Source organism: Oceanobacillus jeddahensis, assembly GCF_000750635.1.
In the GTDB taxonomy this organism is placed as follows: domain Bacteria; phylum Bacillota; class Bacilli; order Bacillales; family Amphibacillaceae; genus Oceanobacillus; species Oceanobacillus jeddahense.
The window spans coordinates 288358-346028 of the sequence record NZ_CCDM010000006.1; the positions used below are offsets into that span (position 1 = coordinate 288358).

60 protein-coding genes and 2 pseudogenes (2 of these 62 only partly in view) are annotated in these 57671 nt (G+C 38.2%); 45 read left to right on the plus strand and 17 right to left on the minus strand.

Annotated features, from left to right (window positions below):
- Nucleotides 1-607: the 5' portion of a helix-turn-helix transcriptional regulator gene (locus BN986_RS22215; protein WP_455565972.1), read on the minus strand. The gene continues 341 nt to the left of window position 1, outside the view; 607 of the gene's 948 nt are visible here — the first part of the coding sequence; it begins with the start codon at nucleotides 605-607; the stop codon falls past the left edge of the window.
- A 124-nt stretch (nucleotides 608-731) separates the two neighbouring features.
- On the opposite strand from BN986_RS22215, the gene BN986_RS22220 reads away from it, so the two are divergent.
- Entirely contained in the window at nucleotides 732-1565 is an 834-nt protein-coding gene (locus tag BN986_RS22220; RefSeq protein WP_040984293.1) for an SDR family NAD(P)-dependent oxidoreductase, read from the plus strand.
- Between the two features lie 140 nt (nucleotides 1566-1705).
- Here the strand turns inward: BN986_RS22220 and cax are convergent, their stop codons facing one another.
- A complete protein-coding gene (cax, locus tag BN986_RS22225; protein WP_040984295.1) occupies nucleotides 1706-2764 on the minus strand; it encodes a calcium/proton exchanger in 1059 nt (352 codons plus the stop codon).
- Between the two features lie 195 nt (nucleotides 2765-2959).
- Here cax and BN986_RS22230 point away from each other — a divergent pair, with 195 nt between their 5' ends.
- The gene (locus BN986_RS22230) at nucleotides 2960-3283 is read left to right on the plus strand and encodes an ArsR/SmtB family transcription factor (RefSeq protein WP_040984297.1); all 324 of its coding nucleotides are present in this window, start codon (nucleotides 2960-2962) and stop codon (nucleotides 3281-3283) included.
- 46 nt (nucleotides 3284-3329) lie between these two features.
- Nucleotides 3330-4280: a cation diffusion facilitator family transporter gene (locus BN986_RS22235; protein WP_040984298.1), complete on the plus strand. Its 951-nt coding sequence runs from the start codon at nucleotides 3330-3332 to the stop codon at nucleotides 4278-4280.
- Between the two features lie 126 nt (nucleotides 4281-4406).
- Here BN986_RS22235 and BN986_RS22240 read toward each other — a convergent pair whose 3' ends face one another.
- Nucleotides 4407-4781, minus strand: coding sequence for a hypothetical protein (locus BN986_RS22240; protein ID WP_040984300.1), 375 nt, complete (start codon nucleotides 4779-4781; stop codon nucleotides 4407-4409).
- Nucleotides 4782-5744: 963 nt separating this feature from the next.
- Between BN986_RS22240 and BN986_RS22245 the strand changes: the two genes are divergently transcribed.
- Complete coding sequence (locus tag BN986_RS22245) at nucleotides 5745-6470, plus strand: metallophosphoesterase family protein (RefSeq protein ID WP_040984302.1); 726 nt, start codon at nucleotides 5745-5747, stop codon at nucleotides 6468-6470.
- 224 nt (nucleotides 6471-6694) lie between these two features.
- On the opposite strand, the gene BN986_RS22250 is transcribed toward BN986_RS22245, so the two are convergent.
- Nucleotides 6695-7120, minus strand: a complete 426-nt coding sequence (locus BN986_RS22250; protein ID WP_040984305.1) for a hypothetical protein — start codon at nucleotides 7118-7120, stop codon at nucleotides 6695-6697.
- A gap of 351 nt (nucleotides 7121-7471) precedes the next feature.
- On the opposite strand from BN986_RS22250, the gene BN986_RS22255 reads away from it, so the two are divergent.
- Nucleotides 7472-8794 carry a replication-associated recombination protein A gene (locus tag BN986_RS22255; protein WP_040984307.1) on the plus strand — a complete coding sequence of 441 codons (1323 nt, stop codon included), beginning with the start codon at nucleotides 7472-7474 and terminating at the stop codon, nucleotides 8792-8794.
- 214 nt (nucleotides 8795-9008) lie between these two features.
- On the opposite strand, the gene BN986_RS22260 is transcribed toward BN986_RS22255, so the two are convergent.
- The gene (locus tag BN986_RS22260) at nucleotides 9009-9713 is read right to left on the minus strand and encodes a phosphatase PAP2 family protein (protein ID WP_052401064.1); all 705 of its coding nucleotides are present in this window, start codon (nucleotides 9711-9713) and stop codon (nucleotides 9009-9011) included.
- A 191-nt stretch (nucleotides 9714-9904) separates the two neighbouring features.
- On the opposite strand from BN986_RS22260, the gene BN986_RS22265 reads away from it, so the two are divergent.
- Complete coding sequence (locus tag BN986_RS22265) at nucleotides 9905-10918, plus strand: NADP-dependent oxidoreductase (protein ID WP_040984309.1); 1014 nt, start codon at nucleotides 9905-9907, stop codon at nucleotides 10916-10918.
- Nucleotides 10919-11401: 483 nt separating this feature from the next.
- On the opposite strand, the gene BN986_RS22270 is transcribed toward BN986_RS22265, so the two are convergent.
- Both BN986_RS22270 and BN986_RS27770 read right to left on the minus strand, forming a co-directional pair.
- Nucleotides 11402-11818 carry an NUDIX hydrolase gene (locus BN986_RS22270; protein ID WP_040984310.1) on the minus strand — a complete coding sequence of 139 codons (417 nt, stop codon included), beginning with the start codon at nucleotides 11816-11818 and terminating at the stop codon, nucleotides 11402-11404.
- A 114-nt stretch (nucleotides 11819-11932) separates the two neighbouring features.
- Nucleotides 11933-12325 (minus strand): annotated as a pseudogene (locus BN986_RS27770) (ribosomal protein L7/L12); the annotation flags it as partial.
- Between the two features lie 430 nt (nucleotides 12326-12755).
- Here BN986_RS27770 and tnpB point away from each other — a divergent pair.
- Nucleotides 12756-13906: pseudogene (gene tnpB / locus BN986_RS22280) on the plus strand (IS200/IS605 family element RNA-guided endonuclease TnpB).
- A gap of 214 nt (nucleotides 13907-14120) precedes the next feature.
- Complete coding sequence (locus tag BN986_RS22285) at nucleotides 14121-14333, plus strand: hypothetical protein (protein WP_187378606.1); 213 nt, start codon at nucleotides 14121-14123, stop codon at nucleotides 14331-14333.
- A 176-nt stretch (nucleotides 14334-14509) separates the two neighbouring features.
- On the opposite strand, the gene BN986_RS22290 is transcribed toward BN986_RS22285, so the two are convergent.
- On the minus strand, nucleotides 14510-15526 hold the full coding sequence (locus tag BN986_RS22290) for a YeiH family protein (protein ID WP_040984314.1): 1017 nt from the start codon (nucleotides 15524-15526) through the stop codon (nucleotides 14510-14512).
- Between the two features lie 111 nt (nucleotides 15527-15637).
- Between BN986_RS22290 and BN986_RS22295 the strand changes: the two genes are divergently transcribed.
- The 3 genes from BN986_RS22295 to BN986_RS22305 all read left to right on the plus strand — a co-directional run bounded on the left by BN986_RS22295 (nucleotide 15638) and on the right by BN986_RS22305 (nucleotide 19570).
- On the plus strand, nucleotides 15638-16519 hold the full coding sequence (locus tag BN986_RS22295) for a LysR family transcriptional regulator (protein ID WP_040984316.1): 882 nt from the start codon (nucleotides 15638-15640) through the stop codon (nucleotides 16517-16519).
- Between the two features lie 336 nt (nucleotides 16520-16855).
- Entirely contained in the window at nucleotides 16856-17743 is an 888-nt protein-coding gene (locus tag BN986_RS22300; RefSeq protein ID WP_040984317.1) for a TetR/AcrR family transcriptional regulator, read from the plus strand.
- 330 nt (nucleotides 17744-18073) lie between these two features.
- Entirely contained in the window at nucleotides 18074-19570 is a 1497-nt protein-coding gene (locus BN986_RS22305) for a DHA2 family efflux MFS transporter permease subunit (protein WP_040984319.1), read from the plus strand.
- Between the two features lie 212 nt (nucleotides 19571-19782).
- Here BN986_RS22305 and BN986_RS22310 read toward each other — a convergent pair whose 3' ends face one another.
- Nucleotides 19783-20163 carry a hypothetical protein gene (locus BN986_RS22310; RefSeq protein WP_040984321.1) on the minus strand — a complete coding sequence of 127 codons (381 nt, stop codon included), beginning with the start codon at nucleotides 20161-20163 and terminating at the stop codon, nucleotides 19783-19785.
- Between the two features lie 263 nt (nucleotides 20164-20426).
- Here BN986_RS22310 and BN986_RS22315 point away from each other — a divergent pair, with 263 nt between their 5' ends.
- The 4 genes from BN986_RS22315 (at nucleotide 20427) to BN986_RS22330 (ending at nucleotide 24495) form a co-directional block, all read left to right on the plus strand.
- Nucleotides 20427-21284, plus strand: coding sequence for an MBL fold metallo-hydrolase (locus tag BN986_RS22315; RefSeq protein ID WP_040984323.1), 858 nt, complete (start codon nucleotides 20427-20429; stop codon nucleotides 21282-21284).
- A gap of 1207 nt (nucleotides 21285-22491) precedes the next feature.
- Nucleotides 22492-23154: a YoaK family protein gene (locus tag BN986_RS22320; protein WP_052401068.1), complete on the plus strand. Its 663-nt coding sequence runs from the start codon at nucleotides 22492-22494 to the stop codon at nucleotides 23152-23154.
- 161 nt (nucleotides 23155-23315) lie between these two features.
- Nucleotides 23316-23942: a TetR/AcrR family transcriptional regulator gene (locus tag BN986_RS22325; RefSeq protein ID WP_040984325.1), complete on the plus strand. Its 627-nt coding sequence runs from the start codon at nucleotides 23316-23318 to the stop codon at nucleotides 23940-23942.
- Nucleotides 23943-23946: 4 nt separating this feature from the next.
- A complete protein-coding gene (locus BN986_RS22330) occupies nucleotides 23947-24495 on the plus strand; it encodes a GNAT family N-acetyltransferase (RefSeq protein ID WP_040984327.1) in 549 nt (182 codons plus the stop codon).
- Nucleotides 24496-24525: 30 nt separating this feature from the next.
- Here the strand turns inward: BN986_RS22330 and BN986_RS22335 are convergent, their stop codons facing one another.
- Nucleotides 24526-24969, minus strand: a complete 444-nt coding sequence (locus BN986_RS22335; protein ID WP_040984329.1) for a YndM family protein — start codon at nucleotides 24967-24969, stop codon at nucleotides 24526-24528.
- 574 nt (nucleotides 24970-25543) lie between these two features.
- Here BN986_RS22335 and pgsB point away from each other — a divergent pair.
- The 6 genes from pgsB to BN986_RS22365 all read left to right on the plus strand — a co-directional run bounded on the left by pgsB (nucleotide 25544) and on the right by BN986_RS22365 (nucleotide 31220).
- On the plus strand, nucleotides 25544-26722 hold the full coding sequence (pgsB, locus tag BN986_RS22340) for a poly-gamma-glutamate synthase PgsB (RefSeq protein ID WP_040984331.1): 1179 nt from the start codon (nucleotides 25544-25546) through the stop codon (nucleotides 26720-26722).
- Between the two features lies 1 nt (nucleotide 26723).
- On the plus strand, nucleotides 26724-27173 hold the full coding sequence (gene pgsC / locus BN986_RS22345; protein WP_040984333.1) for a poly-gamma-glutamate biosynthesis protein PgsC: 450 nt from the start codon (nucleotides 26724-26726) through the stop codon (nucleotides 27171-27173).
- Nucleotides 27174-27184: 11 nt separating this feature from the next.
- A complete protein-coding gene (locus BN986_RS22350; protein ID WP_040984335.1) occupies nucleotides 27185-28348 on the plus strand; it encodes a CapA family protein in 1164 nt (387 codons plus the stop codon).
- A complete protein-coding gene (locus BN986_RS22355; RefSeq protein ID WP_040984337.1) occupies nucleotides 28338-29981 on the plus strand; it encodes a gamma-glutamyltransferase family protein in 1644 nt (547 codons plus the stop codon). Before BN986_RS22350 ends, BN986_RS22355 begins: the two co-directional genes overlap by 11 nt.
- A 24-nt stretch (nucleotides 29982-30005) precedes the next feature.
- Nucleotides 30006-30305, plus strand: coding sequence for a hypothetical protein (locus tag BN986_RS22360; RefSeq protein ID WP_040984339.1), 300 nt, complete (start codon nucleotides 30006-30008; stop codon nucleotides 30303-30305).
- A gap of 282 nt (nucleotides 30306-30587) precedes the next feature.
- On the plus strand, nucleotides 30588-31220 hold the full coding sequence (locus BN986_RS22365; RefSeq protein ID WP_040984341.1) for a LysE family transporter: 633 nt from the start codon (nucleotides 30588-30590) through the stop codon (nucleotides 31218-31220).
- A 729-nt stretch (nucleotides 31221-31949) separates the two neighbouring features.
- Here BN986_RS22365 and BN986_RS22375 read toward each other — a convergent pair.
- Complete coding sequence (locus BN986_RS22375; RefSeq protein ID WP_052401072.1) at nucleotides 31950-32108, minus strand: helix-turn-helix transcriptional regulator; 159 nt, start codon at nucleotides 32106-32108, stop codon at nucleotides 31950-31952.
- Between the two features lie 235 nt (nucleotides 32109-32343).
- Between BN986_RS22375 and BN986_RS22380 the strand changes: the two genes are divergently transcribed.
- The 7 genes from BN986_RS22380 to BN986_RS22410 all read left to right on the plus strand — a co-directional run bounded on the left by BN986_RS22380 (nucleotide 32344) and on the right by BN986_RS22410 (nucleotide 37355).
- Nucleotides 32344-33030, plus strand: a complete 687-nt coding sequence (locus BN986_RS22380; RefSeq protein ID WP_040984345.1) for a thioredoxin domain-containing protein — start codon at nucleotides 32344-32346, stop codon at nucleotides 33028-33030.
- 1 nt (nucleotide 33031) lies between these two features.
- Complete coding sequence (locus BN986_RS22385) at nucleotides 33032-33454, plus strand: disulfide oxidoreductase (RefSeq protein ID WP_052401074.1); 423 nt, start codon at nucleotides 33032-33034, stop codon at nucleotides 33452-33454.
- 125 nt (nucleotides 33455-33579) lie between these two features.
- Nucleotides 33580-34407, plus strand: coding sequence for an AraC family ligand binding domain-containing protein (locus BN986_RS22390; RefSeq protein ID WP_040984347.1), 828 nt, complete (start codon nucleotides 33580-33582; stop codon nucleotides 34405-34407).
- Nucleotides 34407-34829, plus strand: a complete 423-nt coding sequence (locus BN986_RS22395) for a DUF2000 domain-containing protein (RefSeq protein ID WP_040984349.1) — start codon at nucleotides 34407-34409, stop codon at nucleotides 34827-34829. Before BN986_RS22390 ends, BN986_RS22395 begins: the two co-directional genes overlap by 1 nt.
- An 18-nt stretch (nucleotides 34830-34847) precedes the next feature.
- Complete coding sequence (locus tag BN986_RS22400) at nucleotides 34848-35474, plus strand: LysE family translocator (protein ID WP_040984351.1); 627 nt, start codon at nucleotides 34848-34850, stop codon at nucleotides 35472-35474.
- A 208-nt stretch (nucleotides 35475-35682) separates the two neighbouring features.
- Nucleotides 35683-36177, plus strand: a complete 495-nt coding sequence (locus BN986_RS22405; RefSeq protein WP_040984353.1) for an Lrp/AsnC family transcriptional regulator — start codon at nucleotides 35683-35685, stop codon at nucleotides 36175-36177.
- A complete protein-coding gene (locus tag BN986_RS22410; RefSeq protein ID WP_040984355.1) occupies nucleotides 36174-37355 on the plus strand; it encodes an aminotransferase in 1182 nt (393 codons plus the stop codon). The genes BN986_RS22405 and BN986_RS22410 overlap by 4 nt, the downstream gene beginning before the upstream one ends.
- Nucleotides 37356-37413: 58 nt before the next feature.
- Here BN986_RS22410 and BN986_RS22415 read toward each other — a convergent pair whose 3' ends face one another.
- Both BN986_RS22415 and BN986_RS22420 read right to left on the minus strand, forming a co-directional pair.
- A complete protein-coding gene (locus BN986_RS22415) occupies nucleotides 37414-38346 on the minus strand; it encodes an aldo/keto reductase (protein WP_040984357.1) in 933 nt (310 codons plus the stop codon).
- A 90-nt stretch (nucleotides 38347-38436) separates the two neighbouring features.
- Nucleotides 38437-39072, minus strand: a complete 636-nt coding sequence (locus BN986_RS22420; protein WP_040984359.1) for a pentapeptide repeat-containing protein — start codon at nucleotides 39070-39072, stop codon at nucleotides 38437-38439.
- 49 nt (nucleotides 39073-39121) lie between these two features.
- Between BN986_RS22420 and BN986_RS22425 the strand changes: the two genes are divergently transcribed.
- The 7 genes from BN986_RS22425 (at nucleotide 39122) to BN986_RS22455 (ending at nucleotide 44633) form a co-directional block, all read left to right on the plus strand.
- Nucleotides 39122-39631: an 8-oxo-dGTP diphosphatase gene (locus tag BN986_RS22425; protein ID WP_244445071.1), complete on the plus strand. Its 510-nt coding sequence runs from the start codon at nucleotides 39122-39124 to the stop codon at nucleotides 39629-39631.
- 99 nt (nucleotides 39632-39730) lie between these two features.
- Nucleotides 39731-40156, plus strand: a complete 426-nt coding sequence (locus BN986_RS22430) for a DnaA N-terminal domain-containing protein (RefSeq protein ID WP_040984363.1) — start codon at nucleotides 39731-39733, stop codon at nucleotides 40154-40156.
- 175 nt (nucleotides 40157-40331) lie between these two features.
- Nucleotides 40332-41261 carry a DUF2268 domain-containing putative Zn-dependent protease gene (locus BN986_RS22435; protein WP_040984365.1) on the plus strand — a complete coding sequence of 310 codons (930 nt, stop codon included), beginning with the start codon at nucleotides 40332-40334 and terminating at the stop codon, nucleotides 41259-41261.
- On the plus strand, nucleotides 41236-42021 hold the full coding sequence (locus BN986_RS22440; RefSeq protein ID WP_040984367.1) for a MerR family transcriptional regulator: 786 nt from the start codon (nucleotides 41236-41238) through the stop codon (nucleotides 42019-42021). The genes BN986_RS22435 and BN986_RS22440 overlap by 26 nt, the downstream gene beginning before the upstream one ends.
- Before the next feature lie 72 nt (nucleotides 42022-42093).
- On the plus strand, nucleotides 42094-43095 hold the full coding sequence (locus tag BN986_RS22445) for an acrylyl-CoA reductase family protein (RefSeq protein ID WP_040984368.1): 1002 nt from the start codon (nucleotides 42094-42096) through the stop codon (nucleotides 43093-43095).
- Nucleotides 43096-43302: 207 nt separating this feature from the next.
- A complete protein-coding gene (locus BN986_RS22450) occupies nucleotides 43303-43527 on the plus strand; it encodes a hypothetical protein (RefSeq protein WP_040984370.1) in 225 nt (74 codons plus the stop codon).
- Between the two features lie 170 nt (nucleotides 43528-43697).
- Entirely contained in the window at nucleotides 43698-44633 is a 936-nt protein-coding gene (locus tag BN986_RS22455; RefSeq protein ID WP_052401077.1) for a YitT family protein, read from the plus strand.
- Between the two features lie 461 nt (nucleotides 44634-45094).
- Here BN986_RS22455 and BN986_RS22460 read toward each other — a convergent pair whose 3' ends face one another.
- The 4 genes from BN986_RS22460 to BN986_RS22475 all read right to left on the minus strand — a co-directional run bounded on the left by BN986_RS22460 (nucleotide 45095) and on the right by BN986_RS22475 (nucleotide 48258).
- Entirely contained in the window at nucleotides 45095-45292 is a 198-nt protein-coding gene (locus BN986_RS22460) for a DUF1648 domain-containing protein (RefSeq protein ID WP_198136801.1), read from the minus strand.
- Nucleotides 45293-45303: 11 nt separating this feature from the next.
- Complete coding sequence (locus BN986_RS22465; RefSeq protein WP_040984374.1) at nucleotides 45304-46866, minus strand: hypothetical protein; 1563 nt, start codon at nucleotides 46864-46866, stop codon at nucleotides 45304-45306.
- Nucleotides 46838-47569 (minus strand): ABC transporter ATP-binding protein, encoded by a 732-nt coding sequence (locus BN986_RS22470; RefSeq protein ID WP_040984376.1) that lies wholly within the window; start codon nucleotides 47567-47569, stop codon nucleotides 46838-46840. Before BN986_RS22470 ends, BN986_RS22465 begins: the two co-directional genes overlap by 29 nt.
- 68 nt (nucleotides 47570-47637) lie before the next feature.
- On the minus strand, nucleotides 47638-48258 hold the full coding sequence (locus BN986_RS22475) for a TetR/AcrR family transcriptional regulator (protein ID WP_040984378.1): 621 nt from the start codon (nucleotides 48256-48258) through the stop codon (nucleotides 47638-47640).
- Nucleotides 48259-48530: 272 nt separating this feature from the next.
- Between BN986_RS22475 and BN986_RS22480 the strand changes: the two genes are divergently transcribed.
- From BN986_RS22480 to BN986_RS22525, 10 genes are all read left to right on the plus strand, one after another.
- On the plus strand, nucleotides 48531-49367 hold the full coding sequence (locus BN986_RS22480; RefSeq protein WP_040984380.1) for an ABC transporter ATP-binding protein: 837 nt from the start codon (nucleotides 48531-48533) through the stop codon (nucleotides 49365-49367).
- 46 nt (nucleotides 49368-49413) lie between these two features.
- Entirely contained in the window at nucleotides 49414-50448 is a 1035-nt protein-coding gene (locus tag BN986_RS22485; protein WP_040984382.1) for a FecCD family ABC transporter permease, read from the plus strand.
- Nucleotides 50445-51479: a FecCD family ABC transporter permease gene (locus BN986_RS22490; RefSeq protein ID WP_040984384.1), complete on the plus strand. Its 1035-nt coding sequence runs from the start codon at nucleotides 50445-50447 to the stop codon at nucleotides 51477-51479. The genes BN986_RS22485 and BN986_RS22490 overlap by 4 nt, the downstream gene beginning before the upstream one ends.
- Before the next feature lie 37 nt (nucleotides 51480-51516).
- Nucleotides 51517-52428, plus strand: coding sequence for an iron-hydroxamate ABC transporter substrate-binding protein (locus BN986_RS22495; RefSeq protein WP_040984386.1), 912 nt, complete (start codon nucleotides 51517-51519; stop codon nucleotides 52426-52428).
- Between the two features lie 38 nt (nucleotides 52429-52466).
- A complete protein-coding gene (locus BN986_RS22500; protein ID WP_040984388.1) occupies nucleotides 52467-53222 on the plus strand; it encodes an alpha/beta hydrolase in 756 nt (251 codons plus the stop codon).
- Nucleotides 53223-53552: 330 nt separating this feature from the next.
- Nucleotides 53553-53801, plus strand: coding sequence for a hypothetical protein (locus BN986_RS22505; protein WP_040984389.1), 249 nt, complete (start codon nucleotides 53553-53555; stop codon nucleotides 53799-53801).
- Nucleotides 53798-55285, plus strand: coding sequence for a sodium:solute symporter family protein (locus tag BN986_RS22510; protein WP_040984391.1), 1488 nt, complete (start codon nucleotides 53798-53800; stop codon nucleotides 55283-55285). The genes BN986_RS22505 and BN986_RS22510 overlap by 4 nt, the downstream gene beginning before the upstream one ends.
- Before the next feature lie 316 nt (nucleotides 55286-55601).
- Complete coding sequence (locus tag BN986_RS22515; protein ID WP_040984393.1) at nucleotides 55602-56099, plus strand: small multi-drug export protein; 498 nt, start codon at nucleotides 55602-55604, stop codon at nucleotides 56097-56099.
- A gap of 92 nt (nucleotides 56100-56191) precedes the next feature.
- Nucleotides 56192-56419 (plus strand): hypothetical protein, encoded by a 228-nt coding sequence (locus BN986_RS22520; protein ID WP_040984395.1) that lies wholly within the window; start codon nucleotides 56192-56194, stop codon nucleotides 56417-56419.
- Between the two features lie 290 nt (nucleotides 56420-56709).
- A protein-coding gene (locus tag BN986_RS22525) for a LytTR family transcriptional regulator DNA-binding domain-containing protein (protein ID WP_040984397.1) crosses the window boundary here: on the plus strand, nucleotides 56710-57671 show its 5' portion. Its footprint extends 46 nt past the window's final position; only the first 962 of its 1008 coding nucleotides appear in the window; it begins with the start codon at nucleotides 56710-56712; the stop codon falls past the right edge of the window.

Below are 57671 nucleotides of genomic sequence, written 5' to 3' on the forward strand. Positions count from 1 at the left end.
TTAAGGGAGTGGCAGATTGGATCCGTGAGGCGCGGTAATTTCGAATATCCCCACTTTCTTTAGCGGCTATAAAATACCAGCTGCTTCCTTTAGCAACCAACCCGAGTGGTTGTACAATATAGTTATTTATTTGTCCATCTGCGCGCTGGTAAATAATTTCCAGTTTGACATCTTCCCATATCGCATTTTTTAGCATTTCAAAGGAGGCTATTCTTTCTTTTGTACCTCGCCATGAGCTGGTGTCAATATGAATACGATTCCATATATCCTTCGCACTTTTTCGATAAACATCAGGGAGAGAAGCAATAAGCTTATTGCGGGCATCCTCAGAGGTGCGAGTTAATCCCAAATCCTCCAGTAATTGTGGAGATACAGGAGCAAATAAAGCACGTATTTCGGATTCTTTTAAACCGGTTAAATCAGTGTGATACCCATCGATTAATGACCAGCCGCCATTTTTTCCGCGATCGGCAAAAACAGGAATGCCGGATCCGCTTAAAACTTCCATATCTCTATAAATTGTCCGTTCGGAGACTTCCAGTTTTTCAGCCAGCTCTTTAGCAGTCATTTGCCCTTGAGCCTGTAGTATTAAAAGTATCGATATCAAACGATCGCCTCTCATAAATATCACCTTTTTCCAATGAATTATTTATATTTAATATAATATGACAATAGATGTCAAGAATTAGTCTTTATAATGAAAATATCTAATGAAGAAAGGGTTGAAATTGATGAAAACACTGGATGGAAAAATAGCTCTTGTTACGGGCGGTAGCAGAGGTGCTGGGCGAGGTATTGCTGTAGAGTTAGGAAAAGCTGGTGCCACCGTATATGTCACAGGTCGAAGTGTCCGAGGAGCATCTACGAATAATTGGCCGGGGACCGTTAATGATACTGTTTTAGAAATAGAAGCTGTCGGTGGAAAAGGAATCGCAGTACAATGTGACCATACCAATGATGTAGAAACAGAAGCTGTTATTTCCCAAATACGCAAAGAGCAGGGAAAGCTGGATATTTTGATAAATAATGTGTGGGGCGCACATGATTTAGGTGTAGAAGGGAAACCTTTTTGGGAGCTGTCACTGAAAAATTGGGATACGATGTTTACAGCAGGTGTGCGTGCTCAGCTGGCAGTAAATCACTTTGCTGTTCCCTTGCTTCGAGAAAATAAACAAGCTTTCATTGTTCATACGACGTTTTGGGATCATGGTAAGTACACTGGACAGTTTTATTATGATTTAGCTAAGAATGCGTTGGTGCGAATGGTATACGGGCTTTCTATGGAATTAAAAGAGGATAATATTGCTGTTCTTGCCGTTTCTCCCGGTTTTATGAGGACTGAGCTTGTATTAAAATACCATGGTGCAGATGAAGAACATTGGACGGAAGCAGATGATTTAAAGCAAACGGAGACACCATACTATGTCGGACGGGGCATAACAGCATTAGCCAATGACCCGAATGTAATGGGGAAAAACGGGCAAGTGTTCAGAGCTGGAGAGTTAGCGAAGGAGTATGGATTTACAGATATTGATGGGCGTTATATTCCGCCATTTACAATATAGATTCCATACATCATCGTTAAAAGAATGGATTGATTGAAAATAATTATTCTCTATATAAAAATAGCCAGTGTTCTTATATAAAGGGACGCTGGCTAAAAAAATGCGGTTGCTATTAAAAAGCGAATTTTCTATTACTGACCTTAAATAAAATAAAATCCAATTCCCATAATCACATATGCAGCTAATAATGTAAGTCCTTCAAACCAATTGGAATCCCCATCATTTGATATGGTAATCATTAATAAAACGGCTGTTACCATACTAATAAGTTCCGGCCATGTAAAGACTAACGGCATCGATGTTGAAAAGAAAAGAGATAATAAAACAAGAATTGGCAGGACAAACATCGTTATTTGTAGGGTAGAACCGATGGCTATTTCAACAGCGACGTCCATTTTATTTTTATAAGCCATAATGATCGCTGATGCGTGTTCTGCTGCGTTTCCCACAATTGCGACAATAATGATTCCAATAAATAATTCCGACCATCCAAATGTTGCTCCAACGATATCAAATGTTGATACCAAATGTTCCGAAACATAAGCAACAGCAGCCGTTGCAAGTGCCAGGATAATAATTGCTTTTCCTTTTCCCCATTCCGGATCTTCCTTATGCTTGGACTCATTTTGTGCGTTATCTGTTTGATAAACTCCACGGTGGGTAACAAACTTAAATAATAATGCTGCTAAATATAACACAATTAAAATGACAGCTATCCCGACACTAACAATCATCGTGTTACGATCATTCAGTGTTTGGGTGAATACTTCAGGAATAACAAATGCAACAATAACAGCAAAAATTAACATACCCGCATTATGACGTGCATCGTAAATACTAAATGACTGCCTTTTATATTTCAGACCACCTACGAAAAAGGATAATCCACCGACAAGTAGTAAGTTACCTAATACAGAGCCTGTTAACGAAGCTAGCACGATACCGATAAGTCCGGCTTTTAATGCAAAGATAGAAATAATAAGTTCAACAGCATTTCCGAAAGTTGCATTTAGTAAACCACCAACTCTTGGTCCCAAGACGATCGCTAAACTTTCGGTGGCTCTGCCAATAAAACCGGCCAATGCAATGATTGTCAAACAATAAATTATAAACATAATGACGGCGGACCAATGAAAGATAGAACCTATGATGGATAGTGGCAGTCCGATGAAAACAAGAATCATAAATAATTTATTCATCTTTATCCCTCCGTTTTCTATATTTGGATAGCTATAGGTTACCCAGATTAAATGGATATTATTTTGAAGAGAAAAGATATGTATATAGTTATATTTGTTATATATATGCTTATATGTTAATATGTTCATATAATGAAAATAAGATTAAATCATAACATTGTTAGCCAAACTTAAGAGAAGGAGGGAATTTATACCTTGGAGAATTATAAAATAGAAAATAATACATCTGTCGATCTGGACAGTGAAACATTATTTATCGTGTCACAAACATTTAAAGCATTAGGTGATCCGACGAGAATCCGCATTCTTCATTTGCTTTTTAAAAAAGAATGTTCTGTAAATGCTATTGCAGAGGCTTTAGACATTAGGCAATCGACGGTATCCCACCAGTTGCGTTTCTTGAAGAATTTACGACTTGTCAAGTATCGCCGGGAAGGTACCACGCTTTATTATTCACCGGATGATGAACACGTGATGCTGATTTTAAAACAAATGATAGACCATGCAAGCCACAGTTAACAGTTACTTAGTAGCCCATCTGATTTTTAAATAAGGAGGTTTTCATATGGGAGCGGGACATCATCATGATCATACGCATGGTGCCAATAAAAAAACTTTAGTCATCAGCTTTATTATTATTACCGTGTTTATGATTGTAGAAGTAATAGGCGGGATTCTTACAAATAGTCTGGCTTTATTAGCCGATGCCGGTCACATGTTAAGTGATTCTATATCCTTACTTATTGCTCTGATAGCTTTTATATTAGGAGAAAGAGCTGCGAACCATGCTAAGACCTATGGATATAAACGCTTTGAAATTTTGGCAGCTATTTTGAATGGCGTCACCTTACTTGCAGTTTCACTATTTATTTTTTATGAAGCTTTTCAAAGATTAGTTGACCCGCCGGAAGTAGCGTCCACCGGTATGCTAGTTATTGCTTCAATTGGTTTAGTAGTCAATATTCTTGTAGCCTTTACCATGTTACGCGGTGGAGATACGAAGGACAATTTGAATATGCGCGCAGCTTTCTTGCATGTTCTTGGTGATTTACTAGGTTCTGTCGGGGCGATTGCTGCGGCGCTTCTAATGATTTTCTTTCACTGGACATGGGCAGATACAGCAGCAAGTGTGTTGGTCGCAGTGCTGATTTTAATTAGCGGATGGCGTGTTACGAAGGACTCTGTTCATATTTTGATGGAAGGAGCTCCGCTTAATGTTGATCTGAACGATGTTGTGAAGACTATCGAGCGTATTGAAGGCATTAGAGGTATCCATGATTTACACGTATGGAGTATCACCAGCGGACAAAATGCACTTTCTTGTCATATTATTGTAGATGGCAACATGATGGTGGAGGAAAGTCAAGCGCTGCTTCGTGCAGTGGAAGAAGAGCTGCGAGAAAAGGAAATTGGTCACGTTACGATTCAGGTAGAAACCGATACGCACCCTCATAAAGATTCTATCCTATGCCACGCAGAATATGATATTGACGCGGGGCATGGACATAGTCATTAACAACAAGAAGAAATTTAGTTATTATGAATATTTCGCTAAGAAAGTAAATAAATAAGTCCCCTGTTTTTATACGGTGGTAGTACAACAGGGGACTTTTAACATTGGAATATGGTTATGAGAAGTGAATTATTGAGGGTCAGGGTAGTAGCGGAGCTTTTTCTCATGTTGTGCTGTTTTACTTAACAGAAAATCAGTTGTACTTTGTGTTTCTGTTAAATCTGCACGAACTCCGTCTATTTTTTTGCCTAAGTGTTCGAACCCTTTATCCATTCTGGCTTCTAATTCTGTTCGCATGTTGTCCATCTTGGAATCCATTTGCTCGAATCGCTTATCAACTTGTTCAAATCTTTTATCGATTTGTTCGAACCTTTCATCAATCTGTTCGAATCTTTTATCGATTTGCTCGAACCTTTCATCAATTTGCCCAAACCTTTTATCAATCTGTTTGGAATGAAGATCTAAAGCATGCAATATTTCTTTTAGCATCGTTTCTTGTTCCATTGCTTTCACCTCCTTTTTCAATAGTATAAATGAATCTTAATAGGTTGGAAAGTGTTTGAGAAAAATAATTCAGGTCGAGTTCAGTCATATTGTTACATAGATAGTCTTTAAGAATGAATACTCCCACCACTTAATTTCTAAAGAAATTTGAAGTGGGGGTTTCTGGGGTGTCGACTTTCAAGATACCGATTAACCACCAGTGGAGTTGACACATTGGTGTGCTAAAAACACCCAACCCCGCTATCCCATTGGTCCTGCCTCCTGAGACTACTTTTCAGCCTATATGAGGTTCACACGTTTGTGTGCCATGGCTGACATGTTTGGCTTGAACATTTTACGTGGCAAAGCAACGATTCTTGCCACAACCTGCTATGTTCAGTTTTCAAAGAGCGTCTTTCAAGGACATTATATTTCGCGAACAAACGTTTGTAAATGCAAAAGACTATTCACCTCCTACCTACTCATCGGGTTTCACCCTGCACATTCCGACGTACAATGGTTTTTTGATGGGGCGAGTAATCGCAGCAATGTTGTCAGGTTAGTGAATTTCATTAAGATTATGTTTGATACTGGTAGATTGCAATAAGGCTAACTAGCGGAGTGTTTTTCCGCAGCGGTCGTATTAACCTGACAACATTGGTAATCGCAGCCCCAGCCCTAGTCCCAGGACGTACTAGTGCAGACTTTGCAATGTTAGCCTGCCTTAAGGTTGGGAGTCCTCTCGCCTAATAAAGATAGAAAGTAATTATTTTCGACAAAGAGGAGGTTAAATCTAAAGAAGACAGAAACCTTTACGTGCTGACAAAGAATTGCATTCATATCTGCTGCAGATTTATCTAACGTTAAATAAGGGTATAATAGAGTAAGGGTTTTTATAATAATCAGTTCTTAATGAAAGGTGTTATTTTTGTAGAATTGGTTAAATCACGAATAATATTCTACATTTGTGGAGGAGTGATAACCGTGACAAATAAAAGAATTCTTACGATCAGTGATGTTCATGGCTGCTATGATGAGCTTGAGCAGCTATTACAATTAAATAATTATCATCCAGAGGAAGATCAGCTTATTTTGCTTGGAGACTATATCGATAGAGGGCCTGAGCCAAAGCGTACGGTGGCTTACATTATGAAACTGGTAGAAGAAGGAGCTGTTGCACTACGGGGGAATCATGACCAGATGTTTCTGGAGTGTATATTCAGTAACAATCCAGATAAGGAGAGGCGTTATTTGATCAACGGAGGGATGGATACGTTGGAGTCTTATGCGGGGGAAGAATTTTTCCCAGCTAATGCTACAGGGGAACATTTACAGGCAGCTAAAGAACAAATCAAAGAAAACAACAGCGATCATTTAGAATTTCTGTCCAACTTGCCATATTATTATGAAACGGAAAATCATCTCTTTGTTCATGCTGGTATTGATCCATCATTAAAGGATTGGAAAGACACTCCTGATTTCGATAAAATATGGATTCGTCATGAATTTTTAGGGTTTGACCATCCACATGATTTTACAGTTGTGCATGGGCATACACCGACACAGTTTATTCGTGGCACAAATGATAATAGCATTTTTTTTGGAAATAAAAAAATTGGGATTGATGGCGCTTGTGCTTATGGAGGCAGGTTAAACTGTTTAATCATTACAGAAGATTCTTACGAGACAACATATATCAATCATGAATAAGAGTAAATCTGCAGCAAGGTCTGAGAGATGCGAATATCCATGGGTTTCGAAAGCTGCGAGAAGTATTTATTTAACCAGCTTATATCTGAAAAAATTTTTTATAAAGAAGATTCAAAGGAGTTAATTAAAATGAAATTATATAAAAAGCAGCAACTTCTTTATAATAGTTGCTGCTTCTTATTACTATAAAAACTCTTCGGGTCCAGTAATCAGGTAATTGATGTCTAGATGCCTGCTTTTTTGAATTTATCAACAAAATCCTTTGCTTTTTCAAAATTTAATCCGCTGCGATCCTGCACGTACTTTACAGCTTTATGCTCATCTGCATTATTTTCAAGCATATCCTTTAAATGGTTTACGACTTCCGGGTCTTCTAATTTTAGATATGGAGAGTCCGTATTTTTTACATATCTTTGTAATTCGAAAAAGCCCATACCCGTTTCTTGCCGCACATATTTCATGATTCGTATATATTTGAAAGGAGATGCGTTATTTTTATTGTTTTCAATCATTTCTTCAGCTTCTAAAATGACCTCGAACGGATCCCTTTGTGATTGGGATGGATTGAATTTATTTCTTTTGCGTAAAAATAATAAATAGATAATTCCTGCAACGATAATAATGATCAAAAAGATTTGTACAAAAAGCACATGTAACCCTCCTTCCGTAAATACTTTGTTTTATTATAGCATAAAAGCAATTATCTTTTATTCATTTATAAAGTGAAACTTTGCTGTGACGGAGATTACTGCCACATCAAGGTCGCTGAGAGTTCCGTAAAAGCATATGCCTAAGGGCAGGGCCATAGTACGGCCTTCATTGCTATTTACTTAGTCTGGAAAGGTTTGCAAATAGAAAAACATTTGATATAATGGAACAAACGTTCTTTTGAGCTTTTTTTATTGTTATAAATAATTATATCTAAAGTTGTCAATTTTACGCTTTAATATAAATATCTTTACATTATAACAAGCAATTTGTTGAAGAGAGAGGTGAGTCCAATGAAACAGGAATCGCTTTTTGCAGAGGATAATAAAAGAAATTCCCCGCTTGCCAGCCGTGTCCGTCCCGGCACACTGGATGAATTTGTCGGGCAGCAGCATTTATTGGCGCGGGGGAAGGTGCTGCGTGAATTTATCGAAAATGATCAGGTGACTTCGATTATTTTTTGGGGACCGCCCGGTGTTGGCAAAACTACATTGGCTGAAATTATTGCCCATAAGACAGAATCAAAATTTATTAACCTGTCTGCAGTAAACAGCAGTATCAGGGACATCAAAAATTTAATGAAGGAAGCTGAAACAAGGCGTGATCTCGGTGAAAAAACCATTATTTTTATTGATGAAATACACCGGTTTAACAAAGCGCAGCAGGATGCTTTTCTGCCTTATGTAGAAAATGGCAGTATTATTTTAATCGGAGCAACAACAGAGAATCCTTCTTTTGAAGTAAATGCAGCATTGTTATCGAGAAGTAAGGTTTTTGTTTTAAACCAACTGGAAATGTCTGATATAGTCAACCTTTTAAAAAATGCAATAAACCATCCGTATGGTTTTGGAGATAAGGATATTCATATAACCGAACAAAGCTTAGAGGCGATTGCGAAGTTTGCTAATGGAGATGCAAGGAGTGCCTTAAATACGTTAGAAATGGCGGTGTTAAACAGCGGTACAAACGCTGAAGGCATTTATATCAATGAGTCGAATCTGGAACAGCTGATTAACCGCACCTCTTTTTTATATGATAAAAGCGGGGAAGAACATTATAATATCATTTCTGCTTTGCATAAATCGATGCGGAACAGTGATGTGGATGCGGCAATTTATTGGATGTCCAGGATGCTTGAATCCGGAGAGGATCCAATCTATATTGCCAGAAGGTTAATTCGTTTCGCGAGTGAAGATATTGGTTTAGCTGATACGCGTGCGTTGACAATTACTACAGATGTATTTCAGGCTTGCCGTTATATCGGAATGCCGGAATGTGATGTCCATCTTACAGAAGCTGTCATCTATTTGTCACTGGCACCAAAATCAAATGCGGTGTATTATGCACGGCAGAAAGCGAAAAAAGATGTAAAGGAATCGATCAATGAACCTGTACCTTTACAAATAAGAAATGCACCGACAGAATTAATGAAAGAACTCGATTACGGAAAGGGCTATCAGTATGCACATGATGAAAAAGAAAAATTAACAACAATGAAAACTATGCCGCCTTCTTTGGAGGGGCAGCAGTACTATTACCCGACGGAGCAAGGGCATGAGAAAAAATTTAAAGAAAGATTAAATTACGTGAAAGAATGGCAGGAAAGGAATAATTAAGAGCTCAGCTGATGAAGGGATGAAAGAATTCTGACTGGAAGATGAAAAATAAGCGTGGTATTTTAACTAAAACCATGCTATACTTTATTTTGCGATGAGCTGATTTGCGTAAGTCGAGAGACAATGTACGTATGCAGATGTGAACTGCATGTTCTTTCGCCGCAAATTTCGAAAAGAAAGGCATCCGTATCTCATACGGATGCCTTTCTTCGTATTATCTTGCTCTTTTGAAGGCCTGGCTATGATCAGCCAAATGAAGTTTCTGAAGCAGCTGACGAAGCGGCTCACGAACAAGCAAATAGATACCTATGGAAATAAATACAGCAGCTAAACCATATACAAATCCAGCAAGCACATCTGTTGGGAAATGAATGCCTAAATAAATTCTCGTAAACAATATAAAACCAATCCAAATAAGTGTGATAAAGCCGATAATTATTTTTTTCCAAACCTGATAGACAGCAAGAATAAGTACCATACCGATAAAGCCATAGAAAATCGTCGTTGCTGTGGCATGTCCACTTGGAAAGCTTTCATTCGTTTTTTCAATAAGCTGTAAGAAAGCAGGACGATCACGGTCAACGATTTTCTTTAACACTTTTCCGCCAATTGCTGCACAGAAAAGAATCGTACCGCCAAACCATAATCCTTCTGCAAATTTACGTTTGAAAAATAATACAATACAAATAATGATTGTCATGGCGATAACAGCTTTCATGCTTCCCAGTTCTGTCATAAACATAATAAAGGATGTTTTCCCTTCAGAGATAGTTCCCTGAATCCGTTCGATCCATGATAAATCAAAGGAATGGATCCAACTGTTTTCAAAATATATCCCCCAGGTGATGACACCGAATAATAATAAAAATATAATACCTGTTAATAAAAAAGAAACAGGATGCAATCTTTGAGACTTCAAAACGATAACCTTCCTTCTCTCTATGTTTTCATTTATCCATTTATTTAAATATCAAATTTTCATTGTACATAATAACAAGCTTTTTTGCATGGAAAAAAACAAAAAAGTTATGTTTAACCTATTAAATAGAAAGGAAAAGATACATAAAGGTTTATTTTGTTAATATAAGTAACTCCAGGGAGGAAATAAAAATGACACAAGAACAGTTAATACTTCAAGAGCGTCCAAATGGACTGCCGGACGAAAATACATTTCAATTTAAAAAAGTGGAAATCGGAGAACCGCAGGAAGGCGAGCTGCTGCTTAAAACGTTGTACGTATCTGTAGACCCTTATATGCGTGGGAGAATGTCGGATGGTCCATCCTACGCAGCTCCTTTTGAAGTAGGGGAGCCATTAAAGGGTGCAGTAGTAAGTCAGGTAGTCCAATCGAACAGCAGTGATTTTGAAAAAGGCGACCTGGTAACAGGCGCACTCGATTTTCAAGAATACAATGTTGTTAAAGAAAATAAAGTGAGGAAGGTTAATGCAAAAGGAATGAAACCTTCCAATGCACTGAGTGTGTTAGGAATGCCTGCGCTCACCGCCTATTTTGGAATGATGCATATTGGTGAGCCTAAAAAAGGAGAGACTGTTGTTGTATCCGGAGCAGCAGGAGCTGTTGGACAGGTTGCTGGACAGTTAGCTAAAAAAGAAGGAGCCCGGGTTGTGGGAATTGTTGGATCAGAGAAAAAAGCTGCTTACATTACAGAAACACTCGGACTTGATGCAGCTGTTGAATATAAAAAAGGAAATATCAGCGAGCAGCTGAAAGAAGCATGCCCGGATGGAATTGATGTCTACTATGAAAATGTCGGCGGGGAAATTTCAGATGCTGTCTGGCCTTTATTAAATGTGTTTGCCCGCGTACCTGTATGTGGTGCTATTTCTGCCTATAATTTAGAAGAAGGAGAAAAAGACATTGGTCTGCGTGTCCAGCAATTCCTTATTAAATCACGTGTAAAAATGCAGGGTCTGCTGGTTGGAGATTTTGCCGACCACTATGATGAAGCTTATCAGGCATTGGAAGAAGCCGTTTCTAATGGTGAATTGAAATTTGAGGAAACCATTCAAGAAGGATTTCATGCCATTCCGGATGCATTTTTAGGGTTGTTTTCCGGAGAGAATATAGGAAAGCAGCTTGTGAAAGTTGCTGACAAAGAATAAGTCTTTAGAAAAAGCCGCTTCATTCATGCGTTGAATAAGCGGCTTTCTCATTAAAAATTGGATTTAATAGACAACATTATCAGAAACGGAAATGCTGTACTATTTTATCCCGGAGAACCGCCCGTAAAACTCCCGCCACAAAATAAAGAGCGAAAATAAATTAATTTAGGCGGGAGATAACGGGCGTTAACTCCCTGAATCACTTAGGCTAATTCAGTGGGAGAATGAAGGAAGCAGACTAAGTTCGCGACGTCCTGTCGCAACGTCTGTACTAGCACATCCTGTGCGTCGAAAAACTCCCACTGAATGAAGTTTCGTTTTATAGATAAGTTTCTTCCTTTACCAGCAAGATAAAAATAAACGTTATGATATGCTTATACGACTGTATTAATCAATTTCTATATGAATTATTTTATTTATGTCAAATCGTAAAAGAATGAATAATCCAATTTTGGGCATTATTTTATTTTGAAGCATAAGCTGTTAAAAAATAAGATCTAAGTAATCCGCATGTCCCCGTACAAGTTCTATGTCATTTTTAGAAGAAATCCAAAAATAATGGAAGGATAGCCCGGTCTCTTCACCGCCTCCCGTTGGTTGATGTACCCATTCATCAAGGGAATAAGCAATATTTATCTGATAAAAAAACCTATGATGTATAACTCCATCGGCATTTTCCCACAAATCTTCTGCAATTAATGTTTCAGCATGAAGCCCTTCTAGCCCGGTTTCTTCTTTCATTTCTCTAATAAGAGCATTAACGGTATCTTCTTCGGCTTCTACGGTTCCTTTAGGTACCTGTATTCCGGCTTCTGGATTAGAATGTTGAAAAACAAGAACTTGCACTTTATGATCTTTTAACCTTGTTATATATCCGTATACTTTCTTGATTGGGTTCACAATAACACTGCCCTTCTGCCAAGAAACATAAGTCAGCTTATCTGAACAGGCTATCTTGGCTGATGTTACTTTGGAAACAGAGTAAATTAAAATAGCGGTTTACATATTTTCATTTTTTTTAGCATTATCTACAAAATCTTTTGCTTCTTTTAGTCCAAGTCCCGTTTGTTCACGAACGTATTTCGTTGCTTTAATTTCACCAATACCGGATTGGAGCATCTCTTGTACATTTTGCTGAAGCTCTGCGTCAGAAACGGGGGTTTTTATTTTATAGTTTCCCTCGACTAAGTCTTTCGCATCTTCTAATCCAAGCCCAGTCTCCTCACGGACATATTTAATAAGCTTAATTTTATTCTCTCCCGCTTCAAGTCTTTGTTGTACTTCTGGAATAACTTCTTCAGGCGGCCGATGATTTTGTTCTTGGGCATGTTTATTTCGATTTCGCAAGCTTAGCAGATAAATAAGTGCAAGAACAATAATAACAATTAGAATAACTTCCATGGACATCCTCATTCACCTCCGATTTTCATTTTTTTAATCCTTTAATTATATCATGAATAATTACCATCAATGGCTAAAGAAAAATATTCATTTAACTTTTTATCAAAAATAGGCGAGAAACTCCCCATCTTCAAGGAATGTGAAGGGCAGAGCCCAATGAGTAAGTGGGGGATGAATCGTCTTCGGACAAGGAATAGCTTCAGCTATCTTGATTGTCCGACTATTCGAGTGCTACTTACAATAGATGAAAAATAGCCTGTGTACGAGTGATAAAATTCCTTTGTTCTTTTCATTCATCCACTCTATTTAAAAGTGTTTTTGGAAATCTTCATCCAACAGTTGGCTTCTCCATGATATTCCTTTTTTTAAAATGCTATCTAAGAATATACTAAAAAGTGATATAATAGGTATCATACTAGGTAAGAAGGTGAAAATCATGCTGGTAAACAAAGCATACAAGTTTCGAATCTATCCGAATAGAGAACAAGAAAGGTTAATCGCAAAGACGATCGGCTGTTCTCGTTTTGTATACAATCATTTTCTTTCCAAGTGGCATGATACCTACACCAAAACAGGCAAGGGATTAACATATAGTGCTTGTTCATCTCAACTTCCGAAACTAAAAAAAGAACATGAATGGTTAAAAGAAGTGGATAGTATCGCTGTACAAACAAGTGTTAAACATCTATCCGACAGTTTTGACCGTTTCTTCAAAAAACAAAATAAAGCCCCACGTTACAAGTCAAAGAAGCACCCTATTCAGTCCTTTACAACCAAGCACACCAATGGAAATATTGCTATGGTTGAAAAGAAGATCAAACTTCCTAAACTAGGTTTAGTCAAATTTGCTAAAAGTCGTGAAGTGAAAGGACGTATTCTGTCTGCTACCGTCAGACGGAACGTAACAGGAAAATATTTCATTGCCATTCTTGTAGAAACCGAAGTTGATCAACTTCCTAAAACGGATACATCGGTAGGGATTGATATTGGTTTAAAGGATTTTGCTATTCTGTCAGATGGCACCATTCATCAAAACCCTCGCTTTCTCCGTTCGCTAGAAAAGAAATTAGAAATGGAACAACGTAAGCTTTCACGAAGATACGAACAGGCGAAAAAAGATAAAAAACCGTTACATGAAGCGAAAAACTATCAAAACAGAAAGTAAAAGTTTCACGTATTCATGAACATATCAAAAATGCACGTACAGACTACTTGCATAAAATCAGTACCAACATTGTCAAAAACCACGACATCGTAGGTATGGAAGATTTGCAAGTGTCACATATGTTAAAAAACCACCGACTTGCAAGAGCCATCAGTGAAGTCAGTTGGTCAGCGTTTCGAGCTATGATCGAATATAAAGCGGAATGGTACGGTAAGAAGGTGGTTGTAGTTGGAAAAACATTCCCTTCCAGTCAGATTTGTTCTTGCTGTGGCTATCGACATAAAGACGTTAAGAATCTCGCCCTGCGTGAGTGGGAGTGTCCAACGTGTCATACTCACCACGATAGAGATATGAACGCAAGTAAGAATATTGAAGCGGAAGCGATAAGACTTCTAACCGAAGGGACTTCGGGGTTAGCCTAATAAATAACTGACCGGTAGGTTGGTGTTCTTAGGAATCTCCATCTTCAAATTTCGTAATAAATTAAGGTGGAGTAGTTCAAAGAAGAACGTATAAAATAAATTATAGTTACTCAACTTACGCACCTAAGAATAAGCATATATATCTTGCTATCTCAGGATGAACATGATCTTCATTGCCATGCTTGCTTTTGGTTAAATATCGGCCATTTTGGAATTGTTGATTGTGCATAGCTCCACTCCGGCCAGCCACTCCGCTTTCCGACGTACAACGGTTTTGGATGGGGCGTTGCCGGAAGGACGGATACAGGATGAATTAGAAGAAGCAATCCATGGCCGGGGGCTTTTCGCCGGTTTAAAGATGAAGTCCATGATATGGGTTTGGAGGAACAATGGTATGCTTACCGGAATAATGAATATAAGCAAATAGCCATTAATTAGTGTGAATAAAATGAGATTGAATGTGTTGAATGATAAGAGGTATACCAATTATGTTAACATGAAATGATGGTATAGCTTTAACTTATGATACGTACGTACAAGTAATCAAAAATGCGATTTTCAGATGAAAAAACGACTCTTTCATAGAGCCGTTTTATGATATATTCAAATAATAAAATAGGCAGCAACTGAAAGTAACAACGACGTAATAGCGATTGCCAGAAGCGGTTTTAATGCTTTTGACCGCAAGTCTTTAAGACTGACATTCAAACCGAGTCCGACCATAGCTGCTGTCAGTATCCATGTTGTTGCGGCAGAAATTCCTTCCATCGTATTTTCAGATATAGGAACGGTATTTCCAAGCACATAACTTCCGAACAAGCTCATTAAGATAAAGCCAAGCAAAAACCAAGGAAAAGCCACTTTATTTTGTACTTGTTCACTCTTATTTTTAAATTTCATTATATAAATGAGAATAAAGCAGAGCGGAACAAGTAAAAATACCCGGCCTAATTTTGCCAGCAATGCAATAGCTAATGCATCTTCTCCAGCCGGTTCCGCTGCGATAGCAACATGGGCCAGCTCATGCAGGCTGATTCCTGACCAGATACCGTAATCTATTGGTGTTAAGGGCAGGAATGGTTCGATTAATGTATATCCAATCGCAAAGACAGTACCCATCAAAGCGATTATACCAACACTGATTGCTGTATCTTCATCCTTTGTTTTTATAATTGGTGCAACAGCAGCAATTGCGGCAGCACCACAGACTCCTGTTCCAACTCCAAGTAAAAGCGAAATATGTTTATCTGCTTTAAGTACTTTACCCAGCCAGATCATCACACTGATTGCAAACAGAATAACCATAGCATCACGCAGCAGCAGTCCGAGTCCATCATGGAATACAGTATCTATGTTCAGCTTCAAACCATATAAAATGATAGCCAGCCGGAGAAGTTTTTGGGATGAAAAAGTAATTCCGGACCGGAGAACTTCCGGGTACCCGAAAAATTGTCTGTATATTATGGCAATGATAATCGCACAGGCAAGCTGACCGGCATGATGCAAACCTGGAATTTTCGCTAAGAGAGCTCCTAGCATAGCGATAAAAAAAGTAAATACAATGCCTCCAACCCATTTTCCCGCAGAACGGGGATTTTGCCGGGATGCTTGTGAAGTCATAACAGCACCTCCTTTGTATAGCATAGCTAACATTAGTACATAAGAAAAATAATTTATTATAATAAATAAGATAAGTAAATAGTTATGAATAGAAGAAAAGAGGGTGAAGGGATGGATAAGCACCTGCGCATATTTATCACCGTTGCAGAAAAGCAGAGTTTTTCCAAAGCAGCTGAAGAGCATTATATGACCCAGCCCGCGGTCAGCCAATATATTCGGACACTGGAGGAAAGCATGGGTATGCGTTTGTTGGAACGGAGTAATAAGTACGTCCGTTTAAATAAAGCTGGGGAGATTGTCTATCATTATGGAAAAGAAATCCTCGGTTTATATACAACCATGCAAAACCTGGCAGATGATTTAATGAATCACGCCAATGGCCCGCTGACAATTGGTGCAAGCTATACTTTTGGAGAATATGTTCTTCCGAAAATTATTGCTGACCTGCAAAAAAGTTATCCAGATATTGAGCCTGCTGTAACAATAGGTAATACAGCTCATATTGCGGATTTGGTTGCAGCTCATCAATTGGATATAGGAATTGTAGAAGGGCATTTTAACAGAAAAGAAATGATTATCGAGGAATTTGCAGAAGATGAGATGGTCATTGTTGCTTCTTCCGATAATAAATTGCTGCTTCAAGAAGAAATAGAATGGAACGATTTAGCAAGGGAGACATGGGTAGTACGTGAAAAAGGATCGGGTACAAGAGAAGCGGCAGAAAATTTCTTTCACCAATTTGGTCTAACCCCTTCCAAGGTGATACATTTCAGCAGTACCCAGTCCATTAAAGAATCCGTTGCAGCTGGATTGGGGATCACCTTACTTTCCAAATGGGCTATTCAAAAGGAAGTGAAATATGGTGATTTAAAGATGATTCCTATTAAAGGACTTCCTTTTACACGTGAATTTTTTATCATTACGAAATCACCTTTTCAGACGAAGGCTTTGGAGGTTTTTAATAAAATGCTGCATGATTTTAAAATGCCCTAAATACTTTAATGGTCCATTTCAATATCGTTATAGCAATAAAAAATCCAGTATACAGCTGGATTTTTTTATTATGGATGTTATTTGCCAAATTAAAAGAAATACATTCTATTACTGGGGTTAAGAATAAATCCGGTTTAAGAACTCAGTGGTTGACAGAGAACCTGTTAGTCAATTATACTATATCATTGACTGATTAGTTCTAAACTGACTCGATGGTCATATGGATAGGTAAAGCTTTATCACAGAAAAGCGCCAGTAAAACTCTCACGGAAGGAAGTTTCACTTTATCAGTAAATTGCCCAGCTGCTTCAGAAATGATTAAAAAGGGGATAAATAATGGATAAAAAAGAAGAAATTATGCAATCAGCGATTCACCTTTTCTCTAAAAAAGGATATTCTGCCACATCTGTTCAGGAGATAGCTAATGACTGTAGAATTTCCAAGGGAACATTATATAATTTTTTTGATTCGAAAGAGGAATTATTGATACAGGTTATCCGCCACAATCATCGGAAAATGCTGGAGCAGGCTGAAAATCTTAATCTGGAATCATCTTTACCGCCAAAAGAAAAACTGATTCAAAAGATTGTTATTCAGTTTGATGGGATCCGTGAAAATAAAGATTATTTAAGTATGTTACTTACAGCTTCACCTCCTCATGATAATCCGAAAATTTCTTTGCTAATGAAGCGGATAAGAATCACTATGACGAATTGGTATAAAGATTGCTTCATGGAAGCTTATGGAAGTCAAGTGGAGCCATATATTTGGGATCTTGCACTTATGTTTCAAGGTACATTAAAAGAATATACCTCCATGATTTTTCGTGATCATAAAGAGCTCGACTTTGAAGAGGTTGCCCGTTTTGTTGTCGAACGATTTGATACGATGATTCAGCATACAAGAGATGCAGAACCTGTTTTGCCTCCTTGGCAAATGGAAGAGTACGAAGCTTTTAAACCAAATTTAGAACCGAAAACTCCGGAGCAGCAAATGGAAGAGCTTTTGGAAGAGCTTCTGGAGAAAGTGAAGAAACTTACTTTACATGATGAAGCAAAAGAAGAATATATTTTAGCTGTTCAGGCATTACAAAAAGAGATTCATGAGAAAAAACCAAAGACATTCATGATTAAATCCTTGTTGCTTTTTTTAGCTGAGATAAAAGAATGTGAACCACTTGTTCGTCGAATGGAAAGGTTCCTAAAAACGTTACAGACAACATAACAACAGCGGGAACAAGTAATGAAGTGACAGTAGTACAAGGGGGGAGAGGAGTTACTATCTTGAAATGGTATTTCCTCCTCCGAACGTAAAAATTTATAAGAATAATAGGGGGAAATTTGTAGATTAGAATGTGATTTTTTTAACATTCTTTTTCTTTGCTTTTCGTTACGTACGAGATAGAGGAAAAGTTTGTTGATCTGATAATGTACATTAACAGGCAAATAAAATCTATTCCTGACTATTATTCAACTGTTTGAGTTGACAGAAATACTTTTTAAAAAATGGTTTACAATTAAATAATTTAGAAGAAACAGGAGATGAAAAAATATTATGGCTGAATCAACAATGAATAATATAAAAAAAGGGCCCATTCTTGCTGTTATTATTCTTGGGGCATTTGTGTCGCTTTTGAATCAAACATTGATGAATGTGGCCTTACCTTCGATTATGGAGGATTTGGACATCGTAGAAAGTACAGCGCAGTGGATCACTACTGGATTTATGCTGGTTAACGGGGTACTCATTCCGATCACAGCGTTTTTAATGGAAAAATTTTCAACAAGACAGCTGTTTTTGACAGCGGTCAGTTTATTTGCTGCGGGGACATTAATTTGTGGTATTGCACCAGATTTTTCTATATTGATGACTGGACGAATTATCCAGGCAGTGGGTGCAGGGATTATTATGCCGCTGTTAACAACCGTAGTATTGGCGTTATTCCCTGTTGAAAAACGCGGTGGAGCAATGGGAGTTATTGGTATTGCTATTATCTTTGCACCTGCTGTAGGACCTACGTTATCTGGATTTGTTGTGGAACATTACTCATGGAGATTGTTATTTTACATCATTTTCCCAATTGCCGTTTTAACAATAATTCTTGGAGCAATTTTCTTGAAGAATGTTACTAAACAGACCTACCCGGATATTGATGTGATAGCGGTTATTCTATCTACACTTGGATTTGGCGGCATCTTGTATGGATTCAGTACTGCTGGAACGAATGGTTGGACAGATGTAACGGTAATTACAGGTTTAGTTATTGGGTTTGTTGGTTTAATTTTATTTATATTACGTGAATTACGGGCAGACGTTCCAATGTTGGATTTCAGGGTTTTTAAGGATCGTATTTTTTCTCTGACAACCGTGATTAATATTGCTATTACCGTAGCGATGTTTGCTCCCATGCTGTTAATTCCATTATATCTACAGAATGTATTAGGGGTCAGCCCAATGAATTCCGGACTGATGTTGATGCCTGGAGCAGTAGTAATGGGGATTATGTCACCAATTACAGGTAAAGTTTTTGATCGAATTGGCGCACGTCCACTTGCGGTCACCGGTTTGACAATAACAGTAATAACCACTTATTTATTCACGCAACTTACGGATACAACAAGTTATGCGTATCTCATTATTATTTATACAATTCGTATGTTTGGTATGTCTATGATTATGATGCCTATTATGACAGCCGGGCTTAATCAGCTGCCGCAGAGGCTTCACCCGCATGGTACGGCAATGGTTAATACGGTGCGTTCTGTAGCAGGAGCAATCGGTACTGCATTTTTAGTGACAGTAATGACCAACCAGGCAAAAAATAGCATGGAAGATATTATTGTTCAAAATCATTTTGATCCTGCAAACCAGCAAGATATGCTGCATGCTGCCAATCTAGCACAGGTTCAGGGGATTAATGATGCCTTTATGGTATCTACTGTATTTGCGGTTATTGGTTTGGTCTTATCCTTCTTTATCAAACGCGGCCGAACAACACAGGAAGACGAACCGGAGTTACAAACGGGAGACCTTACAACAGAAAAAGCATAAATTAAAAAACAGGATGTTGTTTAATTTAAACAGCGTCCTGTTTTTGTTTTGGGGAATTATGAACGAATTTTCATAGAAATAATATAAATATATCCTCATTATTATCCGGGCTGATAAAAAGCTCTGTTACATAAAACAAAACTTCACTCAGTGGGAGTCTTACAGACGGTTCTCCGAGATAAAAAAATGGATCAGATATTTATCCAATTCATTTAGAAGCCATATGTATTTTTACTTTTTCCTGCAAAGAGGGTGACAAAAATACTCGCAATACTTATCAATGTACCAATGATTGCTGTGATCGTGACAGATATTCCTACATTTGCAAAGAAGCTCCCCGGAATAAGCCCAATAAAGGCAACCGCTATGAAGCCCTGATAAATGGCAGAAATTGTTCTTAACACAGGATGCTGGAAAAATGCTAACAGAAAAGGCGGTAAAAATAACACAACTACCATTCCTATCGAAATAAATAAGCCGGCAGGGTCGTCATAGGAAACCGTATTCGGACCTGTTGGATACCGGGCGGTTAACAGGATGCAAGCAATTGCAGTCAGTAAAGTCAGAGCAATCATCAGAATCTTTTTAGACATGGTAAAACTCCTTTCTCTTTTTTAATATAACATATTTTATTATAAATTCTATGGTTCATTAATGTCTGATTATTAGTTAAAATATGGAAATCAATAAGTGTATGAACAATGCAAAAGTGAATTAAATTAGAATATAGCCCAGGCTTGTTCGGATTTAGGTTATACTTCTCCGGAAATTCTTTTGAAACTTTTCATCACAAGGCATAAAATTTTAATGGAAAGGAAAGGTAAGTATATCGTTGTACTATAGGAGGAGATAGAGAATGGACAAGGATCTTTCTTACGGAGATGATTATAAATATATTCCTGCGACCTCAGTAAATAGCGGGTCCGGTATAGAAGTATTGTCGGATATCTATTGTTACACGATCCAAATTGTTAATATTTGTTTCGTAAAGGAGCAGGGAACCGATAATTTTATATTGATTGATGCAGGTATGCCACAATCAGCAGATAAAATAATTGCTATAACAGAAGAACGTTTTGGTAAGAACAGCCGGCCAAAAGCAATGATTTTAACGCATGGTCATTTTGATCATGTCGGAGCGGCAGTTGACTTAGTGAAGCATTGGAATATACCGGTTTATGCTCATAAGTTAGAGCTTCCTTATTTAACTGGAAAACTAAACTATCCTGAACCTGATCCAAGCGTGGAAGGAGGAGTAATTGCTAAGGCCGCTTCTATATTTCCCAATGAATCCATTGACTTAGGAGACAGCGTAATGGAACTTCCGGCTGATGGGAGTGTACCAGAAATGCCGGGTTGGAAATGGATACACACCCCAGGTCATTCGCCGGGCCATATTTCCTTATTTCGGGATACAGACCGATTCCTCATTGCTGGCGATGCTTTTATTACTGTAAAACAGGATTCGTTGTACAAAGTAATGATACAAAATAGAGAAGTGCATGGGCCGCCAAGATATTTCACGACAGATTGGAATGCTGCAAAAAAATCTGTCCAAATGCTTGAAGCTTTAAAACCAGCAATTGCAGTAACCGGACATGGCGAACCAATGTATGAGGAAGAACTGGCTGAGGGACTGGAGAAATTAGTAGATACATTTGATCAGACGGCTGTTCCGGATTTTGGAAGATATGTGGACCGTAACCAGCATTAGTTTTAACCTTTGCTTTTTCAGAGAGAGACTCAAAACCTTCTTCTGAAAAAGCTTTTTTAATGTGTTAAAACTGTACTCAACTTTCGGAGCGTAAAAAGTAACTTCATTTCCATAGAAATAAGAGTTTGATCATTCCTTTGATAACTCCCTTGAAAGAATAGCTGGTGTAGTGTAAAGCACCGCTGCGGCGGCCCGTTTTGCTTTCCTAGGGGCACGCTCTTCAGCTAACTTTTGCCAAGAAGATCGCTTGGCAAAAGTGGATCTTCAGATGGTGCTGATCCCACAGGAGTCAAAACGGTCCGCCTCCGCTAGTAAGATATTTTATACGTGGAAAACAGCTGACAATTAGAATTTTGATCAGATAGAACATACTTTTATGCTGATGGTGAAATATTCCATCAAGATTACTTTCTGTGCAGGAAAGCTATTCCTGATGTTAACTACGCATGCTATCACAATTGGTTGTTCAGGCGAAAGCTACTATTTCGTCAAACTCATCAAAGTGTTATTTCTTTCGTTAGCTATGCACAATCACCAATTCCAAAATGACCGGACATTTAACCAAAAAGCAAGCATGGCAATGGAGATCATATTCATCCTTAGATAGTAAGGTATATATGCTTATTCTTAGGTGCGAAAGTTGAGAACCGTATAAAAATGTTAAGGAATAAAGTATGAATTAAAAAAAATAATACCAATCAGAATTTATGGCGATTTAGCGTATAATAAAGGAACGCAAACTTTCAAAATTCAACGAAATCCTCATTGACTCCATGTGATATGTGAACAAGGTGAGTATCACACTTGAAATGAAAGAACAATAACTTCTCCAAGAATTCTTCATGACCATTTCAACCATAATTATTTTTATCACGGAGAACCGCCCGTAAAACTCCGGCCACAAAATAAAGAGCGAGAATAAATTTATTTAGGCGGGAGATAACGGGCGCTACCTCCCTGAATCACTAAGGCTAATTCAGTGGGAGAATGAAGGAAGCAGACTAAGTTCGCGACGTCCTGGGACTGGGGCTGCGATTACTCGCCCCACCGAAGAGCTTTTGCGATTACTCGTCTCATCGTAAAGAGTTGTGCGTCGAAAAACTCCCACTGAATGAAGTTTCGTTTTATGATAGATTATTTCTTCATTGGACAATGAGAATAGAGGAACTTACACTGGATATATTCATATTGTGAGGAGGTTATCGGGGTGCAGCATGAAATCAATCAAAATAAGATCCTCTCCATTTTGACGATTTTCTCTACCTTTCTAATGGGATTTATTGATGCATATACGTTTCTTACTCAGGATGGCTTGTTTGCCAGTGCGCAAACAGGAAATATGGTTGTTTTAGCTGCTAAGCTGGTGGAAGGAGATCTTTTAGAGGCATTTGTTCATGTTTCTTCCTTTCTTGGTTTTGCTCTTGGCGCATTTGTAGCACAAGGGATTATAGAACGTTTTAAAGCGTACGGCTGGAAGAAGTATCGTTTTTATCTTTTGCTTCAGACGATTTTTCTGTTGATTATTGCTCTCATTCAACAACAAATTGGACCTTCTGTGATCGGGTTTCTGCTAGGTTTATTGGCAGGATATGAACTGACGGTATTTCGTAAAATAAGATCGACCAGTATTAATAACGGAATTATGACAGGGAATACAAAGAATCTCATGAATAATCTTTATTTGGCTGTCTTTCATAAAAATCGGGAATCATTCTATACTTTTGTGACTTTATTACTTGGCATTACTGTATTTATGATCGGAGCCGGAACCGGAGCGCTGATTTGGTTCTATAGTGAACAACTTAATTTATGGCTGGCTTTTGCCGTTACAGGGCTCTTTTATAGTTGGCTGCTTTTCAAGCGGACTTAAGGAAGCTTATAATAAAAAGATTGCTGAGCTATATAGCTTTGCAATCTTTTTATATGATAAGTCGAAGAAATACAATAGCCCGGAATGGAAATGATACGAAGGTATTGTTATAATAAAAACGACACTGATGTATAGTTTGCGATATGAATGGAGGTGATACAATGCCTAAAGTAACGGAAGCCTATAAAGAGGAAAAGAAGAAGGAATTGATTTATGCAGCGAGAAAAGTATTCATTCGGAAGGGTTATGTACAAACGTCGATGCAGGATATTATGGATGAAGCAGGTATATCAAGAGGAGCTCTGTATAGTTATTTTGATAATATTGACCATATTTTTATAGAAGTTTTAAAAGAAGATGACCAAAAAGATATACCGTTCTTTGAGGTATCAGATAACGGATTACTTTGGCCACAGTTCAAACAATGGTTGAAGTTGCAGCAAGATTTTATTGAAAACATACATCATTCGCTGCTTCAAGCAAAAGCAGAATTCTTTTTATCCTCTCGTTATAGAACATATAAAGAAAATTTTCCTTATATTTCACAACGTTATAATAAACTGTCGAGAGCGATAGCAGAAGTGCTTGTTGAAGGAGAGCACAAGAAAGAATTTCAGCTGCAACAGCCTGCCGACTTTATAGCTGGATATATTATTTCTTTTATAAATGGTTTAATGCTCGACACCTTTCAGCTCGGGCATAAGCAGACAAATGTAAAAGAACAAATATCCATCTTGTGCTTTTCTTTAGAAAATATACTTCGTCCTCAATCTGTAAAAAAGGAGTGATGGGATGTTATTTGAATCAACTAGAGTGAAATTAAGAAAGATGATGAAAGAAGATACGAAGCTTTATCACAAGTGGAGAAATGATCTGGAGGTTATGCATTCGACCAGCCCTTCCTTAGACGTTTATCCGATGAAAGCGACAGAAGATTTTGTAGAGTATGCTATTTTAGGATCAGATGTTTCAAAAGGATATATCATGGTTGATAAGGAAACAGAAACTCCTATCGGCATTGTTTCCTTAATCCATATCGATTATAAAAATCAGAATGCAGAATGTATTATTGATATTGGCGAGAAAGCATTTTGGGGGAAAGGATATGGAGCAGAAGGGTTGAATTTGCTGCTGGATTACGCTTTTTACGAGCTGAACCTGCATAGAATTTCGCTGCGGGTATTCTCGTTTAATGAGCGGGCCATTCGTTTATATAAAAAGATAGGTTTTGAATTGGAAGGGAAAAGCAGAGAGGCACTATTTCGAGATGGTAAATGGCATGATGTTGTTCATATGGGAATTTTACAAGTGGAGCATTTTAAAAAAAGAGAGGCAAAATAGGTTTGATAAAAAAACGGGAGCGGGAAATGTTTATTCACTGCTCCTGTTTTTGTCTTTTTCATCATGAAATTCTTCGCTGATTTCTGTTTGCATGTTATCCGGATTAAAGTGATTTTCCTTTTTATCCACATGATCAAAAACAAAATTTCTTAAATATCTATGATAAAAAAGCTCACTTATGGAAATGAGAAAGGCAGCTATTAATGCAGCCGCATCAACGGAAAATACACCTTCAAATAAAAATGAACCTATTCCCCAGATGCCAACATAAGCAAGGGCAAAATCACCCACTGCAGCTGCAACGTTTCCTATTCTAGGCAGTATAAGCATATCTCCAGCAAATGCAACTGCAGTTAAAATCAAACTGGTAAGCAGGAGGTTGCTGAAAGAAATATTAAAAATCATCCCTAATGTTATCCATAGTATTCCTGTTGTAAAAACAAACTTAATTAAAAATGCTGAGATATATTTCATCGAATCCTCTTCCTTGTCATTTTTATTAATAACTGTATTTTGCTCTTTAATGTCCACGTTTATTCAGCAATCATATTCATTTTATCACGGAGAATCGCCCGTAAAACTCCCACTGAATGAAATTTCGTTTTATAAAAATTCTAAATGGATGTCCTGCAAGATAGAAGATGACATCCATTTACGTTATAAACTTCATTTTTTGTACTTTATATATTTAAACGAATTGAAATAAACATTGGAATAATCAAATTCTTCTTTTTTCTACAAATTAATGGCAGGAAGGTATTTAAAAAACGACAATTAAATAAAAATTGATATAATAGATTAGTGAAATTTAATTTATGGTCTAACATCCGACATATATTTTATATCATTTCATTTCATTTGAAAGTCAGATTTGTCACAGATATTACAATTAGAATAAAAAAAAGGAATTTTTCTTGTTAACATATCATTTTTTGTTAAAATGTCTTAGGTATTGTCACAGTGTGTCTAGATACTTCAATGGATGACTTGTGAGAGTGAAAATCTGAAACCCGAATGATTTGATGAATGGCAAAGGAAGGATAGAATTATGTTATTGATTCCAATTGTGCTCGTTATTGCACTGGTTATCGGTATCATGGAGTGGAATTCACATAAAAAGCACGTAAAAGCTTTACCTATTCGGGTAAATGTGAATGGAATCCGTGGGAAATCAACAGTAACGCGCTTAATTACAGGTATTATCAAAGAAGCAGGATATAAAACCATCGGTAAAACGACTGGTACATCAGCAAGAATGATTTATTGGAATACATCCGAGGAAGAACCGATTATTCGACGCCCTGAAGGACCGAATATCCGCGAACAGAAAATTGTGGTGAAGAAAGCAGCAGAGATGGGCGCTGAGGCTTTGGTCAGTGAGTGTATGGCAGTGAATCCGGATTATCAAATTATATTTCAGGAAAAGCTGCTCCAAGCAAATATCGGAGTAATTGTAAATGTGCTGGAAGACCATATGGATGTTATGGGACCTACATTAGATGAAGTCGCTGAAGCTTTTACAGCTACGATTCCACATAATGGACATTTGATTGTTTCGGAAGGCCCATATGTGGGTTATTTTAAACAAGAAGCAGCTAAAAGAAATACGAAAGTGATTGTTGCGGATAATCGTAAAATTCCAGAGACCTACTTACGTAAGTTTGATTATATGATTTTTCCAGAAAATGCTTCATTAGCGTTAGCAGTTGCGGAAGCGTTAGATATTGATGAAAAAACAGCATTTCGTGGGATGCTTAAGGCACAACCCGATCCGGGCGCAATGTGGATCAGAGAACTAAAGCATGGGAATACATCAGCATATTTTGTTAATGGATTTGCAGCCAACGATTCTGTCTCCACTATTAATATTTGGAAGAATGTGGAAACTTTAGGTTACCCTGCAAAAAGTCCAATTATCGTAATGAACTGTCGGGAAGACCGCGTGGACCGGACCATTCAATTTGCGGATGATGTTTTACCTCATATACCGATTGGTGTGCTTGTATTAATTGGTGAAAAAGCGGACCCGATTAAGAATGCAATAAAGTCAGGCAGGCTAAAAGTCAATCAACTTATTGATCTTCAAGGAAAGCCGACTGACGAAATCTATGAAACATTAATCGAAACAGCATCTGATAATATGATTTATGGGATAGGGAATATCCACGGTGCTGCGGAACCTTTAGTTGAAAAAATTCAAGCCCATGCAGAAATAGGAGGATCATAGAATGTTTGGCTCAGATTTATATATTGCACTTGTGCTAGGAGTTATTCTAAGCTTACTTTTTTCAGAGAGAACCGGCATTGTTCCGGCTGGGCTGGTTGTGCCGGGGTACTTAGCACTGGTTTTTGACCAGCCGATCTTTATTGCCGTTATTTTTGGTATTAGCCTTTTAACCTACGTCATTGTAACGTACGGATTATCACGCATCGTACTGCTTTATGGACGGAGGAAATTTGCAGCGATGTTGTCAGTGGGAATCGTACTGAAGCTGCTCCTCGATTATACCTATCCGGTGCTCCCGTTTGAAATATTGGAATTTAGAGGAATTGGGGTTATTGTTCCCGGTCTAATCGCGAATACCATTCAAAAACAAGGAGCCATTATTACGATCGGAAGCTCGCTTCTATTAGGGGCACTTACTTTTGTTATTTTAAGCGTTTATTACATCATATAGGAAGGGTTAATATGTCTAAAAAATTAACATACCAAGAAAAAATATTACGGATGGGGAAACGCCAAAAAAAATCTGCCGGAAAACATGTGGCTATCGGTTTAGCTGTTATTGTTCTCTTCATTATCGGGCATAGAATCTTCTTTTCATCAGATGTAGCAGAGGTTGAAAGCAGAGATGATTCAGAGCTGACAGCCACCTTTGTAGGTGACATCATGTTTGGCCGTCACGTGGAAGATGTGACTGAGAGATATGGAGTAACCTATCCCTTTGAAAAAATGAAGCCTTTCTTTGACAATGCAGACTATGTGTCCGGTAATTTGGAGAATCCCATTTTACTGCAGGATGAAGAAAATTATGAGCAAATAGATAAACGAATTCATCTACATACGGATGAAGAGGCAGCCCGGGCTTTAGAAGAAATGAATTTTACCATGCTCAACCTGGCCAATAACCATATGATGGATTATGGAGCAGAAGGACTGATTGATACGGTTTCAGCACTTGATAATTTAGGTTTAGCGCATGTTGGTGCAGGGGAAAATATAGAAGAAGCGACCGCAATTGATTATCAGGACGTTAATGGAATAAGGATTGCAACACTTGGTTATACAGATGCGCTTGTTGAGGGCTTTTCAGCACTTGGTTACCGGGCAGGCGTAGCACGTTCGTTACCGGACAATATTTTTCCAATGATTGAAGAAGCAAAACAAGAGGCCGATCTTGTTTTTGTGAACATGCATTGGGGTGTGGAATATGATAATCAGCCGCACCCGAGACAGACCGAGCTGGCAAGAGCGATGATTGATGCTGGTGCAGATGCTATTATCGGGCATCACTCGCACGTGTTATCAGAAGTGGAGAAATATAACGATGGTGTGATTTTTTACGGACTCGGTAACTTTGTTTTTGACCAAGGCTGGTCCCGGACGAAAGATAGTGCGATTGTACAGTATGATCTATTAAGTGACGGGACAGGCAGGTTTGAGATTACGCCATTACGTATAGACGGAGCACAGCCTTATGTAACGGAAAACAAATACAATCAAATGAAAATTCATATGCAATTAATGAATAACCAACCGGAAGAGAATTTTGAGAAAGAAGACGGGAAGTTGATCTTGGAAGTGGATCATTCTGATGTTTTAGAAGGAAGGAGTTCTGATAATGGGCAATAAAAAACTTATGATTATATTGACAGTTATTGTCGTAGCAGGACTGGTATTTGTTTATGCGCAGCAAGGAATGTTTGAAGAAGAAGTAACAACGACCGATTATGGTGTCGAACAATCTGAAACGTTGAATACATCAGATGCTTATGGTGTGAGTGCTTCTCATCCATTAGCAGTGGAAGCAGGGATGAAGGTACTGGAAGAAGGCGGAAATGCAGCGGATGCGGCAGTGGTTGTTTCCTACGTTCTTGGTGTTGTGGAGCCTTATGGTTCAGGCATCGGCGGCGGCGGAGAGATGCTGGTCTATCCCCATGATGCTGAGGAACCCACTGTTTACGAATATCGTGAAACTGCACCGGAATCAGGTGCAGAGCCAGAAACCTTTGCTATCCCAGGTTTAGTAAGGGGAATGGAGGACCTAAATAATGATTTAGGTTCGATGGATATGGAAGAGTTGATTCAACCAGCAATAGACTATGCAGAAGAAGGCTTTGAAGTGGACGGTCATTTGGTAGACAGGCTTAGTAAAGGTTCTTACCGGATGAATGTTTCAGAGCTGGAAGAATTTTTCCCGAATAACGACATATTAGAAGTAGGCGATACATTGGTACAGCCTGAATTAGCAGAAACATTACAGCAAATTCAGGAAGGCGGAGCGGATGCTTTTTATAATGGACCAATTGCAGATCAAATTTTAGAGCATGAGGAAACATTAACAGCAGAAGATTTAAGTAGTTATACGGCAGAAACAACAGAAGCTGCCCACGGCACCTTTGCCGGCTATGATGTGTATTCTGCACCGCCGCCGTTAGCAGGAGTGACATTGATTCAGTCCCTACAGATGGCGGAGCAGTTAAATATAGCATCGACAGAGGGTAATCAAAGAGATTATATCCATCTAATTGGAGAAATTTCCAAACGATCCTATGATGATCGTGTCGAAAATGTAGGGGATAGATTCTTTACGGATGCCATGTCTGCCGATGAATTGACGTCACCTGAGTATACACAGCAGATGGCCGATACCATTTCACTCGATGAATTATCGGATGATTACGAAGTGAATGATTCGGTGTCCGATGAGGAAGACCACGATAATACGACACACTTTGTCATTGTCGATCAAGATGGTACAATGGTTTCAGCAACACATACCTTAGGGAATTTCTTTGGATCCGGTGCTGATGTAGCTGGATTTTTCATGAATAATCAGATGGAAAACTTCAGTCAAAGGGATGAATCATTAAATAGTATCGAGCCAGGAAAAACACCAAGAAGCTTCACAAGTCCAACAATTTTGACAAATGGTGATCGGATGATTGGTATTGGCTCGCCAGGCGGTAAAAGGATCCCGATGGTGATGACACAAGTACTCGTTAAACATTTGATGTTTGATGAACCAATTGAGCAAGCAGTCGATGATGATAGATTTTATATTGAAGGTAATGATATTTTCACAGAAGGTGAGTTAGATACCGATGTCCAATCTAGTTTAAGAGCCAGAGGCTATGAAATTTACAATCAAACAGAACACGACTTTTATGGAGGTATTCAAGCACTTATTATTGATGAGGAATCTAATACCTTTGATGGGATAGCAGATGATAGGAGAAACGGTATATGGAAGGGACCAGAATAATTAATCTGACAGGAGGAAGGTAAAGTGAAAAAAGTAATAACCGGCATTACGCCAGTTTTGCTGCTTGTTCTTGCGTTAACATTCATGACTAACTATAAACAGTGGGATGATTTATCGGATACAGAACGATACCAAATCCAAAACTATGTAGAAGCAGCTGAAGCAGCAGATTCGGAGCCTGCTGATGCTCAGGAAGAAGAACAAGCTGAAAGTGATGTTGCCAGCGCAAATAATGAGGCTAATGATGAAGATCAGGATGATGAAGATCAGGATGAAGACCAGGACGAAGACAATAACACGGGTACTTCTGAAGCTGAGGAATAGAATAATAGAAAAAGAGGTTCATATGTTGAGCCTCTTTTTTGTGCATATTCTTTTAATTAATTCAGATAATCAGAAGTCTGCTGATAACCGGTGCTGTTGTGAAATATATACTATGCTTATTTTCTTTAAAAGATATGCAAAGAGGTGTAAGTTATATTTACCGTTTGAAAGCAATGTATTCATTTATTTCGGGAATAAATATAAAATACACTGTATAGATATACATTATTTTTACTTTATAGTATGATAGAAAATATTTACTTTTAAGGAGGATCGAGTGGAATGGCATTATTCTTTACATATGTGATAGCTGGACTGGCGATTGCGATGCCGGTTGGAGCTATTACCGTAGAAATGACAAAGCAGGGGCTTAAAAATGGATTTATGCATGGCTGGGCTGTTGGATTAGGCGGAATGACAATCGATCTTGTCTTAATCGCCGCTCTATATTTAGGTTTAGCATCTATTTTGCAATTGCCTTTTATCCAAATACCTATGTGGCTGGTCGGCGCAATCTTTTTATTTCTGATTGGTTATGAATCGATTAAAAATGCAGATAGTGATATTACATTGGCGGGAGAAAAACCTGCTAAATCGATACGCTCCTCCTATCGAAATGGATTTCTTGTCGCCGTTTCACCAGGAAATGTTGTATTTTGGCTGAGTGTTTTTGGAGCTGTTTTAAGTAATACATATAACCCGGATCAGCCTTCTAATTTTTTGCTTATTGCTGCGGGGATTTTAACGGGAATTTTACTGCATGATATTGGGCTGCTGGCGATTGTCGCAACAACGAGAAAAGTAATGAACCGAAAAATGATCAAAGGATTTTCTATTATTGCCGGCATCGTATTAATTTGCTTTTCCGGGTATTTTGTTTATGAATTTTTTAAGGTTATAACAGATATGATTTAGGTTATTTCACTTATATACGATTTTGCACCGGATTAAAAGCAGGTTAATCCTTTGCATCAAGTGCTATCCATGAAATGAGATAAATTAGGAAGCTTATCATAAGACTGCCTCCTATCGTGCCGATAACCAACGTTTGAAAGATTTTGATATCTGTAAAGAATAAACTTATTCCAAAACAGAGAAAAAGAAGAATAATCCATAAGGGTATCAACATTTTATCACGGAGAACCGCCCGTAAAACTCTCGCCACAAAATAAAGAGCGAAAATAAATTAATTTAGGCGGGAGATAACGGGCGCTACCTCCCTGAATCACTTAGGCTAATTCAGTGGGAGAATTGAGGAAGCAGACTAAGTTCGCGACGTCCTGTCGCAACGTCTGCACTAGCACATCCTGTGCGTCGAAAAACTCCCACTGAATGAAGTTTCGTTTTATAGGTGATCAAACTGGCTTTTTTTCGAGATTAGCTCTTCTCGTTCATCTTCCGTACTAAATTCTCCTTTTTTGGTACTATAGCCTTCATTATTCCTTTTCTTTCCATATAAAAATCGGGCAATACCAAAAAGGATAACCCATCCTAAAAGCAGAAACCAAAAAATGTCGAATTCAAAAGAAGATGGAGCCTTCATTTACTGTAGCAGTAAGAACCGTTTGAATCATTCCTAAGGTTAATAGCAATATTGTAATGATATTTCCCGTTTGCTCAAAAATAATTTTCTTTATAGCAAGATCAGTCCTCCTCTAAATAAAAGATAGCGTTAATATCTATTTCCAGTACTTCTGCTATTTGCAATGCCAATAATAAAGAAGGTGTATAATTACCTTTTTCCAAAGAAACAATCGTTTTTCTGGATACACCGACCTTATTTGCCAGTACTTTCTGTATCATCTTTTTTTGCTGAAATGTCTCATATCGTTGTTTTGTCAGAGATTCGTATGTTTAGACAAAACGAATATGTTTTGATATTGTCATAAAAGTGACAATCAAATAGATGTACGAATGGAAAAAATGATGTATATTGGTACTGTATTTAAATTTTTGTTACAAACTTACTTTTTGTAATGTCAGGCTGAGTAAAATGACATTTATATGTTATATTTACATAGATAGGAGAGATGTTTATATGAAAAAATCGCCATTAAAAGTGATCGTAACGATAACGTTAATTGTTGTAGCGCTTTTGGTTTTACTGGTTGTATTGGTAAACCGGGACTCAGAATCGTTTGGAAGGGAATTTGATGAGGCACCATCTACAGAAGGACAGCCAACCTATGGAGATTCAGATGCTCCAGTAACTGTGGTAGAGTTTGGAGATTATAAATGTCCTGGCTGTAAAGTATGGGATGAAAGTATTTTTCCGCAATTGGAAGCGGACTATATAGATAATGGAGATGTGCAATTTTCATATGTCAATGTATTGTTCCATGAAAATGAGTCAGTATTAGCTTCATTGGCCGCGGAAGCTGTCTATGCGCAGAATCCAGAGGCGTATTGGGATTTTCACCATGCCCTTTTTGAGGACCAGCCAGAAAATCAGCAGGCAGTATGGGTAACAACCGATAAAATAGAGGAAATTGCTGATGGTATCGAGGAGATTGATACAGAGGCATTAATGGAAGATGTTGAAGAGGCGTTAGCTGACGATATAGAAAGTAATCCGCTTATGAATGAACTTGTAATAGATGATGATTTGAGAAAAGAATTTGAAGTCGACTCCACTCCAACGATTATGATTAATAATGTGATGGTAGAAGATCCATTTGATTACGAGGTTATCCAGGACGCTATTGATGAAGCGTTAGGTGAGTAAAATGAATAAACTGGACATGAGACAGCTTTATATGTATTTTGCCTGGGTTGTTTCTCTGATTGCCACCTTAGGAAGTCTTTATTTTAGTGAAATAAAAGGGTATATACCATGTGAATTATGCTGGTATCAACGAATTGCAATGTATCCGTTGGCCTTTATTCTGGGAGTAGCAACGTTTAAACAGGAATTTACGATTAAAAAATATGTACTGCCTATTGCCATCATCGGCTGGGGTATCTCGCTGTATCATTACCTTCAGCAAAAAGTACCGGGGTTTGCTCCAATAAAGCCGTGTGTGGGTGGTGTGCCTTGTGATGCAGAGTATATTAATTGGTTCGGTTTTATGACGATACCATTTTTAGCTTTGATTGCTTTCACTCTAATTATTATTTTTATGCTGCTTATGAAATCGAATAAAAAGTAAGAAACAGCCGCCGGAAAACTTTTCGGCGGCTGTTTTGTGTAAAAGCGCAATATCATACAAGAAAGTACATGGACTATTTGTTAGTTTAGAAGAAGATAAAGTAATGGAAAGAGGGAGGCGCACGTATGCCAGATGAAACGCGAACCATTTATTTGGATCCGGATTTAGATGTGGAAGCATATCGTTTTAAAGGAATTACGCAAAAGTTTCCGGCGCATTTTCATGATTATTATGTGATTGGTTTTATCGAGGAAGGAGAGCGTGAATTGATCTGCCGGGGAGAAGAATATGTTATTCAGCCCGGAGATGTACTTATTTTCAATCCTTATGATACGCACAGCTGTGAGCAGGTAGATGGAGGAACACTGGATTACCGCTGTATTAATGTAAATGCGAATGTGATGAAAAAAGCGATGTTTGAGATGAAAGGAGAGGAGGTTCTTCCCCGTTTTAAAGAAAATGTTTTGTATCAGAGTGAGGTATCATCTGCTTTAAAAGACATTCACGTGAAAATACTGGAGAAAGAAGAAGCATTCCAAAAAGAAGAACTGTTTCTTTATTTAATAGAAGAGCTTATTGAGATAAATTCAGACCTGACTATACCGGAAGAGGGGCTGGAATCTTCCCAAAAAGTGCAGGAAATCAGCAATTATTTAGAGGAGCATTATACTCAAAAAGTTTCATTACAGGCGTTAAGCGATTTAACAGGATGGAGCAAATACCATTTATTGAGAACCTTCACCAGACAAAAAGGAATTTCTCCTTACAGCTATTTGGAAACGGTTCGGGTTAATCACGCAAAAAAAATGTTAGAACAAGAAATTAAGCCAATTGAAGTTGCTTTTCTAACTGGGTTCAGTGATCAAAGTCATTTGACTAGATTTTTTAAGAGCATGATTGGATTAACACCAAAGCAATACATGAAGATTTTTGAAAAGAAAGGAGAGGTATAATGCATTCGGTAGAAACGAAATGTGTTCTGGTTATTGATGAAAATCTTCCTTTAGGATTAATTGCCAATACGGCAGCTATCCTTGGTGTAACACTAGGAAAGGAAGCACCTGAAATAGTAGGAGAGGATGTAGCTGATTTGTCAGGAGTGGAGCATGCAGGAATTGTAAAAAACCCTATTCCTATCTTAAAAGGTGATACCGGACTGCTTCATCAATTAAGAGATAAGACAATGACAGATAAATTTTCAGATCTGACTGTCGTTGACTTTTCCAACGCGGCACAAAGATGTAAAACGTATGAGGAATACATAGCAAAGCTTCAGGAAAAATCGAAATCAGATTATCAATACTATGGACTGGGGATTTATGGAGAAAAGAAAAAAGTGAATCGATTAACGGGCAGCCTTGCGTTATTACGGTAGCTGGAAGGAGGATGCAGGATGGATAATTTACTGGCATATCTCCTGATGGCATTGATGATGTCCATGTTGCCAGGGACAGATACCGTATTGGTGATGAAAAATACATTTAGCTATGGTACAAGAGCTGGCTATTTTACCATACTCGGGATAGCGGCTGGACTCACTTTCTGGACGATGATTGCTGTTTTTGGTTTATCCATTGTCATTGCTCGATCTGTTTTTCTTTTCAATACGATTAAATATCTTGGAGCTGTTTACCTCATTTATTTAGGTGTCAGGACTTTCATTTCAAGAGATACTTTTTCCATGGACACGGTATCAGAGAAAAATGATCATAGAAAAACAGCAACATTTTATTATAAAGGTTCTTTTTTACAAGGATCTATCAGCAATATATTGAATCCGAAAACTGTTTTAGTGTATATCAGTTTTATGCCGCAATTTGTAGATTTAAGCGGGAATATTCATTTACAGTTAATTACTCTAGGTTTTATTCTTACATTAATTGCTGCTGGATGGTTTTTAATACTCATATATTTTTTAGATGCGATGAAGAGATGGTTGAAAAAACCACTATTACAAAAAATACTTCAAAAATGTACTGGAATTCTATTGATGGGTTTTGGGGTGAAAACAGTTATTTAAAACACGATTTTTATAAAAGATGCTTTGACAATTTATCATATTTCGTTCCTTTAACTTCCAAAAACAGACAGCATTTGTGCATTTAAAACAAAAGATTTAAAATATTTGGGGACAGAAATGAATTTATTATATCGAATATGTTATGATGAGATATAATCCAAATACGGAATTGGATGCTGGACAGAAAAGGTAAAGGAGTCAAAGGATCATGACAGAAAAAGAATTAGAAATTTTGAGAATTATAGAAGAAGATGCGCGAATTGATTTAAATACATTAGCGAAAATGACAAATATAAGTGAAGAAGAAATTAACGAGATTCTAAAAAAATTGGAGAAGATGAAAGTCATTTTAAACTATTCGGCAGTGGTGGATTGGAGTAAAGTGCCACAGGCTGAACAGGTGACAGCGATGATTGATGTGAAGGTAACCCCAAAACGAGGTGTTGGATTTGATGAGGTTGCAGAACGTATTTACCGCTTTTCAGAGGTGCAGGCTTTATATCTTATGTCCGGAGCTTATGATCTTCAGGTAGTGATTGAAGGAAAGACGATGCAGGAGATTGCGCGCTTTGTTTCGGAAAAGCTATCATCAATAGATTCGGTGATTTCAACGACCACGCATTTTCAATTGAAGAAGTATAAGCATGACGGGATTATTTTTGAAGATGGCGAAGAAGATCGCAGAATTGTGGTGACACCATGAGTCAAGTAAGTGTAAAAAACAAAAACCGTTTATCATCACGTATACAGGATATTAAGCCGTCCGGTATCCGGAGGTTTTTTGATTTAGCTTCTTCGATGGATAATATTATTTCCTTAGGTGTTGGAGAGCCTGATTTTACAACACCGTGGAATATTCGTGAAGCCAGCATTTCCTCGATGGAAAGAGGGTTTACTGCCTATTCAGCAAATGCAGGCGTCCTTGAATTAAGGCAGGAAATTACAAAGTATATGGAGCGGCGTTTTGATGTGGAGTATGATCCGGAAACAGAGGTGCTGGTAACTGTTGGAGCAAGTGAAGCGATCGATATTGGCTGCCGCGCTATTTTGGATCCTGGCGATGAAGTTATTATTGTCGAACCCGGATTTGTATCCTATGCGCCGCTTGTATCCATGGCAGGTGGTGTTCCGGTTTCGGTAGGGACAAAAATAGAAGATGATTTTAAAGTATCAGCGGAACAGATTCGGGCAGTGCTCACAGAAAAAACGAAAGCGTTAATGATCAGTTTCCCGAATAATCCTACTGGTGCTGTGATGTTAAAAGAAGATCTGCAGGAAATAGCAACTTTAGCAGAAGAGCATGATTTGATTGTCTTTTCTGATGAGATTTATGCAGAATTAAGCTATGACCATAAACATGTCAGCTTTGCAGCGCTGGATGGGATGAAGGAGAGAACGATTTTAATTTCCGGATTTTCCAAGGCTTTTGCGATGACAGGCTGGCGCTTGGGCTTTGTGATGGCACCGCCCGATTTGTTAGCAGCCATGCTGAAGCTGCATCAGTATAGCTTAATGTGTGCACCGACAATGGCGCAATATGGAGCGTTAGAGGCTTTGAAGAGCGGGATGGATGATGTAGAGAGAATGACGCAATCCTATAAGCAGAGACGCGGATTTTTTGTAGAGTCTTTTGCAGAAATGGGCTTAGCATGCCATATGCCTGGAGGCGCATTTTATGCATTTCCGTCGATTAAAGCTACTGGATTAACTTCTGAAGAATTTGCGGAAAAATTATTATATGAAGAGCATGTCGCTGTCGTGCCGGGGGATATTTTCGGCGCTGGCGGAGAGGGCCATATTCGCTGCTCCTATGCGACTTCCATGGAAAACTTGCAGGAAGCGACGAAGCGGATGAATCGTTTTGTGAGTAAATATCTGTAGACAAAAACCCGCCTATTGTTTTTAAATTGAAACAATAGGCGGGTTTTTCTTTAAACAATTAAGAAAAGATATTGCTAATTTCTTGCATATCATCCTCAGATAATGAAATCTCAGCAGCTCTTTGATTGCTGAGTACTTGTTCTGAGCGTTTTGCGCCAGGGATAATCACATCAACGGAGTCTTGAGAGAAGTACCAAGCTAAAACAATATGTGCAACCTCTTCTCCGTATTTATCAGCAATCTTTTTAACCTGCTCAACTTTCTCCAGGTTATCGAGGAACTGCTGCCCTTGGAAATTTGGTTTTTTTGCCCGTAAATCAGAAAAAGTAGTGTTCTTATCATATTTACCAGCTAATAAACCGGATTCCAATGGGAAATAAGGAATAAATGTGATATTATTTGCCGCTGTATAAGGGAAAAAGTCTTTCTCTGCGTCACGATTTAATAAGTTATATTCTGCTTGGAGAACGTCCACATAACCGTCCTGATTAGCATCCTGTAATTGCTCGGGTGTAAAGTTGGAAACTCCGATGGAGCGAATTTTTCCTGCGTCTTTTAATTCTTTTAAAGCACCAACAGCTTCTGCTTTCGGTGTGTCTTCATCAGGAAAGTGGATATAAAATAAATCAATATAATCTGTTTGCAGACGTTTTAATGCATCATCTACAGATTGTTTTAAAAATGCGGGTGAATTATCCATTACTGTATCGTTTCCGACAAATTTATGCGCTGCTTTCGTTGCCAGTACAACATCTTCACGCTTATATTCCTGGATAACTTCCCCAACCAATTCTTCCGAGCGCTCCGGTCCATAAATAAACGCTGTATCCAGCATATTAATACCATTATCCAGCGCCGTGCGGACAACATCTTTTCCCTGTTCTTCATCCAGCATATCGGGATAAATGTTATGACCCCCTACCGCATTGGTTCCTAAGCCGATAGGGTGTACAGAAATATCTGACTTACCTAAATTTACATGTTTAGCCATTTTAAAACCTCTTTTCCGATTGAATTACTATATTATGAATATACCACAAAATAGGATGATTAAACATGAATTAACAAATGCATTTGTTTTTTACTCTTTCACGACTAATCCAATTAAGGAAGCAAATTGAATGGCTTGATAAGAGGAGACTTTGCAGCCTTTTAAGCTTTCTAAGGAAACAGTTAATGTTTCAAAGCTGGAAGAGCTGATGTCGATTCCTTTTAAAGAAGTCTGTTCAAAATTCGCTTCATTTAGATCACAGCGATTGAATTCGATTTTTTTGAATTTACAATTGTAGAAATCTACATTTGTTAATACGGATTCATGAAATATAACCTTCTCCAGTTTAGCATTTCCGAAAGTAGCCAGATTTAATGTAGAATCATCAAAACGAACATTGCCGATGGATGATTCCGGGAATTCACACCCGACCAGTTTACAATGAATAAATTCTACCCGATGAATAGAGGACTTTGTTAAATTTACATTTGATAAATCACAATTTTCAAAGCGAACATCCGTGAGCTCTATATTTTCAAAGTCGGTCTGATTAAATTGGCAATTTTTAATAACAGCATCATAAATCCGTACACGTTCTACAGATTCATTGGTAAATTCTGCTCCACTTATTTCACATGTTTCCAGTAAAGGGTCCTCTTCGAAAAAAATATCCGTAAATCTTTTTTCTGTTAACGCGGGGGAAATCTTGGGAATATCGATTTTCATGTTATACCTTCTTTCTCTGTATTCTTTTTGTTTCAACGTTTATTTTCCAATGGTATACTTATCATTAATTAAAATAATAGACGAAAAGGGAAAGGAAAGACAAATGGGACGATCGGAAGCAGCAATTTTTACAAATATGTGTATGATTGAAAATGAACAAGGGCAAATTTTAGTGCAGGACAGGCAAAATAAAAACTGGCCGGGAATTACTTTTCCGGGAGGACATATTGAAAAAGGAGAATCTTTTCATGATGCTGTCGTACGGGAAGTAGAGGAGGAGACAGGCTTACATATCAAACAGCCTGTACTTTGCGGAACGAAGCAATTCCAGACAAATCAAGATGAAAGGTATGTTGTTTTGTTTTATAAAACGAATTCTTTTTCTGGAGATTTAAAGAGCTCAGATGAAGGAGAGGTGTTTTGGATTGAAAAAGGTGAATTGCCGAATTATACATTAGCAAATGATTTTTTAGAGATGTACAAGGTATTTGTGGATGAGAAAATTTCAGAGTTTTATTATGATCAGAAGGGAGAAAAGCCAACGGTTGTTCTTTTATAATGCTGCTACTGTCTGTTATTTCAGAAGCACAGTATTATAAAGCACTGAAAACAATTAGAAAAAACAACAAACATAATGAGAATGCAGGAGGAAAGTATCATGGAAATGTGGCAAAATGTATTAGAAAAAATAAGTGCACAGTTATCTAAACCCAGCTTTGATACATGGTTTAAAAAAACATCGGTGGAGCTAGAGGCGAATACATTAACTATTTATGCACCAAATGAATTTACAATTAATTGGCTGGAGGAACAATATAGTGAATTGATTGCAAACACTGTGAAAGAAGTAACAGGAGAAGATTACAGCCTTCGTTTTCAAGTTGCTGAAGAAAATTTGACATCTATTTTTCCCAATGCTTACTTTGAGTCGTCTCCAAACGACACAGATAAGATCAGCAGGCTGGAAAGAAAGATAGACTTATTAGAGCACAAGATTCAGCAACTAATCGATGTGAAACGGCTGGATGAAAAAGCAGAACAACTGGAAGAAAGAATAAGTAAGCTGGAAGAGCAGGTGAAATAAAACGAAACTTCATTCAGTGGGAGTCCTCTCTCCTAATCATGATAGATTAAAAAATCTCAGTAATCCGATTACTGGGATTTTTTATGGGAATGTAAGGAATTCTTTATTTTTATCTTGACCGTCACGTTACGTGATACTGTAAGTTAAAAACCAAAATAGGAAAAGGTGTGATAAAATGAATATTAACATATTACGGTCAGATAAAATTTATCAAAGAGTTATTGCTTGTCCACAAGAGGAAAAAAGAGAATTGTATCGTCAGGAGATGCTAGGGCCATTCATGAGAAAGTGGGAAATACAACAGATTCCATTCTGGTCGAAGGAGGAAAATGGATTTGATGTAATGACGATCAATAATATGGCACATCGATCACCGGAAATGATAACGCCAGAAATTGAACCAGAGCTGAAATTAATTTCTTCTGATACATTATGGCATGAGTTAAAGCAAGCATTGGAATACTGCTTAAACCAATTTACGCAGCATGGAATTCACCTGCCTGTATCTGATTACTTATTTACGGTTTTATTAGGGGATCCAGACAGTGAAATCTTGCAGTTGAGTGAAGGTTACAGTGGAGAAGGAGGGATTCCGGGCTATATTTTTTTAAGTTTGATTCCAAATGAGTATACACTGGAACGCTTAAAACCTGCATTAGCTCATGAATGTAACCATAATGTCCGTTATCAATTTATTGAATGGAATGACAAAATCACCCTTGGGGAATTAATTGTAAGTGAAGGATTGGCAGAAAACTTTGCAACTTCTATATATGGCGAGGATTTAATTGGACCATGGGTCAGCAAAACAGATGCCGACACACTGAATCATGTCATTAAACCGATCTTGGGAGAACATTTAGAAATAACTGGATTACAACAAATTATGGCATATCTTTATGGAGATGAAGTTGCTAAATTACAGGGGTTACCGGTTGCTGGGGGCGTACCGCATAGCGCTGGGTATGTGTGCGGGTACTATTTAGTAAAGTATTACCTGCAAAAGACAGGAAAATCGATTGTGGAAGCAACGACACTCTCAGCTGATAAGATATTAAGTGAGGTGGAAGAATATTGGGATGAAGAAACCATATTACACCGTTAAAGATGTAATTGTAATAACTGGCGTAACGAAAAGAACGCTCCATTATTATGATGAAATCAATTTATTAAAGCCGGAGAGTTATTCAGATAAAGGTTACCGGCTGTATAACCAAGAGGATTTAAAAAAATTGCGGACGATTTTAATGTTAAAAGAATTAGACTTGCCACTGAAGGAAATTGCAACCATTATGCAGATGCCTAAGCAGGAGCAACAAGCTATTTTGGCTGGACATTATCAAGCAGTGCAAATAAAAAAGCAAAACCTTGAGCGGACATTAATGAATTTAGAAGATTTTATTTCAGGAAAAGATATTTCTTATTTAGACGTTTTTCATGAAGGTAATATTTTGCCATTAAAAGAACAGTATCATGCGGAAGCAAAATATGTCTATGGAGACACAGCAAAGTATCAAGAATATGAAAAAAATATAGAACAAATTCCTGAAGAAGAAAGAGCAACCGTATTTGAAGCTTTTGATCAAAACATGGAAGATGTATTTAAGCAATTTGCCAAGCTTTCAAAGGAATCACTTGCTTCTGAAAAAGTACAGCAGATCGTCCGTGAGTGGAAAAGCTATTTAGAACAGTTTATGGTTTGTGATACAGAAATTCTCCAATGCATTGCTTATACGTATAAGGATGATGAAGGATTTAAAGCATATATTAATCAATTTGGTGACGATAAGTTGAATGAATTTATCCATCAAGCTATTATGTGCTATTGTAAAAACGAGCGGCTTTCACATGTAGAAAATAAATGAACACATGATTGAAGCGCCTAAATTCAGGGGATAATTAATTAAGAATATGTATAGTCAGATGGAGGTCATATGATGGCAAACACATTTAAAGCACTTGTCATAGAAAAAGAAAATGAGAATTTGAATCTAAATGTAAAAGAAATCGAACCTTCTGATTTGCCTGAGGGCGACATTCTGGTCAAAGTAAAATATAGTGGAATTAACTATAAAGACGGACTCGCTGCTCATCCAAATGGTAATATTGTAAAGGACTACCCTTTTATCCCGGGAATTGATTTAGCAGGAGAAGTGGTTGAATCCAAGGATAATCGTTATCAAGCAGGTGATGAAGTCATTGTCACCAGCTATGAATTAGGTGTCTCTCATTTTGGCGGCTACAGCGAATATGCGCGTGTTCCAGCAGAGTGGGTTGTCCCACTTCCGGAAGGGTTACATTTAAAAGAAAGCATGATATTGGGAACAGCTGGTTTTACTGCTGCTTTATCCGTGCAACGATTGGAAGAGAATGGATTGAAACCGGAAAATGGACCTGTGCTGGTTACAGGAGCAACAGGCGGCGTCGGGAGTATTGCTATTTCCCTCTTGAAAAAGAAAGGCTATCAGGTAGCAGCAAGTACCGGAAAAAGCGATGAAGCAGCATATCTGCAACAATTAGGTGCAAATGAAGTGATTGATAGAAAAGAAGTTTATAATGGAAAATTGAAAAAGATGGATAAACAAAAATGGGCAGGAGCAGTTGATGCAGCAGGCGGAGAACCGTTAGCTTCCTTACTGGCACAAATCAACTATCGCGGCAGTGTTGCTGTCAGTGGAATGGCAGCTGGTGTAAATGTTCCTTCAACGGTTTTCCCGTTTATTTTACGCGGTGTTTCCCTGCTTGGGATTGATTCCGTCTATTGTCCAATGGAAGAACGGAAGCATATCTGGGAACGGTTAGCTTCCGATCTGAAATTAGATAATCTTGAGGAATTCGTATATAAAGAAGCAGAATTAGAGGACTTGCCGGAGCTGCTGCCATCTGTATTAGAGAGTAAACATTTAGGCAGAGTGCTTGTGAATTTAGAAGCTGAATAATGATAGAGAATGAAAAAGGAGAGCCGGAAAATAATGGCTCTCCTTTTTAAATAGAATCAGGGAATAAAACATTTGCGTCCAGCTGTTGAAAATATGTGCTAAGTACGGTAAAGTGATCAGTATAAGGCAGTTAGCCTGTGTGCTTACTGTTAATTGGATATTAGCGGATTAGCGTTGCACTTGGAATAAATTAAAGGGGCTGATAAGATGCAGGAAAAACCCGCACCCTTAATAAAGATTATTCTGTTTTTTATCGTTTCAGGTATGGCACCGGTAATCGTTGGACCCTGGATGTATTTCCAAACGGACGAACCTTTATATTGGGCGTTCCCTCTTATTGGAGCAGGGGGGATAGTTGTATCTGTTTACCGTCTGAAGCAACGAAAAAAGTATAATGAATATCGTAATCATTTAAACGGAAAAGACAGCTAATTCTATTTTTTTATTTCTTTTCCTGATCATCCAAGTAATTCAGATAACTTAATATCCGTATTATTTATATATCAATCTTTTCCCGGGCAGTTTAGGAAAAGATTTTTTCGGGTGTAATCCAGCCGCTTTGAATACTCATTCACACAACTTAATACAAGGAGGAATAATGTATGAAGAACTATGTATTTTTAATTGCCGGCACTTTTTTCTTTGCCGCTTCTGTAGCTGTTTTTGCTATGCCAAACTCTTTGGCAGAGGGCGGAGTACCGGGACTGTCCCTGCTTATCTATCATGAAACAGATATATCACCTGCAATGACAACGTTTATTCTGAATACAGTTATTCTTCTGATCGGATTTCGGTATTTACCAAAAGATATGATTATCAAATCACTCGTAACCATCCCGCTATTTTCATTTTTTATATACATCCTCGAAGATTTAACTTCAGGAATACCAGACCCCCTTCTGGCAGCAATCTTTGCAGGCGTATTTACCGGTGTCGGCTTTGGACTTATTTTCCGTTCAGGAAGCACGACCGGAGGGACATCGACCATCGCCCGCATGTTAAACTATAAATTCGGCTGGGAATTGACAGGAACCAATTTTGTTTTGGATGCGTCTGTTGTCGTTGCCGGGATTTTTGTGATTGGCCCCGTGTATACGATGTATACGGTGCTTGCACTATTTATTGGAAAAAGGGTAACGGACTATGTATTAGAAGGTTTTGAAGCAAAAAGAGTGGTGCATATTTTTTCCAATAAAACAAAAGAAGTGGAAAATGCACTGCAAACAAGTCTGGGTACGCATACGACTGTATTAAAAGCAGAGAAAAATGCAGATGGCGTCGAGGAAAATCTGATTTACGTCGCCATCCCGAAGCAGCGGTTATTCTATCTGAAAAAACTGGTCAGCAGTATTGACGAAAATGCATTTACAGTGGTGCACACCGTAAAAGACGTGACCGGAGGAAGCTTTGCAGAAGCTCATCATCCTGGTCAGAAGACATTCCGAAGCAAGATACTGGAACGCCGTTATTATAAGAAGCAGGCGGATGAAGAGAGTTTTACACCGACTGCTGATGCCGCTATTGAACGCAAAAAGTAAAATCTTTTTCAGGATATATTCTTTCGTTGTACTCTACCGCTCGTGCTTCGCTTATATTTCATTTGTCTTTCTTCCTGTTTTCGAGTATAATTTTAATATAGAATCGTATAATAATAAAAAACCGTTTGGTGTGTCAGCACCAAACGGTACAATAAACCAATTCTCTATTCGAGGGTTGGCGTTTTAGTTATGAAATAACCCCTAACGCCTGGTAAGCATATGAGGGGTTATTTTTTATTGTTATCAGACATGATAAACGCAATTAATGATCCAAATGAAATCATCAATATTAATACGTTTTCAATATTCATTAGCGTCACCTCCCTTCTCTTGAAAGACAAGAAGGTATAACGGTGCGCGCCCCTCATATGCAATTGGTTTATTGATAAATTTAGTATAGTATACAAATTGGTAATGAAGTTCTATTCTATAAGAGAATTTACGCTCTTTTTTATCGAATCTTAATTCTTCTTTTCTCTAAAAAATTGCCAGTAAACAGAGTAAGGAATAATCACCCCAATCAAAAGAAAAAATTTTTGAACAACAATATCTGCTTCTCCTCGCCAATTAAAATGAATCGGAATCGAATCAGGCAAAAATAAAATAATGCCAAACAAAATAACAAACATGATTAAAAATACCGCGATATCCTTTTTCATCATCATTCTCCTTATATAAATTTTATCGTGCAGGTCCGCTGATAAAAATACATAGCTAGACCGAGCAATAGAATGCAAAGTGCCAGATAAATCACAAACAACGGGAGCATCTGAAATAAAATAAGTCCTAGCGGCACGATCATCAATGTCATCCCGGTAAATGCTGCTATCAAAACAGGCGGGCTTTGTTTAACAATATACATATCGTTTTTCCAGCTGAAATGTGGATAGAAATAATTCAGCATCAATCCAAATGTCGTGATAAAAGCGGAATAGCTTACTGGAATAAGGATGGCCCAGATCAGCTGCTCTATCGTTGGGGATAAACGGATGATATAAGCTAGGATGCTAATAGCAAAACCAATAAAATGCAGGGAAAAGGTACAGGCTAATTTAGCATGGACCACCCTTTTTTGCTCAATCGGCAGTGTTTTTAAAATCCAGACTTTATTCCCTTCCATGGATAGTGCAGCAGCTGCCGGATTACTGATTAACAGCATTGCTGCAACAACCATGGGAAATAGATTGGCAACGGTTTCTATAGAAACAGGAAGCGGAATAATCTTTGTTAATTTTTCAAATCCAAACAGAAGTAATGCCATACTAATAAAAACTAACAGCACGGTGCCTAATATCGAGTTCAGCAAGTAGTTGTAAGAGCTGAATAAAGCAGTTATTTCCTTTTTCCATAAAGCAACGAAGATACGTCGCTGTTTGATCGTTCGCGGTTTCATATGGTTGGTGCTTTTTAAAGCGAGAAGGCGCAGGTTCAATCTGCGATAGTATCTGCTGCCGAAAAAGGTAAGCACTAAAAACAATAAACCGCTGATAAAGAGAAAAGTTAGAATAGAAAAGCTGTCTGCAATGCTGTTAAATTGAAATAAGACAGAAGGCAGATACATAGTTGTCATCTGACTATATACAACGGTTCCGATATCTTGCATGCTATCTGTTTGGTTAGATTGCGTCATGATAAAATAGCTGAAAGCACTTAATAGACACAGAGATAAACAGACAGCAATCAGATTCATTTGCCGAAAATAAGCCGCCATTCGATAAACGAGACTTCCAAAAATGACACCGATACAAATTGGAATCACAGGGGCAACCAGCGCTGTGATGCAAAACAGGATAATTAAAATCAGCGAGACAAGAGCATTTGTGGCCCAGACGAATAAAACAGGCAGGCTGAATAACAGACCAATCAGTAAATTGAAAAAATAGAGGTGAAGCAGCTTGCTGATAAAAATTTCTTTTTCACTGACGGGATAAGCAGCCAGCTGTTCAAAATCGCTGCTGCCAAAGATTGTTCCATTCGCTCGTAACAACGATAAGAAAACCATCATGATGCTGGAAACAGAAAGCATGTATCCCGGAATCATAGCTGTCTGGCCAAGACTGACCAATGTTTTGGCTGTCAGTATATTATAAGTAAGCAGAAGTATTCCCATAAGAAGCAGAACAACAGCCGTTATTTTTCCTCCATTTCCTTGCTTACCGGAACGAAATAAATCATGGAGATGAATGCTGTTGGCAAGGTCATTTTTAAATAATATCCATATTTTTTGATTCATTGCGAACCTCCAGGAAAATGTCTTCTAAGGTTTTTGAGCCGGCAACCTCTTCCATTAAGCCGTTTTTGACAAGCTTTCCTTTATGAATAATGGCTACCTTATTACAAAGCTTCTGGGCAACTTCTAAGACGTGCGTAGAAAAGAACACGGCACCGCCATTATCTGCATGCTTCTGCATCAGTTTTTTTAATTGAAAGGAAGCAGTTGGATCCAGGCCGACAAATGGTTCATCCAAGATAAATAGGGATGGCTGAGGTACCAGAGCAGCAATGACTGCAATCCGCTGTTTCATTCCATGAGAGTAGGAAGCGATGCTGTGATGGAGCTTGCCAGTCATTTCGAACAGGCTGCTGTATTTTTCGATGGATGATTCTCTTTCAGAAAGAGAAACCTCAAAAATATCCGCTATAAAGTTGATATACTGCATGCCGGTTAAATGCTCATAAAGGTCTGGGGTATCTGGGATATAAGCCATTCTTTTCTTACAAAGAACAGGATCGTTTTTCATGGAGTAACCATCAATCGAGATTTCTCCCTCATTAAATGGATGAATACCAACAATTGATTTGATCATCGTGGATTTTCCTGCTCCATTCGCTCCAATAAATCCGTAAATATCGCCGCTTTGAACGTGAAGGTTAATATCTGTAATTGCCTTTGTACCGTCTTCGTATATTTTTGAAACATGATTTGCTTTTAACATAAATTCCCTCCTATTGACAAAATGTCAGTCGTAGTGATAAAAGAAACCAATGAAGTAAGGTACATTGGTTACCAATTTAAAATCGATTCTTCAATCCCCAGCGTTTTTGCTAAAACTCCCTTAAAAGCTTCTAGGTAAATTTCCATTTCTTCTACAGCTAATTTTTTTAGCTTGAGGTCATTTGAAACAAAAACATATCCTGTTACTAAAAAATGAGCAGTTTCATAAGGGTAAGCTACTTGAAAAACATTCTGCTCTTTTCCTTCCACTATCACTTTTGTAAATAAAGGAAGCAGATTTTCAATAAATTTATGATAAAAACGGTCCATCATATATCTGTTTTCTTCCAGCTGAACAGTTTCCTGCAAAGTAACTTTCTCCTCTGTAACCGAATCTTCTTGAATAATCGTTGTTTGTAAAAACTGTTTTAACTTCTCTATTGGGCTCAATGAAGTATCGTTAACGATTATTTCCATCTGCAGGATAAGTGGCTTAACAGATTTTTCAACCAGGATATAAAGAATTTCTTCTTTATTTTTAAAGTGATAATAAAGCAGTCCTCGTGAAATTCCTACTTGGTTGATAATATCCTGTGTAGTTGTCTGCAAGTAGCCTTTTTCTGTAAACAGCTTCATCGAAGCATCAAGGATTTCAGCTTTTCGAACTTCAGGTAATTTCACATCTCTCATGTTATATACCTCCTTTGAGGATAGTATATACAGACGACTGACAAAATGTCAATATAGTGATGTTAAATATTTAATAGCCAACTGCTTTCATGTCATTGATTCAACTGATTTTGATACATTTATTAGGTATACGTAATAACTTGTAGTCTGTAAGTATAGTTTTTAAAAATTATCTTGACAAGATCATCTTTTTAATCAATAATGATAATCGTTATCAATGATAATGATTATCATTATCAAAAATAAAATGTCATAAAAAAGGAGGAGAGCCAATGAAAGCAATCGAAATAAACGAAATTGATGTCGGCTATGCGAATGAGTTAATTATCAAAGACCTTAGCATTTCGATCCCGGCCAATAAAATCACGACGATTATCGGTCCAAACGGCTGTGGGAAATCAACACTCATCAAAACGATTGCCCGCATTTTAAGTTTGAAAAGTGGTGCAGTGTTTTTAGAAGGCGAGGCAATTCATAAGGTTGATACAAAAGAGATTGCAAAACGCATGGCTATCCTGCCTCAAACTGCCGAAGCGCCTGGCGGATTGACCGTATATGAATTAATTTCTTATGGCCGGTTTCCTTATAAAAAAGGGATGGGCTCTCTAAGGAAGGAAGATTACGAATACATTGACTGGGCAATTGAGGTGACAGGATTAGCGGAAGTTCAGGAGCGGGCAATCAGTGCTTTATCCGGCGGTCAGAGACAGCGGGTGTGGATTGCAATGGCTTTAGCGCAGGGGACAGAAATTCTTGTGCTGGATGAACCGACTACTTATTTAGATCTGGCACATCAATTAGACATTTTACTCTTATTGGAGCGCCTTAATAAAGAAGAAGGACGTACCATTATTATGGTTCTGCATGATTTAAACCATGCTTCCCGCTTCTCGCATTATATGATTGCGATGCGTGATGGAGAGGTTCTAACCGATGGAACACCAGAGGATGTGATGACCTGTGGTAATCTGCAGCAGGTTTTTCAAATTGATGCACATCTAGCAAGGTGTCCGCATAGTGCGAATCCGATTTGCTTATCGTATCAGTTATGTCAGGCGGAATCTGCATGCGCTTCATCTAAACCATACCATCAAAAGGTCTCAGGTTAAGCATTTATGATAAATAGTAAAAGTAAACAATGAAAGGTACTAACCAATGAATGAACTAGAAGATTTAAAAAAAGTCAAAGAAACCGTGCGGCCTGTCCGGAATGTGCTTATTTTAGCGGCGGGGAGCTTCCTTTTACTATTATCTTTGCTGCTGGCTGTATCCCTTGGCGCTGCGGATATGCCATTGAAAACAGTCTGGCAGGCCATATTTCAATTTGATCCGGACTTGCAGCAGCATCAAATTATCAGGGAAATTCGTTTTCCGCGTATTCTTGGAGCAGCAATTGTCGGCAGCTGTTTTGCTGTATCTGGGGCATTAATGCAAGGGATGACACGTAACCCGCTTGCTGATTCCGGACTGCTTGGATTAAATGCCGGAGCCGTGTTTATGCTAGCATGCTGTTTTGCATTTTTTCCACATCTGTCATATGTATATATGATTTTATTTTCATTCCTCGGCGCTACACTTGGTGCTGGAATTGTATATGGCATCGGTTCTTTATCAAAAAATGGCCTGACACCAATCCGTTTAGTGTTGGCTGGTGCAGCAGTCAGTGCCCTTTTAGGAGCATTAAGTGAAGGAATCGCTCTTTATTATGAAATTGGGCAGGATTTAGCATTCTGGTATGCAGGCGGTATTTCCGGCACAAGCTGGGGCCATTTGCAAATCATTACACCTTGGCTGCTGCTGGCAGTTATCGCCGCAGTGATAATATCCCGCTCAATTACATTATTAAGTCTGGGAGAAGAAGTTGCGGTTGGGCTGGGTACGAAAACTGGACGCATTAAATTAACTGCTGCCTTGATTATTGTTGTATTAGCTGGTCTGGCTGTTTCTGTCGTCGGCGCGGTGAGTTTTGTGGGATTGATTGTACCGCATATGGTCCGCTGGCTGTTTGGATACGATTACCGCTGGATTATTCCCGGAACGGTCATTTATGGTGCGTTACTGGTTGTGTTAGCGGATTTAGCAGCACGTATCATCAGCCCTCCTCATGAAATGCCGATTGGTGCATTAATTGCCTTATTGGGCGTGCCTTTCTTTTTATACTTGGCAAGAAAGGGTGGGGGAATGGCATGACATCACAGAAAAACAAACAGTATAGCCAAGTCAGAAAAGCGAGAAGAGCAGGGCTGGTCAGTGTTATCTTAGTCTTTCTGATTATTATCATATTTTTTATCAGCTTAAATACAGGGAGCATTTACTTAACACCGACAGAGGTTATTTTTACTTTATTTGGACAAGGCACAGAGCAGCAGGCGCTTATTTTATTTGATTTTCGCTTGCCGCGTATGATTATTGCTTTACTGGTAGGAATGGGCCTTGCAATCTCAGGAACCGTGCTGCAGGGGATTGTTCGTAACCCTTTGGCAGATCCCGGAATTATTGGGATTAATGCTGGAGCAGGTTTATCTATTATGCTTTTTTTATCCTTCTTTGCAGTAACAACAACGATATCTGTCTTTCTGATGCCGTTTTTAGCTTTCTTTGGAGCAGCAGGTGCTGCCCTTATCATCTACTTGCTTTCTTACAAGCGATCTGAGGGAATTTCGCCGATGAGGCTAGTATTGACAGGAATTGCAGTTGCAGCCGGTATCAATGCGTTAATGATTGTATTAACACTGCGATTGAACCCGGAAACCTATCAATTTCTAGCAACCTGGCTTGCGGGAAGCATATGGGGCTCTAATTGGAAGTTTGTTCTAGCATTACTTCCGTGGCTTGTTATCCTGGTACCGTTTGTTTATTCCAAAGCAACGGTTCTGAATATTCTCCAATTAGGGGAAGAAACGTCCATTGGGTTAGGAGCAAATTTAGAAAAAGAGCGGCGTGTGTTACTGGCTTCCGCTGTCGGTCTTGCAGCAGCGAGTGTTTCTGTCAGCGGCGGAATTGGATTTATCGGACTCATTGCTCCGCATCTCAGCAGACAGCTGGTTGGAGACAAGCATGAGTATGTGATTCCAGTTTCAGGCTTGATGGGGGCGTTGTTACTGCTCTTAGCAGATATGATCGGCGGATTCATTAAACAGCCGGAAGTGCCGGCAGGAATTATCGTCGCTGTGATTGGAGCGCCATACTTTTTATATTTATTAGCGAGGCTGAAAGATTAATAGTTTAAAACAATAAAAATAGAATGAGGGAAAACAAATGAAAAAATTACTATTTCTTTTTGGATGTTTACTCTGTCTTGTTATTGCGGGCTGCAGCAATCAGTCAAACGGCAAACAAAATGACGGGAAAGAAGAAGCATCAAATGAAACCGTTACGTATGAATCAGAAACAGGTCCGGTGGAAATGCCTGCTGAACCGCAGCGAATTGTTGCACTGTCAAATGGACCGAATGTCTTCGCTTTAGACGGAAATTTAGTAGGGGTCGATGAATGGACAAAAGCGAGTCCGCTTTTTGAAGAAGAGATGGCAGATATAGAAATAGTTTCGGAAAATGATCCAGAAGGTATTTTGGCGCTGGAACCGGATTTAATTATCGCTGGATCACATATGGAGAATCTGGATGAGTTAGAAAAGATTGCTCCGACTGTTATTTACACATGGGGAAAGCTGGATTATCTGGAACAGCAAATAGAGATTGGCAGACTTCTGAATAAAGAGGAAGAAGCACAGGAATGGGTGGATGACTTCACTAAACGTGCGAAAGCAGTCGGTGACAAGATAAAGGAAAAGCACAGGGAAGATGTTTCCGTATCTGTATTTGAAACAGATTCTAAAAATTTCGCTGTCTTTGGAGATAATTGGGCCCGCGGGACAGAAATATTATACCAGACAATGGAGCTGGAGATGCCTGAAAAAGTACAAGAGGGTGCACTTGCTGACGGTTATTACAACTTATCGCAGGAGACATTGCCAGAATATGCTGGAGATTTTATCGTTTTAAGCAGTATGGGCGAAGAGAATGAATTTACAAAAAGTGAAACATGGCAGTCAATTCCGGCAGTGGAAAATAATCAGGTAATCGAAATTGATACACAAGAGGCAAGCTACAGCGACCCGGCAACACTGGAATATTTACTGGACATTTTTGAAGAAGGATTTCTTCAATAAGAAAGCTTTTCTAACTCATCACAGGAGGTAGTCATTCCATGTATCGCAATGAAAGATTTCAGTTTTCTGGAAAGCATCACCCTTATATTATAAATGTTTTCATTCCAGAGCAGCCAGTTCCAGACAACGGATTTTCTGTGTTGTATATTTTGGATGGAAATGCTTATGGCACGCTTTTCAGTGAAATGATAAAGCTGCAAAGCAGGAGCTCAGAGAAGACAGGGATCGAGCCGATGCTGTTAGTTAGTATCGAATATGAGGGCGGGGAGCCGTTTCATTCTAATCGGGTATATGATTTTACTCCATCTGCTGCAGAGGTAGAGCTGCCGGCAAGGCCAGACGGGTCTTCTTGGCCGGAGCATGGCGGAGCAGAGAAATTCATGGATTTTCTAGAAGCCGAATTAATCCCATTTATCCATAACAAATATAAAACAAATCAGCAGAAGCAAACAATCTTTGGCCATTCTCTCGGCGGTTTATTTGTTTTATATACATTATTTCAGCGCTCTCGTCTTTTCAGTCTTTATTTCGCTTGCAGTCCTTCCATATGGTGGAATAAGCAGGCGATTCTATCCTATGAAACAAATATCAATGATAAACATGTCAAGGGAGTGTTTATTGCTGCAGAGCCTGTGGAAAACAAGCAAATGTATGCAAACGGTCTTGCCATGTATGAAAATCTTTCTGGGTGCAATAAAGATTTAAAAACAGCTTTTTTTGCACCAGAAAGAGAGAACCATATGTCTATTGTACCTGCTGTGTTTAGCAGGGGGATGCGGTTTTTGCATGGATAAAATACAAAAGGAATCTCTTTGAGGGGATTCCTTTTTTAGTGAATAGTCGAGCTTTCCTTAACAATTTATACATAACACGATGTATAGTTCCGAAAGAGCCGATTTAAATCATTCAGTCAAAGATTATTTTGGTAGTGTACTAGAAGTTAATTCTAGTAAAAATAATGTCCAAGGAATTAACTGGAAAATAAATTTTCATAATTCATAAAAAAATACTTGATTCAGATTGACATAATGAATGGATTTTTATAAAGTTAAATTTAACTATCTTTGAAATGTTCTAATTATGAAAAAATAATTTTGTTAAATTAGAAAAATAGGAGAGGAAAAATGACGCAGAAAAAGGAACCAATTAAAAATTGGAAGATTTGGATTATTTTACTTATTTTACTTATTTTTAGTGTGCCGTGGTATTTACCAACAGGATCCTATGAACCATTTATTTTAGGGATACCTTACTGGGCTTGGATTATATTAGGGATTTCTCTCATCATATCTATCGTCTTAACGCTTATTTTAAAATATTGCTGGCATATGACGGATGAGGAAGAAATGCGGGAGGAGGAAGAGGAACAATGAATGATCTCGCATTTTCAGGAAGCTCTGGTATTATTATTATGCTTTTCTATGGTTTTCTCATGCTTTTTATCGGATTTATTACATATTGGAGAAACAGAGGGCTTCACCAGTCAAATAAAGAGTTTTATTTAGGCGGGGGAAACCTTAGCGTTTTCGTTTTATTTTTTACTTTTTTTGCAACACAGTACAGCGGAAATACCGTTGTTGGCTATGCGCCCACTGCTTATCGTATGGGATTTCTTTGGATACAGTCCATTACTTTTTTTATTTTGATTGTAATAGGCTATTTAATGTTTGCTCCTAGACTCTATGCACTGAGTAAAAAATATCAATTTATTACACCGTCAGATTATATTGATAAGCGATTTAAATCAAAAGCAGTTACGCTGCTTGCATCTTTATTAATGCTCTACGGATTAGGAAATTTTTTGCTGGAACAAATTATTGCCATCGGCCATGGTGTTAGTGGATTAACAGGAGGAACCATTCCTTACCAGGCTGCTGTAGTATTTTTTGTTACCGTTATGATTATCTACGGCTGGCTTGGAGGAATGCGTTCTGTTGCGTATACGGATACCATGCAGGGAATTGCGCTGCTTTTTGGCGTAGCAATATTACTGATTGGATCAATGATTTACTTTGGTGGTCTGCCTTCTGCAACAGAATATGCCGCGACGATTTCTCCGGAAAAACTTGGAGTGCCGGATAGCAGTGGTATTCTGAGCTGGTATAGTATGTTGATTCTGGTTATGATTGGAGCAGCCATTTATCCACATGCGATTCAGAGAATTTTCGCTGCCAAGAGTGAAAAATCGTTAAAGAAATCATTATCCTGGATGGCATGGATGCCTTTTGTCACTTCCGGATTTGTATTTATTATCGGAATTATCGGTATTCAAGCTTTTCCCGGCTTGAGTGAAGGAGATTCGGAACAATTAGTGGGAATGATGGCTAATCATATTGCGATGCAAAATCCATTCTTTTATTGGGCGATGGTTCTTTTATTTGGCGGGATTGTTGCTGCGATTATTTCTACTGCGGATTCCGTATTGCTGACATTATCATCTGTTATTTCTAAAGATATTTATGGACGCTATATCAATAAAAATGCCAGTGATAAAAAGCAAATTCTTGTCGGTAAATTAACAGGAGTTGCAATTGTAATTATTTTACTATTGGTTGCCTGGTATCCGCCGGCAACACTGTATCGAATTTTTATTTTGAAATTTGAATTGTTGATTCAAATTGCCCCAGCCTTTCTTTTAGGTCTTTATTGGAAACAGCTCCATCGCCATGCGTTATTTACAGGTATGCTGGCAGGGACGATTATTGCTTCGATCATGGCATTTACTGGTCAACAGCCTTTTGGGATTGCCAGTGGATTATGGGGTTTAGCGGTTAACTTTATTCTATGTATCAGCTTAAGTTTTTTCTTGAAAGTCCCAAAAAATGAAGCAGAGATGCTGCAGAAAGAAATATCTTAAGATGATTTTAAAAGGGAGACTGATGTCTGATGTCAGTCTCTCTTTTATTTTTGTACAGCCTTCTTACAGGGAATGGAGTCATCCTTTATCTCCACACATTCTTGAACTACTCCATCTTGATTTTAAACAAAATCTGAGGATGGAGTCTTCTCGACAAAAATGATAATTAACCGTCTTTCATAAAAAACGGGTACCATTCATCATAATCCAGCTTCCGTTCCATCCTGTTTTCCCTCTCTTCATCCGGCATTTAATGCAGCCACACTACTTCTCTCATATGCTTGAAACAACAAACAAATGAGGAGTGAATTAGTTTATGGAGTTTTTTCAAGACTTACTAGTTAAGCTGATGGAAGCAGAAACATGGGTACAGTATGTAAGTGTGTTTCTTATCTCAATTGTCCCTTTTTTTGAATCCTATGTAGCCATTCCAATTGGGATTGTATTTGGTTTTCCAAGTATGCAGGTTGTCCTGATTGGTGCATTTGGCAATTGGTTGTCTGTCATGGTGTTTATTTGGCTTATTTCCGGTTTGCGTAAGAAAATAGCTGGAAAGAAAAATAAAGGAAGTAAACGGAAAAACCGTGCACAAAATATATTCAATAAATATGGAGTTGCAGGTTTATCCTTTGCTGGTCCGATTATTTGTTATCACGTATGTGCAGCAATATCTATTGCGTCAGGAGCAAAAAAATCATATGTGAGTATTTGGCAGACAATCGGTATAGGAGCATGGTCTGTTGCATTGGGGGCAGCTTTTCATTATGGTGTCAATCTTTTGGAATATCTTCCTAACCTGAATCCATTTTCTTAAATTTAAAGCGGAGGAGACCGTTAAATGTAAGTAAAAACAGAAATATTTAGATATTCCTTCATCTATTTCAAATTTTAAAAAGGAGAAGATACATGATGAAAAAAATAAAACAGACAGGTGTAGCTGTACTGATGATTTTGTTTGCGGTTATTCCATTTCTGGTTATCTATGAGCCTTTGTCACAGGCTATTCCCGCCTTGCCAAAGTATGAAGCTCCTGGGTGGTTTATTCCTGCCGGCTTTATCAGCATTGCTTTGATTGTTGCTCTTTCGTTTTTGTTAGCATCTTTAAGCTCAAATGGAAATTCGAGCAAGTATTAAAAATAATGGTTAAATGAGGATGTTTCCTATAAGTGCGTGTTCAAAAAAAGCCGATAAATAAGACCAAGAAGTTCAAGGCGACATGTTTTTTCTGAACGGAGCGTATGCTTTATAATACGTGAGTATCGGAAAAAACACGTCAACGCACTTCCGCAGGATGGGGTGGCTTCTATGTTGCCCACACGACGTGGGCGTTCTTAGTAGAACGCCGTGTCATTTTTATTGGATTTTTTGAACAACCTCTATAATATTGAAACTAAGATAACGGATCGAATAAAGGAGTCGTTTGGATGGTAATGTCTTTTAACAAGCTAAGAAAAATTGAACAAAATACAGTCCTGCTGCCGGAGTTGAGCTTGACTGTTCAAAAAGGGGACATCATTGCTGTTCAGTGTGAAAATGAATATATTGGACGCCTGTTTGCTCTGTTAAATCATCCGGAACATATCCAAAAAGAAGCGATTACCTTGCCAAAAGGCGGATTTCAAAATGTGTATTTGTTTCAGCAGACGGACGGTTTATATAAACGGTTAAACGTGAAGCAGATGCTTCTATTTTGGTGCAAATTATATCGGCATCAGGCAGATTTAGAATTCGTTTTAAACCTATGTGAATTGCAGCATTGTACAATGAAGAAAACAAAACAGCTGACATTATCCGAACAGCAGCGGTTGCTATTTGCTTCCGCATTGATCCAGCGGGCAGAAGTATATATTTTTGAAGATCCTTCCCTTGGATTGGACCTTCAATCCAAGCATGTACTTCATAATCTGCTGCTTCATTTAGCGGATAAAGGCGCAGCAGTAGTATTGTTTACGCCGACCTTAGAAGAAGCCATTCGACTTGGAGACTCGGTTTATCGATATTCCGAACGGGGCGTCCAGCAGCTGGAACAGGATATAGAAGATGCTGAAAATATGGTGGAAGAAGAACCAGAGGAAGAAATAACAAGTATGCAGGTACAATTGGATAAGATTAGTGCAAAAATCGAGGATAAAATCATTCTTTTTAATCCGCTTGAAATTGATTATATAGAGGCTCGTGATGGGCAGACATATCTTTTTGTGAATAATGAGGAATTTGCCTCGTCCAATACAATAAAAAGTTTAGAGGACCGGCTGCAGCCTTTGGGCTTTTTTCGCTGTCACCGATCCTATCTGGTTAACCTGCAGCGGGTATGGGAAATTATTATTTGGAGCAAAAACAGCTACAGTCTCAGTCTGGATAATCCATCGAAAAGCACCATTCCATT

Coding starts and splice junctions, on each gene's coding strand:
- BN986_RS22220 (WP_040984293.1), top strand. CDS start 732: ATGAAAACACTGGATGGAAAAATAGCTCTTGTTACGGGCGGTAGCAGA.
- cax (WP_040984295.1), bottom strand. CDS start 2,764: ATGAATAAATTATTTATGATTCTTGTTTTCATCGGACTGCCACTATCC.
- BN986_RS22235 (WP_040984298.1), top strand. CDS start 3,330: ATGGGAGCGGGACATCATCATGATCATACGCATGGTGCCAATAAAAAA.
- BN986_RS22240 (WP_040984300.1), bottom strand. CDS start 4,781: ATGGAACAAGAAACGATGCTAAAAGAAATATTGCATGCTTTAGATCTT.
- BN986_RS22255 (WP_040984307.1), top strand. CDS start 7,472: ATGAAACAGGAATCGCTTTTTGCAGAGGATAATAAAAGAAATTCCCCG.
- BN986_RS22265 (WP_040984309.1), top strand. CDS start 9,905: ATGACACAAGAACAGTTAATACTTCAAGAGCGTCCAAATGGACTGCCG.
- BN986_RS22290 (WP_040984314.1), bottom strand. CDS start 15,526: ATGACTTCACAAGCATCCCGGCAAAATCCCCGTTCTGCGGGAAAATGG.
- BN986_RS22295 (WP_040984316.1), top strand. CDS start 15,638: ATGGATAAGCACCTGCGCATATTTATCACCGTTGCAGAAAAGCAGAGT.
- BN986_RS22300 (WP_040984317.1), top strand. CDS start 16,856: ATGGATAAAAAAGAAGAAATTATGCAATCAGCGATTCACCTTTTCTCT.
- BN986_RS22305 (WP_040984319.1), top strand. CDS start 18,074: ATGGCTGAATCAACAATGAATAATATAAAAAAAGGGCCCATTCTTGCT.
- BN986_RS22310 (WP_040984321.1), bottom strand. CDS start 20,163: ATGTCTAAAAAGATTCTGATGATTGCTCTGACTTTACTGACTGCAATT.
- BN986_RS22315 (WP_040984323.1), top strand. CDS start 20,427: ATGGACAAGGATCTTTCTTACGGAGATGATTATAAATATATTCCTGCG.
- BN986_RS22325 (WP_040984325.1), top strand. CDS start 23,316: ATGCCTAAAGTAACGGAAGCCTATAAAGAGGAAAAGAAGAAGGAATTG.
- BN986_RS22330 (WP_040984327.1), top strand. CDS start 23,947: ATGTTATTTGAATCAACTAGAGTGAAATTAAGAAAGATGATGAAAGAA.
- BN986_RS22335 (WP_040984329.1), bottom strand. CDS start 24,969: ATGAAATATATCTCAGCATTTTTAATTAAGTTTGTTTTTACAACAGGA.
- pgsB (WP_040984331.1), top strand. CDS start 25,544: ATGTTATTGATTCCAATTGTGCTCGTTATTGCACTGGTTATCGGTATC.
- pgsC (WP_040984333.1), top strand. CDS start 26,724: ATGTTTGGCTCAGATTTATATATTGCACTTGTGCTAGGAGTTATTCTA.
- BN986_RS22350 (WP_040984335.1), top strand. CDS start 27,185: ATGTCTAAAAAATTAACATACCAAGAAAAAATATTACGGATGGGGAAA.
- BN986_RS22355 (WP_040984337.1), top strand. CDS start 28,338: ATGGGCAATAAAAAACTTATGATTATATTGACAGTTATTGTCGTAGCA.
- BN986_RS22365 (WP_040984341.1), top strand. CDS start 30,588: ATGGCATTATTCTTTACATATGTGATAGCTGGACTGGCGATTGCGATG.
- BN986_RS22375 (WP_052401072.1), bottom strand. CDS start 32,108: ATGATACAGAAAGTACTGGCAAATAAGGTCGGTGTATCCAGAAAAACG.
- BN986_RS22380 (WP_040984345.1), top strand. CDS start 32,344: ATGAAAAAATCGCCATTAAAAGTGATCGTAACGATAACGTTAATTGTT.
- BN986_RS22385 (WP_052401074.1), top strand. CDS start 33,032: ATGAATAAACTGGACATGAGACAGCTTTATATGTATTTTGCCTGGGTT.
- BN986_RS22390 (WP_040984347.1), top strand. CDS start 33,580: ATGCCAGATGAAACGCGAACCATTTATTTGGATCCGGATTTAGATGTG.
- BN986_RS22395 (WP_040984349.1), top strand. CDS start 34,407: ATGCATTCGGTAGAAACGAAATGTGTTCTGGTTATTGATGAAAATCTT.
- BN986_RS22400 (WP_040984351.1), top strand. CDS start 34,848: ATGGATAATTTACTGGCATATCTCCTGATGGCATTGATGATGTCCATG.
- BN986_RS22405 (WP_040984353.1), top strand. CDS start 35,683: ATGACAGAAAAAGAATTAGAAATTTTGAGAATTATAGAAGAAGATGCG.
- BN986_RS22410 (WP_040984355.1), top strand. CDS start 36,174: ATGAGTCAAGTAAGTGTAAAAAACAAAAACCGTTTATCATCACGTATA.
- BN986_RS22415 (WP_040984357.1), bottom strand. CDS start 38,346: ATGGCTAAACATGTAAATTTAGGTAAGTCAGATATTTCTGTACACCCT.
- BN986_RS22420 (WP_040984359.1), bottom strand. CDS start 39,072: ATGAAAATCGATATTCCCAAGATTTCCCCCGCGTTAACAGAAAAAAGA.
- BN986_RS22425 (WP_244445071.1), top strand. CDS start 39,122: ATGGTATACTTATCATTAATTAAAATAATAGACGAAAAGGGAAAGGAA.
- BN986_RS22430 (WP_040984363.1), top strand. CDS start 39,731: ATGGAAATGTGGCAAAATGTATTAGAAAAAATAAGTGCACAGTTATCT.
- BN986_RS22435 (WP_040984365.1), top strand. CDS start 40,332: ATGAATATTAACATATTACGGTCAGATAAAATTTATCAAAGAGTTATT.
- BN986_RS22440 (WP_040984367.1), top strand. CDS start 41,236: ATGAAGAAACCATATTACACCGTTAAAGATGTAATTGTAATAACTGGC.
- BN986_RS22445 (WP_040984368.1), top strand. CDS start 42,094: ATGGCAAACACATTTAAAGCACTTGTCATAGAAAAAGAAAATGAGAAT.
- BN986_RS22450 (WP_040984370.1), top strand. CDS start 43,303: ATGCAGGAAAAACCCGCACCCTTAATAAAGATTATTCTGTTTTTTATC.
- BN986_RS22455 (WP_052401077.1), top strand. CDS start 43,698: ATGAAGAACTATGTATTTTTAATTGCCGGCACTTTTTTCTTTGCCGCT.
- BN986_RS22460 (WP_198136801.1), bottom strand. CDS start 45,292: ATGAAAAAGGATATCGCGGTATTTTTAATCATGTTTGTTATTTTGTTT.
- BN986_RS22465 (WP_040984374.1), bottom strand. CDS start 46,866: ATGAATCAAAAAATATGGATATTATTTAAAAATGACCTTGCCAACAGC.
- BN986_RS22470 (WP_040984376.1), bottom strand. CDS start 47,569: ATGTTAAAAGCAAATCATGTTTCAAAAATATACGAAGACGGTACAAAG.
- BN986_RS22475 (WP_040984378.1), bottom strand. CDS start 48,258: ATGAGAGATGTGAAATTACCTGAAGTTCGAAAAGCTGAAATCCTTGAT.
- BN986_RS22480 (WP_040984380.1), top strand. CDS start 48,531: ATGAAAGCAATCGAAATAAACGAAATTGATGTCGGCTATGCGAATGAG.
- BN986_RS22485 (WP_040984382.1), top strand. CDS start 49,414: ATGAATGAACTAGAAGATTTAAAAAAAGTCAAAGAAACCGTGCGGCCT.
- BN986_RS22490 (WP_040984384.1), top strand. CDS start 50,445: ATGACATCACAGAAAAACAAACAGTATAGCCAAGTCAGAAAAGCGAGA.
- BN986_RS22495 (WP_040984386.1), top strand. CDS start 51,517: ATGAAAAAATTACTATTTCTTTTTGGATGTTTACTCTGTCTTGTTATT.
- BN986_RS22500 (WP_040984388.1), top strand. CDS start 52,467: ATGTATCGCAATGAAAGATTTCAGTTTTCTGGAAAGCATCACCCTTAT.
- BN986_RS22505 (WP_040984389.1), top strand. CDS start 53,553: ATGACGCAGAAAAAGGAACCAATTAAAAATTGGAAGATTTGGATTATT.
- BN986_RS22510 (WP_040984391.1), top strand. CDS start 53,798: ATGAATGATCTCGCATTTTCAGGAAGCTCTGGTATTATTATTATGCTT.
- BN986_RS22515 (WP_040984393.1), top strand. CDS start 55,602: ATGGAGTTTTTTCAAGACTTACTAGTTAAGCTGATGGAAGCAGAAACA.
- BN986_RS22520 (WP_040984395.1), top strand. CDS start 56,192: ATGATGAAAAAAATAAAACAGACAGGTGTAGCTGTACTGATGATTTTG.